Genomic DNA, 57671 nt, shown 5'->3' with positions numbered 1-57671 from the left:
CGCGGCAACTGGAATGACGGTTCCGGGTCCAAAAATTGCAGCCGCGCCGTTTTCACGTAAAAATGCATAATCCTGTGCTGGAATAACGCCACCAACAACGATTAGAATATCTTCCCTGCCAATCTTTTTAAGTTCTGCAAGCAACTCCGGAACGAGCGTTCTGTGTCCCGCAGCAAGTGAACTTGCACCGATTACATGCACATCGTTTTCCGCGGCTTGTAAAGCTGTTTCTTCCGGTGTTTGGAATAGTGGTCCAATGTCCACATCAAAACCAAGATCTGCGAAAGATGAGGCAATAACTTTGGCACCGCGGTCATGTCCGTCTTGACCCATTTTCGCTATCAAAATCCGTGGACGTCGACCTTCATTTTCCAAAAAGTCTTCGGACATTTGTTTCACTGCATCTATTTCTTCTGAATTGGAGAAGTTTGAACTGTATACACCACTCACGGAACGAATCACCGCCTTATGTCTACCGGATACCAATTCAATTGCATCCGAAATTTCACCAATTGTTGCACGTGCTCTTGCTGCGTCAATCGCGGATGCAAGAAGATTTCCTTCACCAGTACGGGCAACTTCTGTCAATGCTTCAAGCGTACGAGTAACTTCGGATTGATCACGGGTTTCTTTCATTTGATTGATTTGGTCAATTTGCTGTTTTCTCACAAATGTATTGTCAATATTCAAAATATCGATTGGTTCTTCAATGTCCAAGCGATATTTGTTCATTCCAATAATGGATTCTGCACGAGAGTCAATCTGAGCTTGTCGTTTTGCAGCGGCCTCTTCAATTTTCATCTTCGGAAGACCTGTTTCAATCGCTTTGGCCATTCCGCCAAGTTCTTCAATTTCATCGATTAATTCCCAAGCCTTTTCCATTAGTTCATCCGTTAGTTTTTCAACATAATACGAACCGCCCCATGGATCGGCAACTTTTGTCATCATCGTCTCTTCTTGTAAAAACAACTGCGTGTTTCGTGCAATACGAGCGGAGAAATCCGTGGGTAATGCAATAGCTTCGTCAAGTGCGTTCGTGTGAAGAGATTGTGTATGCCCCATTGCAGCAGCATTTGCTTCAATTAAAGTTCGTGTCACATTATTGAATGGATCTTGTTCAGTTAGACTCCAACCGGATGTTTGTGAATGTGTTCGAAGAGTGAGTGACTTTGTGTTCTTCGGATCAAACGTCGTCATCATCTGTGCCCACATTTTACGAGCCGCACGCATTTTTGCGATTTCCATGAAATAGTTTTTGCCAATTGCCCAGAAAAATGACAGTCTCGGTGCAAATGAATCAATGTCAATTCCCGCTTTTAATCCCGTACGTACATATTCAAGTCCATCTGCTAACGTATATGCAAGTTCTATATCAGCGGTCGCACCCGCTTCTTGCATATGATAGCCGGATATTGAAATCGAATTAAATTTCGGCATTTTAGTAGATGTGTACTCAAATATATCCGCAATGATTTTCATCGACATTTCCGGTGGGAAAATATATGTATTTCGCACCATGTACTCTTTTAAAATATCGTTTTGAATGGTTCCTGCTAATTTTTCGGGAGTTACACCTTGTTCTTCAGCAGCAACAATATAAAAGGCCATGATTGGAAGAACTGCTCCATTCATCGTCATCGAAACGGACATTTGGTCCAGTGGTATGCCGTCAAAAAGAATTTTCATATCATTGACTGAGTCTATTGCGACACCCGCTTTTCCAACATCACCTGTAACACGTGGATGATCCGAATCGTATCCACGATGTGTGGCTAAATCGAATGCGACAGATAGACCTTTTTGACCCATTGCTAGGTTTCTACGATAAAACGCATTGCTTTCCTCGGCAGTTGAAAAACCTGAATATTGACGAACTGTCCACGGTCTTGAGACATACATTGTTGGATACGGGCCCCTAGTGTTTGGTGCAATTCCCGGAAAGTCATTTAAATGAGAAACGTTTTCCAAGTCTTTTTTATCGTAAACAGATTGAATTTCAATTCCTTCATTTGTTAGGAAAGGTTCGCTTACATGAGAGGAATTGTCGGATTGTATTCCACTCAAAGCGTTTATGTCTACCTTCGTAAAATCCGGCTTCATCATTTCTCTTCAGCACCTTTCCATTTTTCATTGATTTCTAAAAACTTTTCAACACGGTTTTGTCCACTGAAAATAAATCCAGACAACCCTTTTTCAATCCAATCTTTCGAGCGCTTCTCATCGAATTTACCTGCTACATCTATAGCGATTTCACTCGGCATACCTAATAATAGTTCATCCATTGCCTCATCTATAAATTCTGGAGATGCACAAACGATTGCATAATCAGGCTTTTCAGTAGCTAACCAATTAAGCGCGTCTTGTACATTTTGAAATGCAGGACTTTCTATCGTCCAAATTCCACCAGTCGCTAAAAAACCGCTCGCAAAATCAGCACGTATTTTATAGTCTTTTAATTCTCCAAAAGTTAATAAAGTAGTTTTAGGTTGAGAAGTTGAAAATAGTACTCTACTCTTTTCAAATTGTTCAGCAAAACGTCCCTCTATGTGTAAATCCTTTACGTCGGGCAATAGTGTTTCATCCAAGTTTGCATAGACATTCGTTCCAATAAGAGACTTTTTCCCTTTCGCAACTTCATCTTGGCGAACCACTGTCAATTCTTCCAACCTTTTTTCAAGTGGACCGGCAACATATTTTAAATACCCGCCGGAGGCATCAATTTCTAAGAATAACTTCCACGCTTTTTCAACAAGTTCCGCAGTGAGTGTTTCGATATAATAAGAGCCAGCTGACGGATCGATTACTTTTCCAGTATGGGTCTCTTCTTTTAATACGATTTGTATATTTCTTGCCAAACGCCTAGAAGCAGTAGTCGTTCCCGTCAATACGTCATGTGGATGTACTGTAACGACGTCCGCTCCGCCGAGTACCGCTGAAAAGGTTTCGTTACCTGCACGGAGTAAATTTACGTACGAATCCAATTTTGAATACGAACGCAAAGATGTTTCTGCATGGACCAAAACCGGGATTTGTTTTTCCACATTATATGCGGAACTGAAAGAATGCCAAAGAACCCGAAAGGCTCTAATTTTAGCGATTTCCAGGAAGAAATTTGTATCGATTGCAAAGCGCACATAAAAATCTTTTGCAAACTCATCGAACGACTTATAACTACTAGCATTTTCCGCAGCTTGTGCAAGCGTTAGAGCAAGCTCTGTTACAGCGTCCGCACCTTTATGATGAACAGTCCACGAATCTGCACATACGGCACGAACGTTTACATAGCCTTTAGGTTTACTCCAATTCAATGCGGAAACTGCACCTTGAACTGCTGCCCTTAAATCAGTTGGAACTAAGTTGAATACTTCTAAAATTGCATCGTCAGCAGAGATGTTTTTGATGAAAACGGGATATTTAGGGAGCAGCAAAGCAATTTCTGCAAGCGTATCTTGTTCCCAGTTCAGCGCTACTGAACCGTCATAAACAATTGCTCCATTGCCTTTATCAATGGAGTTTTTAAGTTCCACTAAAAACGCTTTCCCATCTTCAGCATACTGCTGCTGTGCTATAATCCAACCCGTTTCAATTTTGGAATTGCGTATTGCTGAGATAGACTGCGCAAGTACACCATCTGCTTGCTTCAAAAGATCCGCTTCAGTGTAAAGTGGCTGAAGGTCTATTCCTTCAATTGTTTTTGTAATTAATTGGTCAAACGGTTGCCCTTTTAGAGATGCTAAAGCGACTTCTTTCCACGTTTCATAATCGGTATCTTGGAATGTTATCGTTTTCATTTTATGTATGGTCAAGATTTCGCATCCTTTCACTAATACTTATTTTATATTCATTTTACATCAGTACACGGTTTTTTGTAAGTTGAAAAAGCCTGGAACCGATGTATCAAGGTCCAGGCTAAGTGTTTTTAGTAAATTGAAGTTGTTTCAGGCGATACGTTTTCAAGAATTTCTTTTACGCGTGCCAAGAAACGTCCACAAACAAGGCCGTCCAGAACACGATGGTCAAGAGATAAACAAAGATTAACCATGTCTCGTGCACCAATCATGCCATTAATGATTACTGGGCGTTTGACGATGGACTCAATCTGAAGAATAGCAGCTTGTGGATGATTGATAATCCCCATCGACTGAACAGAACCAAATGATCCTGTATTGTTCACAGTGAATGTACCGCCTTGCATTTCATCCGATTTAAGCTTTCCAGTACGAACTTTACCAGCAAGGTCTTGAATATCTCTTCCAATTCCTTTTATCGTTTTCTCATCTGCATTCTTAATTACAGGAACATAAAGGGAATCTTCAGTTGCAACAGCAATTGAAATGTTAATGTCCTTTTTCTGAATGATTTTATCGCCAGCCCACATCGAATTCATCATTGGAAACTCTTTTAATGCTTGCGAAACGGCTTTGACGAAAAATGCGAAATACGTTAAATTAAAACCTTCATTTTGTTTGAACTCATTTTTCAATGAATCACGGTAATTCACAAGATTTGTTACATCGACTTCAATCATCATCCAAGCATGAGGTGCTTCGTGTTTCGATTTAAGCATGTTGCTCGCTATCGCACGACGAATTCCTGTAACCGGAATTTCGATGTCACCAGCCATAACTGGAATTGAAGCTTGTGGCTGAACTTGTGATTGAGTTTTAGCAGGAGCTGCCTGAGGTGCCGTTTCTGGAACCGCGACTTCAGCAGGTTCTGCTTGTGGAATGTTTCCACTTTCAATAATTGCTTGTAAATCTTTACGAGTAATGCGTCCTTCATGACCAGATCCTTCAACGAGCGACAAATCGATATTATTTTCTTGTGATAGTCGAAGAACTGCTGGAGAGTAACGACCTGCTGCTGCTCCTTTTTCACGTTTCGGTGCGGAAGCGGGTTTTACCGATTCTTCTGCCGGCATTTCTTTAGCGGGTTCTGCTTTTGTAGAAGCAGCCTCAACTTTTTCGGGAGATGATGCTTCTCCTTCTGTTTCAATTACACAAACAATTGCACCAACATCAAGGGTTTCCCCTTCTTTAGCAACGAGCTCTTTAATTATTCCTGCAAATGAAGAAGGTATTTCTGCTGTAACTTTATCTGTATTTACTTCAGCTAGCGAATCGTATTTTTCTACCTTATCGCCAACTTGTACAATCCATTTCTCGATTGTACCTTCAGTGACACTTTCTCCAAGTTGCGGCATTAATATATTTTCAATCGCCAATAAACTTACCTCCGTCTCCAAAATCAATTTCATTTCAGCCGATTACAACTTGCTGAGTGAAATTAGTATTCAGCTAATTCTCGAGCAGCTTTCTCAACTTTGTCTGGATTCATCATGAAAAACTTCTCCATTGTAGGTGCATATGGCATTGACGGAACATCAGGTCCCGCAATTCTTTTAATCGGTGCATCAAGATCAAATAAGCAGTTTTCTGCAATGATTGCCGCTACTTCACCCATGATGCTCCCTTCCATATTGTCTTCTGTTACAAGAAGAACTTTCCCTGTTTTTGATGCAGCTTCGATAATAGCTTCTTTATCAAGTGGATAAACAGTTCGAAGATCAAGTATATGTGTAGAAACACCGTCTTCTTCTAAACGTTCAGCAGCTTGGAGTGCAAAATGGACACAGAGTCCGTAAGTGATAATCGTAATATCATCACCCTCACGTTTTACATCGGCTTTACCGATCTCCAAAACGTAATCATCCGTAGGAACTTCTCCTTTAATCAAACGATACGCACGCTTATGCTCAAAAAACAGCACTGGATCATTATCACGTATCGCAGCTTTTAAAAGACCTTTAGCATCATAAGGTGTTGACGGTATGACAATTTTAAGACCAGGAGTACTTGCAAACATCGCTTCAACAGACTGTGAATGATAAAGTGCCCCGTGGACTCCTCCTCCGAATGGTGCACGAATCACGATTGGACAACTCCAATCATTATTTGAGCGATAACGAATTTTAGCTGCTTCAGATACGATTTGATTGACCGCCGGCATTATGAAATCAGCAAACTGCATTTCTGCTATTGGTCTGAGACCATACATAGCTGCACCAATACCAACACCCGCAATTGCCGACTCAGCAAGGGGTGCATCAATAACACGAGCTTCACCGAATTGGTCGTAAAGACCTTGTGTAGCTTTAAACACGCCGCCTTTAAGCCCAACATCTTCTCCGATAACAAACACGTTATCGTCGCGCTCCATTTCTTCTTTCATCGCAAGCGTGATTGAATCAATAAAAGACATTACTGCCATTATTCGTTCCCCCCTTGTTCAGCATACACATGTAAAAGTGCTGTCTCTGCATCTGCATACGGAGCTTTTTCAGCATAATCTGTCGCTTCGTTTACTTCTTTCATAATGCGATCTTCAATATCTTGCAATATTTCATCGTTTAATACACCGACTTCTTTTAAGTACGCGGCGAAAGTTACGTTCGGATCAAGCTTCTTCTCATTTTCAAGCTCTTCAGCGGATCTATATTGTCGATGATCGTCATCTGAAGAATGCGAAGTCAGTCGATAACAAATTGTTTCAACAAGACTTGGACCTTCCCCTCGTCTTGCGCGATCTGCCGCCTCTTTAACAACACGGTACACTTCTAGCGGATCTGTTCCATCAACAGTCACTCCAGGCATGCCATAACCTATAGCTCGATCGGAAACATTTTCACATGCCATCTGTTTTGCAATTGGAACAGAAATTGCATATTTATTATTTTCAACCATAATTACTGTAGGAAGTTTGTGAACACTTGCAAAGTTCATTCCTTCATGGAAATCTCCTTGATTGGATGAACCTTCACCTAGTGTTACAAATGTAATAAAATCTTCTTTCTTCATTTTCGCGGCAAGTGCAACACCAACTGCGTGAGGCAATTGCGTAGTTACGGGTGAAGAACCCGTAAGAATACGGTTTTTTCTCTGACCAAAATGTCCCGGCATTTGTCGTCCACCGGAATTGGGATCCTCAGCTTTTGCAAATGCAGAAAGCATAAGATCTCTTGTTGTCATACCGAAATGTAAAACAACCGCCATATCACGGTAATACGGAGCAATCCAGTCCTTATCTTTATCTAAAGCATACGCAGCTCCAGCTTGTGCTGCTTCTTGACCTTGACACGAAATTACGAACGGTATTTTCCCGGCGCGGTTAAGCAACCACATGCGCTCATCTATTCGACGTGCTCGGACCATTGTTTCAAAAATTGCTAATACGTCTTCATTTGTTAATCCAAGTTCTTCATGACGATTTTTTGCCATTCTCATACTCCCCCTTAAAAAGTTGCGAGTTGTTTACATATGGATTGCGATACCATCTACGGCTAATGCTGCTTCACCAATCACTTCTGAAAGAGAAGGATGTGGATGAATCGTACTTGCCACTTCCCACGGCGTTGCATCGAGTACCATCGCAAGACCTGCTTCTGAAATTAGATCCGTAACGTGTGAACCAATCATATGGACACCTAATATATCATTCGTATCTTTATCTGCAATGATTTTTACAAACCCATCTGAATTGCCGTTTACGAGCGCTTTACCAATTGCCATGAAAGGAAATTTCCCAACTTTTACAGAGTGACCTTGCTCTTTTGCTTGGGATTCTGTAAGTCCCACGCTAGAAGCTTCTGGACTTGAATAAATACAACGTGAAATTTTTGTATAATCGATTTTTTCATTTTTCAATCCAGCGATATGTTCAACAGCTGCTATTCCTTCATGTGAAGCGACATGTGCAAGTTGTAAACCGCCAATAACATCACCAATTGCATAAATATGATGTTCTTTAGTTTGATAAGTAGGCTTTGTTTTGATAAACCCATTTACTACTTCTATTTCGGTGTTCTCGATGCCAATTCCTTCTACATTCGCTTGACGTCCTATGGACACAAGCATTTTTTCTGCTGTAAACTCTTTCATCTCACCATTAATATCAGCTGAAATTGTTAAAGAGTCGTCATTTTGAATAAATGTTTCTGGAAGAACTTTCGCTCCTGTGACAAATGTTATACCTTTTTTCGAAAGAAGTTTTTTCATTTCTTTAGAAATATCTTCGTCCTCAGTTGGAATAATTCTTTCCGCATATTCAACCACAGTCACATCTACACCAAAGTCATTTAACATAGATGCCCACTCAATTCCAATCACACCTCCACCGACAATAAGCATCGACTTTGGCAGCGTTTTCATAGATAGTGCCCCGTCAGATGATAGTACATTCACTTCGTCAATCGTTAACCCAGGCAATGATTTCGGTCTGGAACCGGTTGCCACGATTAGTTGTTTTAAAATGAGCATTTCATTTTCGTCACCATTAGTCATTTCAACAGAAATCGTTCCTGGCATTGGAGAGAAAATAGACGGTCCAAGCATTCTACCAAGACCTTCAAATACATCAATCTTACCTTTCTTCATCAATGAAGTGACTCCTTGATGAAGCTGTGAGACAATCTTTTCCTTACGTGCCTGTACGCGTCCAAAATCAAGAACCACGTCACTCGTATTTACGCCGAAACTTTCTGCATGGTTTTTTGTAAGATCATATACCTCTGCACTTTTTAATAATGCTTTACTAGGAATACATCCTTTATGCAGACATGTACCACCTAATAGTTCTTTTTCAACAAGCGCTGTTTTCAAACCAAGCTGAGCCGCACGAATTGCAGCAACATAACCGCCTGTTCCTCCACCTAAGATTACAACATCATATTCTCTTCCCATTTATATGATCTCCTTCGTGACTATTCGTTAAAACGGATAGTTTTTAGCACACTCTTCACCAGTCAAGACACGAATGGCACCTTCCGCAAGGGCTTGCAATTCGTCTTCCCCGGGATAGACAATAATATCTGAAATCCAATCGACTTTAGATGAAATATATTCGATGAATTCTTCACCATACGCAAGTCCACCTGTTAGAATTATTGCATCTACTTTCCCACTGAGTACAGAAGCTGCACTTCCAATCTCTTTGGCAATTTGGTAAGCCATAGCTTTATAAATGAGTTCAGCTTCCTCATCACCATTTGCAATTCGTTTTTCAACAAGAACCGCGTCGTTCGTTCCTAGATAGCCAACGAGTCCGCCTTGTCCAACAAGTTGTTTCATCACTTCTTTTCGGTAATACTCACCAGAAAAACAGAGTTCTACTAAATCTCCACTTGGAACAGTACCAGCCCGCTCAGGACTGAATGGGCCATCTCCGTGAAGTCCATTATTAACATCAATGACTCTTCCGTTTCTATGCGCTCCTACCGTTATACCGCCGCCCATATGTGTAACAATAAGATTAAGTTCTTCGTATTTCACATTAATTTGCTTTGCGTAACGTCGAGCAACAGCTTTTTGATTGAGTGCATGAAATATTGACTTTCTGTTAATGAGCGACATACCTGAAATTCGAGCTAGCGGTTCAAGTTCATCAACAACTACAGGATCCACTATATAAGCGGGTATATTTAAACTAGTAGCGATTTCATTGGCAAGTATCCCACCCAAATTAGACGCGTGTTGACCTGAAAACCCGATTTTCAAATCCTCAAGCATTTGGTCATTGACAATATAAGTCCCTCCTGCAATTGGTCGTAATAATCCACCACGTCCACATACAGCATCTAGTTTAGATATACTCATTCCTTCTCTTTCAAGCGCTTCGAGAATTACGTTTTTTCTATATCCATATTGCTCAATAACAGAAGAATAACGTGCGATTTCATCGGATGAATGACGGATTGTATGTTCCATCAAAAGCCTATCACTATCAAAGACACCTATTTTAGTAGAAGTTGAACCAGGATTTATAGTAAGTACCCGGAATGTGTCTATGCCCACTTGAACTCACCTTCCATTACGATTAAGCTCACAAAATCATTGATCCTACCTTTTAAAGATAGGACCAAGAAAACTTAATTCGTGTCATTCTAACTATTATCTACCTGATATTATGCTTTTCTCATTTTGTAGGAACTGGCCACGCGACTTAGCAACTCGAGCAATTCGCTCTTCAGCAAGACGATCTGCTGCTAAATACGTAGGGATTTTATCTCTCTTGGAAATCGCGAAAATTTGTTCAATCGTTCCGTAAATTCCCTCTACACGTTTTAGTGCACGTTCGCGATTGTATCCAGCTAATTCGTCTGCTACGTTGATGACACCACCAGAATTTATAACATAGTCAGGTGCATAAACAATACCCATTTCATGGATTAAGTCGCCGTGGACTGTATCTTGCAATTGATTGTTTGCTGATCCTGCGATTACTTTTGCTTTGAATTGTGGAATTGTCGTATCGTTGATAATTGCACCTAAAGCACAAGGGGCAAAAATATCTGCATCTTGTGAATATATTTCATTAATATCTACGGCTTTTGCACCAAACTCTTCAACAGCACGCTGAACCGCTTCTTTGTTTATATCCGTAACAATGAGCTTTGCACCTTCTTCGTGCAAATGTCTACAAAGTGTATATGCTACGTTTCCAACACCTTGAACTGCTACTGTTTTACCTTCAAGTGAATCACTTCCAAAAGCTTCTTTGGCTGCGGCCTTCATCCCAATATAAATGCCGTATGCAGTTACTGGAGATGGGTTACCCGATGAACCAAATTCAGCAGATACACCCGTTACGTAATCGGTCTCTGAATGAATTAAATCCATATCTTCTTCAGTAGTGCCCACATCTTCTGCAGTAATATATCGACCATTCAATCCTTGAATATATCGACCGAATGCACGGAACAACTCTGGGTTCTTATCTGTTCTTGGATCTCCGATAATTACTGCTTTTCCACCACCAAGATTCAATCCTGCCGCTGCGTTTTTATAAGTCATCCCTCGTGCTAGACGAAGAGCGTCTTCAATAGCTTCGCTTTCACTCGCATATGTCCACATACGGGTACCCCCAAGTGCTGGTCCCAATGTTGTATCGTGAATTGCAATAATCGCTTTGAGTCCAGATGTTTGATCTTGACAGAAAACAAGTTGCTCGTAGTCATAAGTCTCCATATATTTGAAAATTTCCATTTAAAATCTTCCTCCTAATGTATGTACACTTTTTATTTTTTTATTTACTTGAAAGGATTGCAAGTGCAAGTGAATAGACCTTACTTTCGGCACTGTCTGCTCTAGATGTAAGAACAATTGGAGCCCTTGCACCTTGAATGATTCCACCAACTTTTGCATTTGCAAAATAGACAAGTGATTTGTATAAAATATTTCCTGCTTCGATGTTTGGTACAACAAGGATATCTGCTTTTCCAGCCGTTTCGCCTACAATACCTTTATGTAACGCCGCTTTTGGAGATATCGCATTGTCGAGAGCAAGTGGTCCATCTATTATACAACCTGCTATTTGTCCGCGTCGATTCATAACGACAAGTGATGCTGCATCGGTTGTGTGAATCATTGCAGGGTTCACAGTTTCAATTGCTGCGAGTGGTGCAACAATTGGTTCTAAAACACCACATGAATGAGCTGCAGCAACTGCGTTTCGAATAATTTGTGCTTTTGTTATTAAATCGGGTGAGATATTCATTGCTGCATCCGTTATGAAAAGCAGTCGATCATACCCCGATACTTCAAATGCTGCTACATGTGATAGAATATTACCTGTTCGCAAACCATATTCTTTGTTTAATACTTCTTTAAGGATAATTGATGTTGAAATATTCCCCTTCATAAGGACATCAGCTTTCCCTTTAGATACAGCTCGAACAGCGTTAGATGCTGCATCTGTAGTACTGCTTACATGTTGAATACTTACTTTTGGGTTATCTTTTAAAAGTGGAAACTGCTCTTCAATTAATACTTTAAGTTTGTGTTCATCATCAAATAGTAGAAAGGAAGCAAGATTTTTTTGAATTGCATAAACAACCGCTTCAAGTACATCCATATCTGCTGCAGATGCAACAGCTACAACAGTACTTTTATGGGAAGCCGCTTTCACTATAAGGGAATCAAGGGTCATCATCAATACATCCCTCCTTTTAATTGTGATTAAACAAGATTAAATTTCTCGAGTTTATAGTACAGTGAGCGTAGGGAAATTCCTAGTCTATTTGCGGTTAGTGACTTATTTCCATCATTTTCACGAAGGGCAGTTTCAAGAATTGTCTTTTCGTATTCATCCATTATTGAAGTTAGTGTACTTTTTTCATGGAGAAATGGATTTTCCTCACGTTGATTGCTTGATGTTAATGATTTCGTGACGTCCAAAAGTTCAAGCTGAACTTTTCCGGAATCCATGTAAATCATCGCACGACTCAATACACTTTCAAGTTCACGAATATTACCAGGCCAATTGTATTGCTGTAACCATTTTTGCGCTTCTTCTGTTATCTCTTCTACATTCATCCCAAATTGCTGATTGAGCTTAACGAGAAGATGATCAATAATTAATGGAATATCTGCCTTTCGAGAACGAAGTGGCGGAATTTGAATTGAAATTCGATTTAAAGCATAATACAATTCTTCGTCGAATTTACCTTCATGTAGAGCTTTTTCAAGATTTTTCGATGATGCTACTATAACTCGAACAGAGAGCTTAGTGGGTCGTTCACTTCCAGTGCTGTAAATTATTCCTTCTTGTATATAACGCAGTAATTTTCTTTGAACGGATAACGATAATTCATTCACTTCGTCAAGGAATAAAGTGCCGTTTTCAGCTTCTTTAAAAAGGCTTTGTTTCATATTTGCATTTTGAGAATCCCCATCAGTTTGACCAAATAATTCTGTTTCCAACGAAACAGGGTGGATTGTTGCACAGTTTAACCTAATGAATTTGTTGAATTTCCTGTCACTTCCGCTATGAATTGCATGTGCAAACAATTCTTTGCCGGTACCCGTTTCCCCTCTTAGTAAAACAGGTAAATTAGAAGTAGCGGCAAGTTTGGCTTGCTCAATCGAGATTTTTATTTCTGAAGATTGCCCGAAAATATCATCGAATGTATAGGTGGATTCTAACTTCCGAATAATCGTTCGAGCTCGATCAAGTTCTTTCATTAAACTTCTCATTTCGGTAATGTCGTGAATAACACCTACACTACCACGTAATTTACGGTCAACAATGATTGGGGCGACATTAACAATAACTTCACGGTTATTCTCACCTATCCTCATGTGGACTCCTCTAACTGGCTTACGCGTTTGCAATACTTTCATATGAATACTTTCACCTTCATTAATATCGGCAGTGGCGGGATGCCCAATTACTACATCTTCCGAGAACCCAGTTATACGTGTATATGCAGGGTTTACCATTATTCCGTAACCGTTTTCATCTACTACAGAGATGGCATCATCGCTTGAGTGAATGATAGCTTCAAGCATTGTTTTCACTTTTCTTAAATCTGTTATTTCCTCTGCCAACGCAACAACTTCAGTAATGTCTTTAAATACAGCAAATGCCCCAATTTTCTTCCCAGTGTGATCTGATAACGGATAACGTGAAGTAACAATCTTTATGCCATTACCTAGGATCAATTCTCTATTTAATTCGGATCTTCCAGAATCAAATACTCTTGGTAGTTTAGACAATGGTATAATTTCTGAGACAATTTTCCCGATAGCTTCTTCAATTGGGACCCCTGTCATCTTAGATGCACTTCTATTAAAGAAGTCAACGAGTCCGTTCTCACCAATTCCAATCATTCCTTCGTCAATTGAATCAAAAATCAATCGCTGTTTATGCATTTCCTCACGAATTCGCTTTATATATGATTCATTTTCTTGCAGTAAGCGAACAAGAAGATTTGCAACAGACCCTGGAATTAGGACAGTATGAGCAGGTTTTACATTCGTTATTTCAGTAAACACACTTTCGTTACCAGTAACGTCAAAAATGATATGTAATTCAGATGTAAGCTTAACCTTCCAATCAGGTCCATACTGAATTCCAAGTTCTTTGGCACGAAGTATTCCCGGTGCATGATCATCTGTATCTACAATTGCAGTAACATTCATAAACTCTAAGTTTTGGAATAGGTCCAGTAACAATAATCCACCTGAGCCCGCGCCGACAATAAGAACGTTTTGCAAGGATATTCAATCCCCTCTTTTACGACGTGCAATCTTTTGCAATTATATTTTCATCATACACGATTGCAGTCTTCTTGACAATAATTCTTCAGAGAGTAAAATTAAACAGTGTAAACAATAGGATACTTTGTTTTACTTATTAGTATGATTTAGACACCGTTTAACTGTTTGTAAGATTAAAGGAGTTGTTTTCTGTGGCACGTTTAGTGGCATTTATCATATTACTAATCCCAGGTGTAATGGCTGCGGGTGGAATAAAAATCATGAGAGACTCTTTATTTGGTCTATCTGTCTTTACTCCAGACCAACAAGAGGAATTGATATCCGCCACACCTTTATTACCAATATGGCTGCAATTCATGATTGGTCTTGTGATGTTTCTGGTAGGTTTAGGATTTTTCGCAGGATTTCTTTTACGACGAGATCGTAGAAAAGGACGAGTACAAGAAAGATTTGTTCAAAAGAAACGACCATGACACTTTACCGTCATGATCGTTTCTTTTTTATTATTAAATTTTCAGGATAATCTGTTATCCATCCATCGATAAATGCCGGCGGATCTATAACATATTTTTCGTTTCCCATTACACCATATATACGTATCATTTTTTGGGTTAAGCGAAGTTTAGTTACATACGGTTCAGTGAACAACCTTTTGGACAAATGAAAACTATCAGCACTCGTATATAGTTCAAGATTATCCCAATCCACACCCTTTTTTCGAACAAGAAAGGCTGTTTCAATTTCTGGGTTTACTTCTTTTACTTTTTCAAGTAAATGATAATGAAATGAAGAGATATGTACATTTTTTAATCCTGATATAATAGATATAATTTCTTCTAGGAATGCGGGTCGTTCCGAAACAGTTTCTTTTAATTCGACATTTAAACCCATTTCCTTCACTTCACAAAATGATGCAACCTCATATAATGACGGGATTCTGTGGCCACATACAATACGTAGATATTTGCGGCCAATGCGTATTTTTTTAATTTCTGCGTACGTCATAGATGATACTTGTTTGTGAACCCCAGCCACTCTTGTAAGGTCCAAATCATGAATGACTACTGGTACACCATCTTCTGTTAATTGAACGTCCAGTTCAATCCCATGAGCACCCTGAGAGAACGCTTCCATAAACGCACTCATTGTATTTTCGAAATAACGACCTGATGCTCCTCGATGTGCAAATACAGAAGGCTTATACATTTAATACACCATCAACCATTTTAAATACACCTTTAGTTTGAGTGTGCAACACAGCCGAGCTTTTACCAATTTGAATGATTGTACCTGGATGTGCTTCTAGCGTTACTTCAATTTTTGCAGCAACAGCACTTTTAATTTCATTTAGCAAGATTTGGATTTCTTTGTCGAGTATTAACATTTGTTCCCTATTTGCATCTACAGTTGCATGCATTTTCACATAAGCTTCTTTCTGATCTGCAGATAAATCACCCTGTATCTCTTCGTAGCTCGCTAGAGGACCTTCTAATTTTCCAATAAATTGTTGTCGTTCTTTTAAATCTTGAGCCATTACTTGAATTTCTTTATAAAGTGCGTCTTTATCGATTCCTTGAGCATGTAATATAGTTGTACGTTCATGATTGTTTCCTACAATTGCTGTTTCAATACTATATAATGCTTCTATTTTGCCACCAATTATTTTACCTTTGTATTTATCTACAAAAACATGATCCGCTATTATTTCTGAGCCAAATAAATAAAGACCTACATGAACTTCTTTTGCATATATTTTACAATTATTGGCATGTTTTATAAAAATCGCACCTTGTGCTTCAACAATCATCGTACCTCCGCCAAAGACACCCCCCTTTACAAAAACATCTCCTTCAGAAGATTGGATAAGTTTCGCATTTGTTACCCCTTCATTACCTTCTATCGAAATATCACCTGTCGCAGTTACCGTATACCCCGCAAGCACAGTACCAATAATTGTAATCGCTCCATCAAAATTAATAGCTCCAGTTTCAGGTCCTACGTCACCATTAATTTTCAAATGTTTACCGACACTTACAATCCCATCTTGATATTCAAGGGCCCCACCATGTGCCGCTCGAATAATAACTTTATCAGCTTCCTTATCTTCAATAATGGATTTACGATCATAACGTATAATATCATCATTTCCCCGGGTAGCCTTGACAACATTTCCAAAGACATCCATTCCATCAATTCCTTCTTGTGGGAGTAATTTCTCCCCCAACCAGTCCCCCTCATTAATCGGGAAAACAAAGTTCATTTCATAGAGATTTGCTGATCCATCTTCTCGAATAACAGGCTTTCGTTCCGGTGGATCAATGTATGTAATTATTGCGTTTGCACCTTTTTCCGGTTCAATACCCACAGCTGCAATGATTGGAACACCACTAGATATCTTTTTAGTGGTCCAGTCTACTTTGCCGAAAATGACACCTGCCTTGTGTAGTACTCTATCTGCTTCAAGTAAAATTGTATTAAAATCTTCATTTAGTTCTTTTGTTGTAGCATGAATAATGATTTGAACTTCCATATTATTCTTTGATATTTCAATGTCAATAAGAGGTAACCAACTTCCAATTACATTTTCTTCACCTAACGCATTAAGTGCTGACCGTAGACTTTGGAAGGAATTAATTTTTAAACGGGGAAAGTCCCGTGTTATTGTGTCAAACGATTTTAGTGGAAATCCATTTTTTTTTGTAACGAGTAAAACTTCTTTATCTTTAACATAAAGTTTGAAGAATTCATTTTCTGTTAACACAAATTGCTCACCTCTCCTTTACTTATTCATTATAAACTATTTAAATTAATATAGTAGAATATTTTGAATGCAAAAAAAAGATAAGCCAACTTAGAAGAAATAGTACCTTCTTTTGCCAGCTTACATTACTCAGTTATATACACAATTCAACTTGCCATATGTTCAAGTCGGATTTTATCAGCAATCATTGCAATGAATTCTGAATTTGTCGGTTTACTTTTAAGGTGATGAACAGTATACCCAAACATCTTTGAAATAACTTCATAATTCCCTCGATTCCATGCTACTTCAATTGCATGTCGAATGGCCCGTTCTACTCTCGAGGCTGTTGTATTATATTTTGTTGCAATATCAGGATATAATATTTTTGTCACCGAACCTAATAATTCAACATCTGAGTAAACCATTTGTATTGCTTCTCGTAAAAATGCATAACCTTTAATATGTGCGGGAACGCCAATTTCCTTAATAATAGACGTTATTGTCATATCAAGTACTTTTTGACTTACGGTACCTTGAGTTTGGCCTCCACCTGGTTGTGAAACTGGTATTGTAGCCTTTCGCGTACCTGCAACTTGGAATATTTGGTTGGCAAGCTGTTCAAATTCAAATGGTTTCAGCATAAAGTAAGAAGCACCTAAACTTGCTGCATGCGTCATCACATCTTCTTGTCCAAAGGCAGTGAGCATAATGATATGCAAATTTGCATGTTCCGACTTTTCTTTAAGAGTTTCCAGTACCGCTATGCCGTCAAGATGAGGCATAATAATATCGAGTAATAAGACATCGGGAGTTTGTTCTTCAAGCATGCTTAAACAAACCTTCCCATTATGTGCTGTCCATATGATTTCTATTTCTGGATGCTTCTCAAAATAAGTTACCATTGTTTTCACAAGTTCTTTATTATCATCCGCAATCGCAATCTTCAACATTTCCATACTCATTCCCCCTTAATATCTTGTAGCAATTATATTTACAACCCGTAATCGTCAGAAGATCGCGGTAATGTCTTTGTTAATAGAAAATTTTCGACATTCTATGTGAAATCCCTTTATTTTTAATAAAAATGAATCTTTTGACGTATGGTTTCATCAATATTCGACGAAATTTTTAAAAATCCAGCTTTCTCCAAAAAAAGAACCAGCCCAATTTTTGGGCTGGAACATTCCTTTTATTGTTCGCCGGTTCGCATTGTCGAAAGAAAAAGTGCTGCACCTTTTTCCGGCTCATCGACGAACATATGTGTCACAGCTCCTGCAAACTTCCCATTTTGAATAACCGGGCTTCCGCTCATTCCTTGTAAAATTCCACCAGTTGTTTCAAGAAGTTTTGTATCGGTAAGCGTAAAATGGAACTGATCTTTTTCAACATTGGTAATTTGAATTGAAAAAGATTCAACTTCCGTTCCTTTGACAGTCGTATAAATTTCAGCTTCCCCTTCTTTAACGGTTGACGGTTGCATAATCTCGAGTGGTTCAGCCAACACTTGTTTATAGGCTTTGTTCCAAGTTCCAAAAATGCCATAAACACCGTTTTTCTTTATCGACCCAAGAATGTGTTCATCTTTAACGATTGATGAAATTTTATAACCAGGATTACCGGGCATACTTTTTCTAATTTGTCCGATTTTAGAAAGATAAATTGAACCATCCGTAAAAGAAGGTGGTGAATTAAATGCACTGTCTATAATTTGGTGCCCTAGAGCTCCGTATGTTCCTTTTTCAGGATCCACATACGTTAAGGTTCCCGTCCCTTCCGTTCTGTCTTTTAGGAATGGAAGAAGACGTTTCACGGCCTCGCTACTTGACTGAATTTGAACAATTTCTACATCCCTCAAAATTTGCATTGATATTTTTTGCAAATTATGAGTATTGGATACCGACTTTTCAAAACCTTCCAACTTCTGGATTGAGACATTGTCCACTTTTTCAATCAAATCGCCTGCTTTCAACCAAACGTCTTTCTCAAGCATGACATCATTTGTTACAAACACGCCTGATAAATCCATTTTAATGCCAATTGAATGTCCCATTGGAATGAGAAGTTTTTCGTTTGCTAAGACAAACCCAGCATTAATCGGTAATAACAGCAAGACTAAAGATAATGAAAAAAGCAACTTCAGTTGTCTACTCCATCCCATATTTCACCTCCCCGTGGAAAGATACTATTGGTATGTCCGTTCTGGGGAATGTTATGAAAGGGTAAATAAAGCAAAAAATAAAGCAAAAAATGCGTATACATTGTATACGCATACAAATTATTTGAATGACTTTTTTCGTTCAGCAGCAAGCGATAGTAGTTCTTCTGCATGTTTTAGTGTGAGTGGTGTAGTTTCAGCACCAGAGAGCATTCTAGATAATTCTACTGTACGATCAGAAGCGATTACATCATGAATTTCAGTTCGAGTTCGTTTGTCTTTGACTTCTTTTTTTATTAAATAATGATGATCAGCCATTGCTGCAACTTGTGGAAGATGTGAAATACAAAGCACTTGTGAATGAAAGGCCACCATGGCAATTTTTTCTGCAATTGCTTGAGCAACTCTTCCGCTTACGCCTGTATCGACTTCATCAAAAATAATAGAAGTGATTCCTTGATGTTTTGAAAAAATCGTTTTAAGTGCAAGCATCAAACGTGAAATCTCACCACCTGAAGCAATTTTAACGAGTGGCTTCAAAGGTTCACCGATATTTGTAGAAATATGAAATGCAACATTATCGTTACCGTTTGCATCAAAACCATTTCCTGACTTTTGTTCGATGGATACTTTAAAAGAAGCATTATTCATATGTAATTGAGCAAGTTGTTCCATAATTGCCGCCTCTAAAGAACTAGAAGCCTCTTTTCGAATAATCGATAATTCTTCTGCCTCAATTTCAAGATCTTTAAGCAAATGATTCATTTTTTCTTGATCTGCAAATAATCTCTCATCACGATTCATGAGCTCGTCAAGATTATCCGAAATTTTATCACGATAAATCAAAATATCTTCAATCGTCTGTCCATATTTACGTTTTAAAGTGATCAGTTGTGCAATTCGACTTTCTACAATCTCCAGTCGAACGGGATCAAATTCCAAAGCATCAAGTTCTTTTCTAATTTCAGATGCAGTATCCTGTAAAGAATAAAAACTCGTCGCAATCGATTCATACTGATTTTTAAAATCTTTATCTACATCTGCAGCATCTTCCATATCATTCATTGCCATTCCTACCCAATCAAGAGCGCGTGAATCGCCACTTATCGATTCATAGGCAGTATTCAATCTTTCAAAAAGTCGTCCATAGTTTTGTAGTTTACGTTTTTCTTCATCAAGTCCAGCTTCTTCTCCAATTTCAAGAGAAGCGGCATCAATTTCTTTTAATTGAAATGAGTATAAGTCTATTCTTTGAGCAATTTGTTGTTCATTTTCATCAGCAGTTTCAAGTTTTCTTTTTAATTTTTTATATTTCGCATACAGTTCGGAATAACTTGCAAAAGCATCCACTAATTTCTTACCCGCGAATTGATCAAGTAAATGAATATGTCTGCTTTCATGCATCAGTTCTTGATTTTCGTGTTGGCCGTGGATGTCAATAATTTGAGAACTTATTTCACGCAATAAAGCAATTGTCACAAGTTTTCCATTTACTCGGCAAACACTTTTCCCGTTAGTACTTAAGTCTCTTCTTAATATTACGATTCCATCATCAATTTCTATCCCAAACTCAATAAGTTTAGCCAAAACAGGATGCTCGGGATTTTCAATGATAAACTGACCTTGCAATTCAGCTTTTTTTGAGCCGTGCCTTATGAATCCAGCAGATCCTCTTCCGCCGGAAAGTAATTGCACTGCATCTATGATAATTGATTTACCCGCACCGGTTTCTCCGGTTAGCACAGTTAATCCACCCTCGAATGTTACTTCCAAGCTTTCAATAATCGCAAAGTTTTTAATAGAGATTTCACTTAACAACAGCCATCACCTCTCTCATAGCATCGCAAGTAGTTTTTCTTTCACATCATCAATAAGTTCTTCATCCCTACATATAAGAAGACATGTATCGTCGCCACAAATCGTTCCTAGTACTTCATCCCAATGAAGGTGATCAAGAAGAGAACCTATCGCTTGTGCATTGCCTGGTAATGTCTTTAATACAAGGAAATGTCCTGCTCCGTCAATGCTGATAAAGGCATCATTCATTGCTCGACTCAATTTCTCTTCAGTATTGTGTGAATGTACTTGAGGCAAGCTATACTTATATCTACCATCTTGTAATGGAACTTTAATAAGATGCATTTCCTTAATATCGCGCGAAACGGTAGCTTGAGTAACATCGACGCCCGCATTTTTCAAACTATCAACAAGCTGGTCCTGTGTTTCAATTTCATAATTTGAGATGATGTCGCGAATTCGTATATGCCTATGTCCTTTATTCAATATCATCACTCCAAACCTTTATTATTATGAAGTCTTAAGCTCAATCTGGTCTTAATAATTCAGATATTAAAAAACGCGCAATGGATGCGCGCTATTGTAATTCCTTGTAAGCCTCATGGATGAGTGATTCAAACTCTTCATCTGTAAATAGATTTTCGGGTATTTTTTCAGCAGTAAGATGAAATAAAAACTCAATGTTACCTTCTCCGCCAGTTACTGGGGAAAATGATGCACCACGAAGACTAAATCCCTCGTTAAATGAAGCATCAGAAATTCTTTTTAGAACTTCAAAATGAGTTGCATATTCCCTCACAATACCTTTTTTACCTACTTTCCCTCTACCTGCTTCAAACTGTGGTTTGACAAGCGCAATCACATCTCCGCCTTCACTAATAATTTGCTTAAGAGCAGGCAAGATTAGACGGAGTGATATAAAGGATACATCAATTGTTGCAAATTGCGGTTGACCCTTAGTGAATAAGTCGAGTGTAGCATGCCTAAAATTGGTTCGTTCCATTACGGATACACGTGGGTCTTGTCTAATTTTCCATGCCAATTGATTGTACCCTACATCTAGAGCGTAACAATGTGCGGCACCTTCTTGAAGTGCGCAGTCTGTAAATCCTCCTGTTGAAGAACCAATATCTAGAACAATTTTGTCTTTAACATCAACATCGAAAACTGCTAAGGCTTTCTCTAATTTCAATCCACCGCGACTCACATATTTCAGAGGATTCCCTTTTACGATTAATGGTGCATCCGCCAAAATTTTCTCTCCCGGCTTGTCCAGTCTTGTTTCAGCGGAAAAAACAATCCCCGCCATAATTGAACGCTTTGCTTGTTCTCTAGTTTCAATTAGACCTCTTTCAACAAGAAGGACGTCGACTCGCTCTTTTCGTGGACTAGCTGTCATGCATTTTCTCCTTCAAGAACTTTATTTAATAGTATTGATTGTACTTTCTTAACAACGCCTTCTGATGTCATCCCTATTTCATCAAGTAATTCATTGACGCTACCATGCTCAATGAAGTGATCAGGAATTCCCATTCGGTCGATTCGCGCAGTTCGATATGATTGGTCATGTGCATATTCAATGACTGCACTTCCAAATCCGCCAGCAAGAACAGCTTCTTCAACTGTAATTATAGGCATTTCCATTGAAAAAAGATAATCCAGCATTGCCGAATCTAAAGGTTTAATAAAACGTGCGTTAACGACCTGAGCAGAAATCCCTTTTGTCTCAAGATCTATTGCTGCTTCAAGTGCCATTGGGATTGTTGTACCAAAAGCTAATATCGCCACGTCAGTGCCTGCACGAAGGACTTCCCAAGTCCCAATTGGAATTGGCCTTAGTACCTCGTCCATTGGAATACCTATTCCATTACCACGGGGATAGCGCATTACAATTGGTCCATCATTATATTCAATAGCTGTTTTAACCATATGTTGTCCTTCATTCTCATCTTTAGGCATCATTATGACAAGATTCGGCATATGTCTAAGGAACGCGATATCAAAAACACCTTGATGTGTCTCTCCATCTGCGCCCACCAAACCTGCACGATCAACACCAATAAATACATTCAAGTTCTGTCTAGCGATATCATGAAGTACTTGATCATAAGCGCGTTGAAGGAATGTTGAATAGATCGCAAGAAATGGCTTCATACCTTGGGTAGCTAATCCAGCTGCCATTGTAGCTGCGTGTTGTTCAGCAATACCTACATCAAAGAAGCGATCTGGAAATTCGGTTGCAAAAGATTCTAATTTGGAGCCAACAGGCATCGCTGGTGTAATTGCCACAATTCGTCGGTCATCCCGTGCTAAATCCCTAACAGTTTCCGCAACGAGTCCGCTCCAAGATGGTGCAATGGAGGAAGACTTAACAAAATCACCATTATACGTCTTATAGGGCCCGGTTCCATGCCAAGTTCCAATCTTATCTTCTTCAGCAGGTCGATACCCTTTGCCTTTTTTCGTAATTACATGCAAGAGAACAGGACCGTCCATTTTCTTTGCATATTGAAAGTTCCGTTCTAATTCTACTAAATCATGTCCATCAACAGGTCCTAAATAAGTAAATCCAAGTTCTTCAAAAAACACACCTGAAACGAGAAGATATTTTAAGCTATCTTTAACACGTTCAGCTGCAGATGCCAGTTTTCCACCAACTGCTGGAATTTTCTTTAATATATATTCCAATTCTTCCTTAGCAGATGTGTACTTACCTGCAGTACGTAGCTTTCCTAAAATCGCATGAAGTGCACCAACATTCGGAGCAATCGACATCTCATTATCATTAAGGACTACAATCATATCTGTTTTCGCATGGCCTATATGGTTTAATGCTTCTAAAGCCATCCCACCTGTAAGCGCACCATCACCTATAATCGGTATTACATAATTTTTCTCACCTTTAATATCACGTGCGGCTGCCATACCCATAGCTCCGGAAAGGGATGTAGAACTATGTCCTGTTTCCCATACATCATGAATACTCTCGTTCATTTTAGGAAATCCACATAATCCCTTGAACTGTCTTAGTGTATCAAAATCAGATGCACGACCCGTTAAGATCTTATGAACATATGCTTGATGACCGACATCCCACAGGAATTTATCATTAGGACTATCGAACATTTTATGGAGCGTGATTGTTAGTTCGACAACTCCGAGATTTGGTCCGATGTGACCCCCAGTTACAGATAATTTCTCGATAAGAAAAGTCCTAATTTCCTCAGCAAGTTCTAGCATCTGTTCTTTATTGAGCTTTTTTAAAAAAGCTGGACTCGTTATTTCGGTTAGATCCATTGTTATCACACACCTTTACTAATTAATCTGATACATTTCATTATATCAAGAAGGTTGACTAGTACAAGGGAATGTCCCTTATATGGACTTGTTTAATATCTACGTTCTACAATATAATCAGCCAAGTGACCAAGAAGCGACTCGTCGTTATTTAGAAATTCTAGAGATTCCCTCGCAATACGATGATGTTCACCTAAGCGTTCTTTAGCTTTTTCTAAACCAAGTAGTGCTGGGTATGTCATTTTTTCACTTGTTTCATCACTACCTGCAGTTTTTCCAAGTTCCTCTGTAGAAGCAGTTACGTCTAGAATGTCGTCTTGAATTTGAAAAGCCAAACCAATATTTTTTGCATAAATCATTAATCTTTCTTTATCCTCAATTGGAATAGTAGCTAGAACCGCTCCAGCTTCTACACAAAAAGATAAAAGTGCACCCGTTTTATTTATATGAACATTCTCTAATTCAATTAACGAGAGTTGTTTTCTCTCGCCCTCAATATCAAGTATTTGTCCGCCAACCATACCCTCTGCCCCAGAAGCTTTCGATAATAGACCAATAAGTTCTATTGCTAATTGTGGAGGCGTATCTGTAAGTTTTGTTAATAGTTCGAAAGCTAGTGCTTGTAATCCGTCACCTGCAAGTATGGCGACCGCTTCACCGTATACTTTATGATTGGTTAAGCTGCCTCGCCTAAAATCATCATCATCCATAGATGGTAAATCATCATGAATTAATGAATACGTATGAATGAGTTCAACAGCACACGCAACTTTCAATGCATCACTACAATTCACTTTAAGGTCTTCTAAAGTTGCAAGAACGAGTAGAGGACGAATTCTTTTTCCACCCGCATTTATTGAATAAGCCATGGATGACTTTAACGATTCAGGTGCATCCAATTCAGACATTATTTGACTCAGACTTTCTTCAATGATCACTTTATGTTCATCTATAAAGCTTTGTAGTTTATCATGCATCGTTTTCTGCACCTTGTATTGGATTGAATGGTTCCTTATTTCCATCTGCATCAATAACGGAAATCAATTGTTTTTCTGCATCTTGTAATTTCCCATGACAAAGAGCAGATAATTCCATTCCTTTTTTATAAAGTGTAATTGCATCTTCAAGTGGAACATCGCCCGTCTCAAGTTTCTGGACAACTTCTTCTAATTTTAACATTGCTTCTTCAAAGCGGATTGGCTCGTTATCCATTAGGTTTCCTCCTTGTCATTTGTTTGTAAAGACTTCACTACCGCATCCACTGTTCCATCTCGCAATCGAATCTCAACTTCCGATCCAACCGACAGAGAATTAATGGAGTTTGCGACATTGCCTTCTTTATAAATAATTGAATATCCACGTTCCATTACATTTAGCGGATTAAGTGCTTTTAACATACGTACAGAAGTAGTAAAACGATCTGTTCGCGTACGTAAATCATGATGAACATTTCGTGTTAATCTTTCTGTTAATATGTTTACATTTCTAGTCTCATCTTTGACACGTTGAAGTGGTGAATAAGAAGTAAGCATTCCAGAAAGTCTAGAGAGCTGAATCGCTCTTCTCCCAGTAATATCATTAGTCCCTCTCATAAGTCTTCCTTCGAGTCCTAAAAGTCTCTCTGTGAATGGACGATATAGTCGTTCTGGGAACTGCAAAGGGTAAGATGATTGTAAGCTTTCCAGACGTTTCCGTTCACTTTTAATTTTATTGGAAGTAAATCTAAATATTGCACGTTTCCGATCCAAAACTCTTTCGAATAACTCATCACGTGCAGGAACTGCTAATTCTGCTGCTGCAGTTGGCGTCGGCGCCCTTCGATCTGCGACAAAATCAGCGATTGTCGTATCCGTTTCATGTCCCACCGCACTTATTACAGGAATACGACATGAAAAAATAGCTCTAGCAACAGATTCTTCATTGAATGCCCATAAATCTTCTATAGAACCTCCACCCCTACCAACAATAAGTACATCTATAGAACCTAGTTTATCCGCCTGTTCAATAGATCGCACAATTGAAGGGGCTGCATGCACACCTTGTACAATGGCAGGAAATAAAATGATTTCAGAAAGTGGAAATCGTCTTTCGATGGTAGTACAAATATCCCGAATGGCCGCACCTGTTTGAGCTGTTACCACACCTATTGTTTTTGGAAAGGGAGGAAGAGGGCGCTTCCAACGCTCATCAAAAAGCCCTTCTTTACCTAGGCTTTCCTTTAATTGTTCAAAGGCCAAATACAATGCACCGATACCATCAGGTTCCATCGTTTGAACATATAATTGATATTGACCACTTGCTTCGTATATCGTGACATCACCAGTTAGGAGTACATTCATTCCATTTTCTGGTTTGAATTTCAATTTGGATGCATTCGCACGAAACATTGCAGACTGAATTCTGCTGAACTCATCCTTTAACGTAAAATAAATATGTCCGCTTGGATGATTGTTCACATTCGACAATTCTCCTTTGACATACACATTACGTAAATGAGGATCTGCATCAAATTTCCGCTTTACATATTTCGTTAATGCTTGTACTGATAAGTATGGGTTTCCGGCCACAAATTCCGCCTCCAAGTCCCGTTTATAGAAACGTTGAAACACATTACATCAAACTAAAGATTACTCACAACAATTTCCAGATTTAAATGCCGTCTCTGCACTATGAAGTGTGTTCTTCAGGAGCATTGTAATGGTCATAGGACCTACTCCGCCTGGAACGGGAGTAATGGCCGAAGCAATATTTTTCACTTCGTCAAAGTCCACATCACCGCATAATTTCCCATTTTCGTCTCTGTTCATCCCAACATCAATTACAACAGCACCCTCTTTAACATGCTCAGCACCAATGAATTTTGTTTGACCCATTGCAACGATTAAAATATCTGCTTGTTTAGTAAATGATGCTAAATCCTTTGTTTTAGAATGACAGTACGTAACCGTCGCATCGCGTTGTAATAACAGTTGACCCATCGGTTTTCCTACAATATTACTACGGCCAACTATAACCGCATGCTGACCAGAAATGGGAGTGTTTGTTCGTTCAAGTAATTTAATAATTCCATAGGGCGTGCATGATAGATAAGATCGTTGACCAATGATCATTTTACCTACATTTATCGGATGAAATCCATCGACATCTTTATCCGGGTCAATTGCCTGAATAACAAGGTTTTCATCAATATGGTTTGGCAATGGTAGTTGAACAAGAATACCGTGAATTGTTTGATCGAGATTCAACTTATTAATCTGTTCAAGTAACTCATCCTCTGATACAGATACAGGCAATCGAACCAGTTCCGATTTCATTCCTGCGGCAACACTTGATTTCTCTTTATTTCTAACGTATGTATGGGAAGCTTGGTTGTCACCTACTAAAATAACTGCCAACCCTGGTACACAGCCACCCTCTTTAAGCTTTAGTACGCGTTCTTTAATTTCTTCTCTAATTTCGTTACCTATAGAAGTTCCGCTAATTAATTTCGCATTCATTTCAAGTCCTCCAAACAGATTTGCTTATTTTTTTGTAAGTTTTGATAACACACCATTAACAAATCGCCCTGATTTTTCATCACCAAATGTTTTGCATAATTCAATTGCTTCGTTCAAAACAACTCTATCCGGTACATCTTCATTGTAAAGAAGTTCAAAAACAGCCAGTCTAAGAACTGTACGTTCGATTTTCGGCAAACGGTCTAATGACCAATTTTCCAAACTTCCCGTTAGAGTGTTGTCGATTGCTTCTTGGTTTTGTACTGTTCCCCGTACCAGCAATTCGTAAAAAGAGTTTGTTGGTTCTTCTGTTATATAAGTAATAGCCTCGTCAACAGATAGTTCTGTATTTTCCAGTTGAAAAAGTGTTTGAATTGCCTTTTCACGTGCTTCTCTTCGTTTCATTTGTATTCTCCTCCACTAACGTATCTCTAAGGCATTATCATAGCATATTTAAGTTGAAAAGCATCATCCGATGGGACGATGCTTTCAGATTATAAAGTCTCTGTATCTAAATCGTACTGAATTCCAGTAATATGAACATTGACTTCTTTTGTCTCAAGTGAAGTCATGTGAAATATGGCGTGTCGAGCCTGTTTCTGAATCTCAAACGCCACTTCAGGTATAGAATACCCAAATTCAACAACACAGTATACATCGACAGTAAGGCCAGCCTCTGACCATTCTGTACGCACACCTTTACCATGCATTACTTTACCCAACTTTTCAGCAACACCAGAGGCGAAGCTTCCAGTAGTGTTCGCGACACCTTTTACTTCCATTGTTGCAATCCCAATAATTACTTCTAAAACTTCAGGAGCAAGTTGAACACGTCCAAGCGCCTCATTACTGGATGGAGCGGTTCCAACGAACGAAGGCATTGTTTTATCAGCCATCTTTATTCTCCTCCTCTGGACCATTATTTTCAGTCCATTATTTTCAGTCCATTATTGTATACTTTTCTAGAAAGTTAGTATCAAAATCTCCGGATTTAAATACTTCGTGATCCATTAAATTTGCATGAAATGGTATCGTAGTTTCAATACCTTCAATAATAAATTCATCAAGCGCTCGCTTCATTCTTGCTACAGCCTCTTGACGCGTATCTGCATGCACTATTAGTTTCGCAACCATTGAATCATAAAATGGTGGAATTGTGTAGCCCGTATACATCGCAGAGTCAATCCGAACACCAAAACCACCTGGTGGCATATACATTGTTACAGTTCCCGGTGAAGGCATGAAATTCTTAGACGGATTTTCCGCATTAATACGGCACTCAATGGACCAGCCATTCATTTTTATATCTTTTTGTTTGTATGCAAGTTTTTCCCCGGAAGCGATTTTCAACTGCTGTTTGATTAAATCAATACCGGTTATCATTTCAGTGATTGTATGTTCAACTTGAATTCGAGTATTCATTTCCATGAAATAGAATTTTTGATTGATATGATCAAAAATAAACTCTACAGTACCCGCACCGCGGTAATTAACAGCTTCAGCTGCTTTAACTGCAGCGTCCCCCATCTCTTTCCTAAGCTCAGATGTAAGCGCAGGAGACGGGCTTTCTTCCACAAGTTTTTGCATTCTACGTTGGATAGAACAATCACGTTCGCCTAAGTGAATCGTGTTGCCAAATTTATCAGCTAATATTTGAATTTCAACATGACGGAAAACTTCAATGTATTTTTCAATGTAAACACCTGGATTACCAAAAGCTGCTGCTGCTTCTTTTTGAGTCATTTTAAGTCCATTGATGAGCTCATTTTTATCACGGGCTACACGAATGCCCTTTCCGCCACCTCCAGCTGTTGCTTTAATAATAACTGGAAAACCTATTTCCTTAGCGATTTCAAGTGCTTCCTCTTCATCCCCTACAATCCCAGTAGAACCCGGAACAATTGGAACACCTGCTTTTCGCATAGTTTCGCGTGCTACATCCTTTGTCCCCATGCGCGATATAGCATCTGAAGTAGGTCCGATGAATTCGATATTGCACTCTTCGCAGAGCTCCGCAAAACTTGCATTTTCTGCAAGAAATCCATATCCAGGATGAATACCATCGCAATCTGTTAGATTCGCAACACTAATAATATTAGAGAAGTTAAGGTAACTATCTTTTGAAGGACTTGGCCCGATGCAGTATGCTTCATCTGCAAGTTCAACATGGAGCGCATCACGGTCCGGTTCTGAATACACAGCAACCGTTTGGATTCCAAGTTCTTTACATGCTCGAATAATTCGCACCGCAATTTCACCGCGATTTGCAATTAAAACTTTCTTCATTTGTCTCTCTCCTTTCAATTCGATCTAACTAGGAAGAGAGGTTGTCCAAATTCAACTAACTGTCCATCCTTTACGAGGACCTCAACGATTTCCCCTGAAACTTCCGCCTCAATCTCATTAAATAATTTCATCGCTTCAACTATACAGACTATAGATTCAGCCTTCACCTTATCGCCAGGTTGCACATATGCATCTGCTTCAGGTGATGCTGATGCATAAAATGTACCAACCATCGGTGAAGTAATCGGGTGTAATGATGCATCAACCTCGTTCGAAGGTTCAACTGAGGTGTTCGTAACAGTTTCTTGCTGTTGTGGAAGAGTTGTCATCTGTGGCTGAGCTGTTTCATTTACAGGTATTGCCTGTTGTGAAACTGGAGATGACTCCACCAATGGTGCCTGCACAAATTTACCACCATTCCCTTTTTTCAAAACAATCTTTGTTCCTTCAGATTCGAAGGTAAATTTCTCAATTGAAGATTGATCAATTAATTTAATTATTTCTCTGATTTCTTGTATTTTTAACATGATCGATTCTCCTGACTACAATATTAGTGAGTTCTATTCTATATTAGTCGTTTTCATCACAATTTGAAATAGATAACGCCGATTTATTGAATAAATCGGTATAAAACAGAAAAAAGACCCTTAAAAGGGCCTTCTTTTCCTTCAAGAGCCAGTTTCAAACTTCACCGATACATTGCGGGCATCTTCCCAACTTGTCATTACCAGATGAGTTATTTCCTCCGCTTGTTTTGCCGATTGACCATCTAGCGTTAAAACCTTAACATTTACTCCTTCTGAATCTGTTTTCACAAAGGCATCTAAATAGCCAAGTGCTATAATCTGCATTTCCATTAAAGCTTCAACCGAATTTCGTTTCGTTATTTCAGCCATTTCATCAAAAGCTTCATTTTTCTCAATCGCTGTATAATCAGCCGAAGTTACTTTCATCGTAAGCTGTTCAATTAAGTGGCTGCGTTCATTACTTACCGTCATGCGCATGTCCTCATATAAATAACTTTCAGCAAAAACAGGTGTTTGTTTATCAGTACCGTCGACTTTATCCACTACAGCATCTGGAGTTGGTGCTTTATCTCCAAAAAGAGCGAGTCCATCAAAAGGCATTTTTGAATTGTCATTTGCAATATAGAAAATTGAGACTACCGCAACTAAACTTAATAACGTTAGAAACCATACTGTTCTTTTATTCGCTTTCATCCGTTTTCCCCCTTTTTTTCATTTCGGCAATTACAATTCGGTGTTCTGGTAACTGGAGGACGGTTGACAGGATTTTCAGTAATTCCCTTTTAATCCTGGGGTCTTCCGCACCTTCTACAATAGCAAGTACGCCTTGTAAACCATGTTCTTTTTTTGCTGATGTGTTTGAAAGTGAGAAATAGTCGGTTAGTGGACTTATCTGTTCACCATTTTCATAATGGAAATACATTACAACCTCACCGACTCCTTCCATCATTTTCAATGTCTGCTCCAGTGCGATGTACTCCCGGCTTTCTTCTTCTATCCTGCCTTTCTCTCCTCCGCTCCCGAAAATACCGGAATTAATAAAAATGATGAACAGAACAATAAGAGTCCCGAGGAGAACGGAATGAATTTTCTTCTTTGGTTTTTGCATCTCATCACCATCTTCATTCAATGAGTCAGCTATGTTGTCTGTCATCAATGCTTTAGTTTATGCATTTTAATTACAAGCTATGACCAAAAATTAAGAAGATATAACGGAATATCCAAATTCCCATTGCAATTTTAATTATTGGCACGAACTGCTCTTCCGAACTTTCGGGAAATAAGAGTAAAAGTAATGAAGACAATAACGAAATTGAAAGTAACCCAATTAAAAATTTTCCATATGCTCGCCTACCTTATCGTTACGATTAGTTTTATAAAAATAATCGAAAAAAGTGCAGTGTAAATAAATGCAAAAGCTATTAAAAACGAAACTGCACATAAAACAAATAACGTCTTACCAATATCATCAATTATTCCAGTTAAATCTTCATGTGCAAATGGCTCAATAAGAGCAGCAGTCCATCTGTAAAAAAATGCTGTAAGTAATGTCTTCAGTGAAGGAAGTAGCGCAACCGTCCAAATGGTTGTAATGAGCCACCCACCTGCGAAAATACTGACCCCTGAAGAATACTTTCCAATTGTTGACATACTATCCGTCACGAAGGAACCAATGAGTGGAATGTTTTGGCTAATGAGCTCTTTAACCGGTCCACTTGTAAGTCCTGATAAAGCCCATGTCATCGTTCCGCCAGCAGTGATAAAAATAGAATAAGCGGCAACGGAAGCTGAAACCGCCCCAAGTAATGTTGTTCGAATGAGATCCGCCATTTTCGTGAATGGAACTTCTGGCAATAACCGGGAAGCCAAATCAAAAACGAGAGTTGCGGTAAGCAGTGGAATTAAAACTTGATCTGCAAGTACAACAGCTCCATTTGCAAAAAGTAACATTGCGGGTTGAAAATTTAATAGCCCAAATGCTCCTCCCGCAGCAATCATACTTGCAGTTAGAACGGGATAGACGCCAATGAACATCATAGATACAGATTTAGCAATTTCACGAATAAGAATTAAGTGATCAAAAGCAGGTTTGAGAGCCACCATAATAATTAAGTAAAATAAAATCATTCTCGTCCATCTTTGAAAGGATGGGAAAATAAAATTAATGATTAAAGCCAAAAATGCCCCGACAATGATTATAATAAAACTCGATAATACGGATCCGAGTATTGTTTCAATAAATGAAATCATAGACATACCCGTCCAATCATTTTTTTATGAGTGATGATAGTACATCTATTACTGAAGTGGTTTGATCAAGCCATAATGTTAGGATTGCAATTTTTACGACAAAATGAGACATCGAAGCAAGAGATGAGTATCCCGCTTCCTCAAGATGCTCCGCAATAAGTTCTGATACGTAAAATAAGACAGCGCTGCCTATAAGCAAAGTTACAAACGGGTCTGGTATCGTCTCAAATAAATTCACATATGTTTTAGCAAAAGGGAAGACGAGTGTAGTTAACAAAAAAAGTAGAAGAATAAAGAAAATAGATGTATATAAAAGTGGATGTAACTTAGGTACCGCAAATGCAATGATTAACAAAAGAAGAAAGACGACAATTATTTGAAATAGAGGCAACATCAGATCGCCATCGACAACCATTGAAAGAATTCGGATATTTCCGTAAAGAATATTTTAAGGAAGCGAAGCATTTCTGCAGTAATGTATAGATAAGCAATAAAAAATAAAAAAAAGGAAAATTCTTTTTTACCGGTTTGTTCAAAAAAGACATGCAAGATCCCAATAACTAGGCCTATACCGGCAATTCTTAACAAATCATTTAATTCCATCCGGTACTCCCCCCATTTCAACATCTTATGTAGAAGAGTCCCTGCATATGAAAAAAACACCTTGATTCCAATGAAGGAAATACAAGGTGTTTCAATTAAAAGATTATGAAGAGAGAAGCTTTTAAGCTCTTGAAACATATTCAGATTCATTAGTATTAATGATTAATTTATCACCTTGGTTAACAAAGAAAGGAACTTGCACAGTTAAACCAGTTTCAAGCGTGGCTGGTTTAGATCCTCCACTTGAAGTATCGCCTCTAATGCCTGGTTCAGTTGCTGTCACTTCTAGCTCGACAGTAACTGGCAATTCAACGCCCAGAATCTCAGTTTTATATTGGATAATATGGACTTCCATATTTTCTTTAAGAAACTTTAATTCACGTTCAATTTGTGCACTTGATAGCTCAATTTGTTCGTAAGATGAGTTGTCCATGAATATATGATTTTCCCCATCTGCGTATAAATACTGCATTTTAAGATTATCAATTTGAGCACGACCAACTTTTTCTCCACCACGGAACGTTTTTTCATTTATATTACCCGAACGCAAGTTACGCAATTTCGAACGAACAAATGCAGCACCTTTACCTGGTTTCACATGTTGAAAATCGAGTACGCGCCAGATATCACCGTCAACTTCGATTGTAAGACCTGTTTTAAAATCATTTACTGAAATCATGTTTATTCCTCCAATTATAAAATAAGTAATTCTTTTGTTGAGAATGTTATACGTTCGTTACCATTCTCCGTAATGATGATATCATCTTCTATCCGAACTCCGCCAATTCCAGGCAGATATATTCCAGGTTCAACCGTGACGGCCATATTAGGAACCAACACTGTTTTTGAGCGGAATGAAAGCCCTGGGCCTTCGTGAACCTCCAAACCAATTCCATGACCAGTTGAATGACCGAATTCTACTCCATATCCCTTAGATGTTATATAGTCCCGAGCAAATGCATCTGCTTCAATGCCTGTCATACCCGGTTTAATATTTTTTACTGCAAGTTCTTGTGCAGCTAAAGTAATTTCATAGATTTCCTTTAATTTATCAGATGGTTGCCCCACTGATATTGTTCGTGTTATATCTGAAATATAGCCATCGTACAATGCTCCATAATCCATTGTAACAAAATCACCGGATTCTATCACTTTATTCGTTGCAACTCCATGTGGAAGCGCACTGCGTATCCCAGAAGCTACAATTATCGAAAAGGAAGAAGAAGTTGCACCTTGTTTGCGCATAAACATTTCTAGTTCATTTGAAACGTCAAGTTCCGTTATTCCTGGACGAATGAAATTAATAATATGATCAAAAGTCTCGTCCGCAATTTTAGCGGCTTTTTTAAGAATAACAATTTCATCAGCATTCTTTACCATACGGAGCTTTTCAACAAGTCCAGACATAGGTTTCATTTGAGCTGTTATTTCTTTAGTATACAACTCATAAAGCCCAAAAGACATATCATCTTTTTCAAAACCAAGAACAGTACTTTTCATGAGTTGGGCTTGTTTAACAACTTCTTCAATAATGGTTTTCTCGTGTTTAACGATACGAAAACCTTCAATTTCTTTTGCGGCCTGCTCCATATAACGAAAATCAGTAATAAATACTGCATCTGTAAGCGATATGAGTGCGATTCCTGCCGAACCTGTAAATCCTGTCATGTACCGTCGATTGAATGGGTTTGTAATCAGAAGTGTATCAATCTCTTCTTCTTTCATAATAGTACGCAAGTTATTTAGTTTCATAAGTCATCATTCTCCTTTTCTACGGAGGAGGAAGGCGCGCATGGCAAGCTGATAGCCGTCTGTTCCAAATCCTGCTAGTTGTCCAATACAAACCGGCGCAATGACAGAAACCTGTCGAAACGACTCCCTGTTATGTATATTTGAAATGTGGACTTCGATTGTCGGTATAGAAACTGAAGCAATCGCATCACGTAACGCAATGCTATAATGTGTAAACGCACCCGGATTGAAAATTATTCCATCCGTTTCAGCATCTGAAGCTTCATGAATTCGATCAATTAAAAAACCTTCTGTATTTGATTGAAAAAATGAAACCTCCACATTCTGTTCTTCCGCAAACTTAGTTAAAGCATGCTCCACATCCTCAAGTGTTTCATGTCCGTAAATTTCAGGTTCACGTTTTCCAAGTCGATTCAAATTGGGACCGTTTAAAATGAGTATTTTCACCGCTACTCTTCTCCTCACACAGTTTTCTTTCTCATTTTATCATAACGGCCTTCGGTAGCAACTCATTTCGAACTAGTAATCATAATTCTTTTCATGAATACAGCAGTTCCCACTAAAAATCTTAGAACAATTAGAACAATTGCTATAAATGGTAGTGAAATGGACAATAAAGTCTCTTTCAATGAAACCGGTTTTCCAATAATCCATTCAATAAACACAACAGCAGAAATTCCGATAATCAATGATAAAATAGATGGCGGAACAGCATACAGGAATGATGTTAGTAGATATACGATTGCAAATAATATTGTAAGTGCTACAATTAACAACATCCAATTTGCAAAGTAATGCATTAAATGATCCGAGGTAAAAAGATTCCACTTTTTTGACCAACCTACTGGTGACCAACTGATAAACATAAAAAAATGTAAAAATTTCAATGCCGATGCCATTAGTAGTGCCGCAAATATAGATGTTAGAATTAGTGATTTTTTTAACATAGTCGAACCTCCTTAAGTAAGTGTCGGGCGGATTCCAAAGTTTTAAACATTATTGTGGAGTAGAAAACAATTATTTAGTACAATGAAAGATATATAGTGGGATACTGATAGAAAAGAAAGTGTGGGTAAATAATGGAAAAAGAACGTGTAACAGCATCTCCTGTTTACGGAGGTCAAGCACTCGTCGAAGGCGTAATGTTCGCTGGTAAAGATCATACAATTACCGCAATTAGACGAAAAGATGATTCAATTGATTATTTTCATCTACCTAAAGAAAAGAATGCAGTTCGTATGAAGCTAAAAAAAATTCCATTTATTCGCGGACTCGTAGCACTTTTTGAATCTGCTGGCATCGGGTCAAGACACTTAACCTTTGCTACTGAGCGTTACGATGTAATGCCTGGTGACGAAGAGGAAATCGAGCCAGAGGAAACATCCAAGTTAGGAATGATTCTTGGTGTTGCAGCAGTTGGTGTACTATCTTTCATCTTCGGTAAATTTATTTTCACTCTTATTCCAGTATTTCTCGCGCAAATGTTTTACTTCGTAGCTCCCGAGAAGACGGCACAAATTTTACTGGAAAGTTTCTTTAAACTCATATTATTAATTACGTATATTTCTCTAATTTCAATGACACCGTTTATTAAACGAGTATTTCAATATCACGGGTCCGAACATAAAGTAATAAATGCTTACGAACAAGGATTACCACTTACCGTTGAAAATGTCCAAGCACAATCCAGACTCCATTTCCGTTGTGGTAGTAGTTTCATGTTGTTTACAGTAATTGTCGGGATGTTCGTTTACTTTTTAGTTCCTGCGGATCCATTTTGGTTACGTATTGTAAACCGAATTCTTCTGATTCCAGTTGTACTCGGTATTTCGTTTGAAGTTCTCCAAGCAACAAATGCACTTCGAAATGTCCCTGTATTAAAATACCTAGGCTATCCTGGTCTTTGGCTACAACTTCTCACAACAAAAGAACCTGATAATGAACAGGTTGAGGTAGCCATTGCTTCTTTCGAAAAATTAATTGAAGTTGAAAAATACGGAGTTGCAGCTCTAAAAGTTGCTGTAAACACAAATTCTGAATCAGATTTAGATGTCGACACAAATCCACTCGCTGTTCAATAAAAAAAAGACATCCTTCTCAAATGAGTTGGATGTCTTTTTTCGTTGTTTTTTATAGTCCACATTTCAATTGCGCATTGCAATTTGTACAAGTATTGCAACCGCCCATTTCTTGCACTGTTCCTTGACGGCAGACGGGACATGTATCTCCTGTTTCAGATCCAATTGTAACGTTTGTTGATCGAAGGTCTTGAATTGTTTCAACCAACATAATTGGACGCTTCTCAATTGCTTCTTCTGTATAATCTGAGTCCATTTCATTCTCTTCTGCTTTCAGTGTAAGCACTTGGGAGTCACGGCTACCATCAACATAAACCGTTCCGCCTTTTGCTCCGCCTTTATAAAGACGTTCATAGACGCTCTCTACTTGCTTCACTGTGTAGCCACGTGGCGCGTTGACCGTTTTCGAGATGGAACTGTCAATCCAGCGCTGAATGATGCACTGCACGTCCGCATGCGCTTCAGGTGCAAGGCTCATTGATGAAATGAACCACTCTGGTAAATTATCCGGATCTACTTCCGGGTTACGCTCCAAATACTCATCCACAATTTTCGCCTTCACTTCGATAAACTTACCAAGACGTCCACTGCGGTAATACGAAAAGGAAAAATATGGCTCTAATCCGGTGGAAACTCCTACCATTGTTCCAGTGGATCCCGTAGGAGCAACTGTCAGTAAGTGGGAATTCCTGATGCCGTGTTCAAGAATCGATTCACGGATATCTTCCGGCATTCTTTTCATGAATCCAGTGTTAATAAATGCATTACGAAGACTAGCCGTCTCTTCATCTGTTTTTCCGATGAGGAACGGGAAACTTCCTTTTTCTTTCGCAAGCTCAATTGATTCACGGTACGCTGTCGTTGCGATTGTTTCAAACACTTTGTCGACAAGCTCGTTCCCTTCTACAGAACCGTACACGTTCTCACAATAGATTAGAAGATCCGCAAGACCCATTACACCAAGTCCGACGCGGCGTTCACCGAGGGCTTGTACTTTATTATCTTCTAGGAAATACGGCGTAGCGTCGATGACGTTGTCTTGCATTCGAACACCTACAGATACAATTTCCTTCAGTTTTTCAAAATCCACAGTTTTCGAATCTTTATTTACTACTTCAGCAAGGTTTACAGCAGCCAGGTTACAAACCGAATAAGGTGCTAATGGTTGTTCCAATTTTGTTATCCTAAAGGCTTTTTATCCTCTAGTTCTTACAGTTTTTCTTCCTGTAAGTTCAGCATACATTTTCACTGTTCTTTCACAGTGTTGCGGTCTCGTGCCTGGATTATAGTCTGTTTTCTTATTGTAGAAGACAGGATCACCAGGTATGCGTTGCCCCTGACTGAAGTATTACCCTCAGCCTTCGGTTCGGATTGGCAAGTACAATTGTATTGTAATTATACTATTTCTCAGCTTTCCCGCTTCATCCCGCAATTATTAACGTGAGGCGAAGTCCACCACACGGGTTTGTAGCTACGACTTGCTGGCCGTATGCTTTGGCATTTGTATCCTTGTTTGCATTATCAATAAAGAAAATACCTGGTTCTGCAGAATAGGTTGCGCAAATATTAATGAGATCCCATAGTGCGCGGGCTCTAATTGTCCGATAAACACGAACGCCGTATCCTTGTTTTTCCCACTCTCGCACATCTCCGATTTCATGCCACTTTTCATTATACGTAGCCATTTCTTCCGGAGAATACTGTTCAACTGCTGGGAATCTAAGATTATAATCCGCATCTTCTTCGACGGCCTTCATAAAATCGTCTGTTAAAGTGATTGAAATGTTTGCGCCGGTAAGGAACTCTTCGTTATGTACCGAATACGTACCGCCATCGCGTAATTTCGTTTCAGCTTCTTTAAGGATGGCTTCATTGAACCCACCTAGGCCTGGTATTGTTTGGTAGTTAAGAATACCTTGATACATGGCTTCTTCTTGCGTCGTGAGTGCTTTAAATTTCAGTTTTTCACTTACGAGTTTTTTTATCAATTCTTCTTCCGTATGTTCCAGAAGATAACGTAGAATCCGCGGATTCTGCATTTTCGAAATAATAAACTCGAAAATATCAGGATGCCACCTAAATACCGTCCTTTTCAGGATATTTCTCTGCAATATGCAGACGGAGTAGACTATATCATCACCCTCAGCATGATCTGTTAGGGGCTGGGCGCTTCGGAAAGAACTGTATCTTCCCTACTCTACTTCCATTCGTCATGAATGTTTTCGATAGTCGTTGAACCTTCACCTAATGCGGTGCTTGGCTGCGGATTGTCCAATACCATTAATTTTTCAGCATTCACGCTCACCGTTTCCGGTCACGTTGTAGCTTAATGGTCTCTAAGGAGTTTTTCGCAATTCACCCAGTTTTCTAATCGTCCATTGTCTGGACGACGCGGACTAGCAATGTTATTTAATCCGCTAGCATGATCATTTGAGCTCCACGCTGATTGTTACTCTCTCATTTTACACCGAGAGGGCTAGGTCATTTCTGCCTAGCTCTCATGCTTTCACATGAGATCAGACTATCTCATCATAGATGAAAAATTATAAATTCATCTATGTCCTGCGCCCCATAACCACGTTGCCGTTTGTTATGGTTTACTTCTTCCTTTGCTTTCAATTTATCCACAATCAAAAAGCTTTAGGAAGTTTTAATAGTCGTTGAACGTTGATCTTCGTTTCCAAAGACCCTTCGCTGCTGATTGCCCAATCCTTGCTTTTTTCAAACCATCACGCCCACCGTCACCGGTCACGTTGTGGTAAACAAGGCTCTAAGGGTGTTCCAGCAATTCGCAGAATTTTAATCCCGCCGTGTTAAGTTAACGGGATCCACCTTGTTCGACAAGATGTGTCAATTTCGCAATATCATCAAGCCATGAAACAGACCCAGATGATTTTCCGTTGACGCCTCTTGCAAGAGTGTTGCGCGGTCTAAGTGTCGAACCGTTCGTTCCAACTCCGCCGCCTCGGCTCATAATCTCCATCACTTGTTTGCGGTGATCCGAAATACCTTCTCGGGAATCAGATACAAACGGCATGACGTAACAATTGAAAAATGTCACATCCGTATCTGAGCCAGCACCATAAAGTACTCGGCCTGCTGGGATGAAGTTGAGTTGTGACAGTTGATCATAAAAACGATTAAACGATTCTTTTCGCTGATCTTCTGTAGTTTCCACAGACGCAAGTCCCGTAGCATTCCGTTTTGCAATTTGTTCGTAATAAACCTCAAGCGGTTTTTCTACAACCTCTATTGACCTTTTAATAACTCCGGTCGCTTGCTCTTCTGGATTATCTATTGCAGAACGGTAATCTAATTCAATCCAAATTTCTGCTGTCCCATTCTGTTTATCGAGTGCTGTAATATAGCCGAGCCCACGTGCTGGAAACTTCGGATCTTCTTTTACAGTTAAAACTACAAAATCGCCAACACTCAACGTTTTTTTCTCCGTATCTTTAAATGAATATCTATCAATCATTACGAGTCTTGAAACGCCTTGGTGTTCAATATGCATTTCTTCCGTGATTGGATGCACTTGTGGGAATTTAGCGATATCTTTGTTTAATTGTTCTTTGTTCAATTTCGGCAGATGATGCTTTGAAGTAATAACCATTGACTCATCCTCCTTTTTAATTTTTCTGACTAAACACAATATGTTGTGCCATAACCACTCTTAAACATACTGTATATTGACTTCTTGTTCAATGATTTCAACTTTACTTTGTTTAACAAAGCCATAAATAATAGCGTTCTTTGTAACACTTATATAGGAAATGAATCTAAAGTTCTATCCTTTATTTCTTAAACGTCCAATTATCGTTTGCATACTTTCTTTGTTCAATTTCATTTACATATTGAAGTTGTTCAACAGACAACTCATAAGGAACCAACTCTATATTAAGTGCACTTTCAAAACCTTTCGAAAAAGCTTCGATGCATTCTGTTATGGGAATATCTCGATTCGCTAAACGATCGATCGCGACCGCTTTTTCAGGCAGACTTACTCGCATTCGTTGTCGTTGCTCTTCAGAGCTAAACTTGAACAAAGAAATTAACTTTTCTTCATCAAGACTAAGTAAAATTGCACCGTGTTGCAAAATGACACCTTTTTGCCTTGTTTGCGCACTACCAGCAACTTTTTTTCCTTCAACGACTAGTTCGTACCAGCTCGGAGTATCGAAACATACAGCAGTTTTCGGTTTTTTTAAATCCGCTGTTTCATTGGAATCATTTGGAATTGAAAAGTATGCATCAAGGCCAAGATTTTTAAATCCATCCAATACACCACCAGAAATTACACGATAGGCTTCTGTAACAGTTTCAGGCATATCAGGATAGTCTTCACGGACAATCACGCTATATGTCAGTTCATGTTCATGTAAAACACCTCTTCCACCCGTTGGACGTCTTACAAAACCAAGCCCCAGTCGTTCAACTACTTCCATCTCAATTTCTTTTGTTACACTTTGAAAATAGCCAATCGACAAGGTCGCAGGCTCCCATTCATAGAATCTGAGTACAGGTCCTATTTCTCCTTGACTGTGCCATTCAAGGAGCGCTTCATCAAGTGCCATGTTAAAAGATGGACTGCATTTCCCCGAATTTATAAAGTGCCATGTTGTTTTTTTCATTGGAATCCTCCTTATAACGAATTTCATTTTATCATCATCATTGAAATAGTGCTACCCAATCTCTTATAATAGAAAAGTACAGAGAAAGGGGAAATATGTTGTGGATTTTTTATATGTAAGTGTAGGAATTGTGTTAGCACTAATTATCTACATGGTTATCACAGCTCTACGTTTAAGGAAAGCAGTTACAAACTTAACGCAGGAGCAATTCATTGAAGGATATAGAAAAGCACAGCTCATTGATGTACGAGAATCGAAAGACTTCGATGCAGGCCATATTTTAGGTGCTAGAAACATTCCTTATTCACAATTTCGTCAACGCTTTAAAGAAGTACGACCTGACAAACCGGTCTATCTTTACGATCAAAACGGTGGGAAAAGTGCACGAGCGGCTTTATTTTTGAAGAAAAAAGATTATGTTCATCTTTTCCATCTTCAAGGTGGATTCCGCCAATGGACCGGAAAGGTAAAAAGCAAATAAAAAAGCTCCTCATAAATAAGGAACTGCTGTTTCCTATAATAGAGTAGGTAACATCCGTAATAGGCGTTAAATAAATTGAGTATGCAGAAGTTCATCTGCATACTCTTTATTTATTCCTGAGGAAGTCATCCCATAATATTGTATCCACCATCTACATATATAACTTCTCCAGTCACTCCACTTGAAAGATTACTCATTACTGCCAGTGTCATATTACCAACTTCTTCTTGTGTAATGTTTCTTTTTAACGGTGCTGTTTCCTCAACTTTATGAAGAATCGTATTAAACGACGGAACTCCTTTTGCAGATAAAGTACGAAGTGCACCTGCAGAAATTGCGTTTACACGAATATTATCTGCACCTAAGTTAGCTGCTAAATACTTCACGCTCGCCTCAAGGGACGCTTTCGCGACACCCATCACATTATAGCCATCAAGAACGCGCTGAGCACCTAGGTAACTCATTGTAACGATAGAGCCGCCCTCTGTCATTAACGGTCTTGCTTCTTTCGCCACAGCAATAAGTGAATAAGCACTTGTATCTTGAGCAAAAGCAAAGCCACTCCTTGTCGTATCCACAAAATCAGAACGCAGATCCTCCGCATGAGCGAATGCAAGAGAGTGTACAACACCATATAAGCTGTCCACTTCTTTACCGATTTTAACAAAAGCTTGTTGGATACTTCCATCATCATTCACATCACATTGAACAATTAGTTTTGCCGTCATATTATTTGCTTCTAAAAGTTTACTAATTCGTTCCATCGAACGTTCTTTTCGATATGTAAAAATTAAATTGGCACCCGCTTTATGAAGTGACAGTGCTACACCCCATGCGAGGCTACGTTCATTAGCCACACCCATAATTACAATGTTCTTATCTTTAATTTTAAGCAAATCGTCCATAGTAACCTCCAGTTAACTCTTCGTATTTTACTTCTAAACTCAACACCTATTATTAATACCTGATACTAATTTCATTATAACACAATTTTTATGGAAATAAAATCTGCATAATAAATGAAAAAGCGATTACTCTCTTAAACTGAGTAATCGCTTTTTCTATATACTTTATTGTTTTATATATCGTAGTACCGGTGTGCGTGCTGCTCTTGTTTCATCTAAACGTTTGATAACAGTTGTATGTGGTGCATTTTGTACAATTTCAGGATTGTCTTCCACTTCTTTAGCAATTTGAATCATTGCATCGATGAATGAATCAAGAGTTTCTTTCGATTCTGTTTCTGTTGGCTCAATCATCATACCTTCTTCAACATTTAGTGGAAAATATATTGTTGGTGGATGATAGCCGAAATCTAATAGGCGCTTCGCCATATCAAGAGTACGTACACCTAGTTTTTTCTGGCGACGACCCGATAAAACAAATTCGTGTTTACAGTGTTGCTTATACGGCAAGTCAAAATATGGCTCTAACTTACGCATCATATAGTTGGCATTTAGAACTGCGTTTTCCGTGACAGCCTTCAAGCCATCAGGTCCCATTGAACGAATATACGTATATGCACGTAAGTAAATACCAAAGTTTCCGTAAAACGGTTTTACGCGTCCCATTGTTTGTGGACGATTATAATCGAATGTATACACATCATCTTTTTTAACGAGCACTGGTGATGGTAGGAATGGAATCAAATCCTTATGAACTCCTACTGGTCCAGAACCTGGGCCACCACCTCCGTGAGGGCCGGTGAATGTTTTGTGCAAGTTTAAATGCACTGCATCAAAACCCATGTCGCCAGGTCGTGCTTTTGACATAACCGCGTTTAAATTGGCACCATCATAGTAAAGTTTACCTCCGACACCGTGAACAATTGCCGCCATCTCTAGAATATCTTCTTCAAATAGCCCAAGAGTGTTCGGGTTTGTAAGCATTAAGGCTGCAGTGTCATCTCCGATAACGCGTTTAAGATCTTCGATATCGACTAAACCGCGCTCATCAGACTTAACAGTCACCGTTTCATATCCAGCTACCGTAGCGGATGCAGGATTTGTTCCATGAGCAGAGTCTGGTACAAGTACTTTTGTCCGGTGGAAATCTCCATTTGATTCGTGAAACGCACGTATCATCATAAGAGCTGTCCATTCACCATGTGCACCTGCAGCTGGCTGAAGCGTCATTTCGTCCATACCTGTAATTTCTGCTAAATGCTCTTGTAAATCGTACATCATTTCAAGTGCACCTTGAACCGTTGACTCATCTTGGAGTGGATGAATATTTGCAAAACCAGGGTACCGTGCAACAGATTCGTTAATTTTAGGATTGTATTTCATGGTACATGATCCCAGCGGATAAAAACCAGAGTCGATTCCGTGATTCCGGTTAGACAATGCCGTGTAATGACGCATGATATCCAACTCAGAAACTTCTGGAAGTTCAGCAGGTTCTGTACGTTTATAACCTTCAGGCAATAAGCTCGAAAGATCTATTTCCGGTACATCCAGTTCTGGAAGGCTATAACCAATACGTCCTTCTTTCGTTAGTTCAAAAATTAAAGGCTGATTTTTATTAAGCATTGAGAGCCTCCGTTTCCTGCACAAACGCAGCAATTTCTTCTACTAGTGCATCGATTTCTTCTTTTGTACGTTGTTCTGTCACAGCTATTAATGCATGATTTGTTAGATTTGAATATTTAAGGCCAAGATCATATCCGCCAAGAATGCCCTTTGTGAACAAATGAGCATTTACCTCTTTTATAGCTTTTTTACAATCTACAACAATTTCGTTAAAATGAGCACCATCGAATAGGACAGTAAAGCCCGCTTTAGTAAATGCATCTTTCGCATATCTTGTTTTCACGATATTTTGATAAGCCATTTCCTGAGTTCCTACTTTACCAAGAGCCGTCATTGCAACAGAAGCCGCAAGAGCATTCAGCGCTTGGTTCGAACAAATATTAGATGTTGCTTTTTCACGACGAATATGTTGTTCACGCGCTTGAAGAGTTAGAACATAACCGCGCTGTCCATCTTCATCTATCGTTTCACCAGTCAGTCGACCCGGTAATTTACGCATTAATTTTTTCGTTACTGAAAAATAACCACAGTGAGGTCCACCAAATGATTCTGGTATACCAAATGGCTGGGCATCACCAACTGTGATATCAGCACCTAATTTACCAGGAGGAGTTAATATTCCTAGAGCTAAAGGGTTTGCAGACACAACGAATAATCCGCCAGAAGCATGTGTAATTTCCCCCACTTTTTGAATGTCCTCCACTTGACCAAAGAAGTTTGGATATTGCACGAGAACAGCAGCAGTATCCTCATCCATCATTTCTTCTAACTTTTCAAGATCAGTGATTCCGCCTTTTCGGGGAATTGTTACGACTTCAATTGATTGTCCCTCCGCATAAGAAAGCACAACTTCCCTCGCCTCTGGATTAACCGTTTCAGAAATAAGTAATTTCTTTCTACGTGTATGACCAGCAGAAAGTGTTCCTGCTTCTGCAAGAGCAGTACCTCCGTCATACATCGAGGAGTTTGTAATATCCATACCTGTTAACTCACAAATCATTGTCTGAAATTCAAAAATCGCCTGCAATTCCCCTTGTGAAATTTCTGGTTGGTACGGTGTGTATGCTGTGTAGAATTCAGATCTTGAAATAACATGATCTACAATAATCGGTTTGTAATGATCGTAAACACCCGCACCTAAAAACGAAGCGTAGTTTTGTGCATTTGCATTTTTTGAAGCTAGTTTTGACATTTCTTTTGTTAATGAAGTTTCAGATTTAGCTTTTTTAATATTGTATTCGCCCTTAAAGCGAACTTTTTCCGGAATATCTGCAAAGAGTTCATCTACAGAAGAAACACCAATCACTTTAAGCATTTCAGCGCGATCCGTTTCTGTCATTGGCATATAACGATGTTTCATGTTCACTAATCCCCTTTTTGTAAGTCTTATTTTTCTCGCTTATAAAATGGCGTTGCAACAACTACCGCTTTCAGTAGTCTTTTCCGAACTTGGACAATAACTTCCGTTCCTATTTCCGCATGTTCTGCATTGATGAGTGCAAACCCGATATTCTTTTGAAGCGTCGGTGACTGAGTTCCAGTAGTAACTTCTCCAATGACCTCTTCCCCCACCAATACTGTGTAACCTGTACGAGGAATACCATTATCAATCATTTCAAGTCCAACAAGTTTACGACTCACGCCGTTTTCTTTTTGTGCAGCAAGGACCTCTTTACCAATGAAATCCTCTTCTTTATTTAATTTCACAACAAAAGCTAATCCTGCTTCAAGTGGTGAAATATCTTTAGACAATTCTTGCCCGTAAAGCGGTAGTCCTGATTCAAAGCGCAACGTATCACGTGCACCAAGACCCGCTGGTATGACACCGTCATTTTCTCCTGCCTTTAGGATAGCAGACCAGAGAATAACGATTGCCTCAGGTGTTGCATACAGTTCAAATCCATCCTCGCCTGTATACCCCGTTCTAGATACAAGGACATGTTGTCCACAAATTAATACATTTTCTTTAAAACGGAAGAATCCAATCTCATTTAAAGGTTCTGTTGTTAAACTTTGAAGAATCTTTTCCGCTATTGGACCCTGAAGTGCAAGAAGGGCGTAGTCGGCTGATGCATCCTCCACCTTCACATCTGCGATTGCATGTTTATTCATCCATTCGAGATCTTTTTCAATATTGGAAGCATTTACAACGAGTAAATAATTATCCTCACTGCGTTTGTAGATAAGAAGATCATCCACAGTTCCCCCATTTTCATAACACATTGCCGTATATTGAGCCTGACCAACTTTCAACTTAGAAACATCATTCGTCATGAGTTTTTGCAAGTAAGGAAGCGATGCTTTTCCACTCACTAAAACTTCGCCCATATGTGAAACATCAAATAAACCTGCTTTAGTTCGAACAGCTTCATGTTCGACCTTGATACTTGAAAACTGAACTGGTAAATCCCAACCACCAAAATCAATGGTCTTACCTCCGTGCTCGGCGTACTTATCAAATAATGCAGTGCGTTTCAACGTTGATGTCAAAGTAAATTCCTCCTTGTTTTTCAAAAAAAAGAGACAAAGATTCCCTGTTACAATAGGAAATCCCTGTCCGTTTACCTGAAAGTTTGACCTTGCGGCTGTCCTCGTTGGTGGTCGAATCAATTCGACACTCTCCAGAGTTGCGTCATGTATGAGTCTTTTTGCCTGAGAGATTCACAACTTTCGTTATTTGCTCCTTCGGCGACGCCTTAGCGTTCTCTCCCCATACAATCATTCGCTATTATTCAGTTGTTTTTTTACTTAAGTACTTTTTTAATCATTCACCTATATCTTAACATTTGTTATCTGCCAGTGCAATAGCTTTAATTTAACCTCTCAAAACCGAACGAAATTATTTTATAGTTAACTAAAGTTCGTGTTTGGTGTTGTAAATTAAATATTCTTTCGATTGGAATCAAAAAAAACAAGAATCCATAATGAATTCTTGTTTATCCTCAAATATCCCCTTTTAGTCTACCGATTTGAAATGCAAGATATTCTGTAACTTGTCGAAGTGTGCGATTTTCTGTTTCAACTTTAAAATGGGCGGCTTTTAAATAATGTGGCAATCTTTCATTGTACAACTGTTCCAACTCAATCCGTGTCGAACGTTGTACAATCGGCCTATTGCGATCTGTCGAAATACGTCGCCATATATCTCGAAAAGGAGCATTCAAGTAAAATACCAGGCCTGAACTGCGCATTAATTCTCTGTTTTCTCTTCTCATCGCCACGCCACCACCAGTTGCGATGATGCAATTTTCATTACGAAATGTACGCAGAAATTCCGTTTCTTTTTCACGAAAATAAGCTTCTCCGTGTTTTTCGAATATTTCAGGGATGGTCATACCTAATCTTTTTTCGATTTCAGTATCCATATCGTAAAATGGAAGCCTCGTTGAAAAGCTCAACCTTTTCCCTATGGCGCTTTTTCCAGATCCCATATACCCTATTAAATAAACCTTTTTCATTTTCTCACCCGTTCGGCAGGATGAACTTCAACTAGTCATCCTTATTCATTATCCTTATCGTTTCGTTTTCATAATACATTTCAAGCGAGTCGAATATTCTATATAGACTATCATGCCATGAAACGATAGAGAAAAGAAAGAGGGTAACGAAAAATAATAAAATAATAGCTCCTGCTAAAACAGCACCGTTTTCATTCCGGATAGCGTCCAACCGCGAAACTCCTCTCTTTTTGGGAGCCATCCTGCATAATCACATGCACAATTAAATTTATTCCAGTGAGAGAAAATGTGACAGATTGAATCCCGGTAAGTAGCGGAACATGTCCGAGTCTATTTATTCTCTTCCGAATGACACTTGAACTTTTTTCAACTCGTATACTGTTTTCCCCAGTCCTAAATTGAATGCCCATATTCCCAGAAATCGTCTCTATTTCTTGTACTTCTACAAGTAATTGTTGTAAATCGATTGCAAATAACTCCCACTCTACAGACTTGATATCTGAATACTGCTCTTCGATAGGAGTTTTCCAAAAGAAAAATAATACAAATAGTTGAAGGAAAATCGCCAAAATTATCAACTGAAACAAACTTTCAATGAGCGTGTATCCCGATTGATTGAAACGATTCAGTAATCGACACATTTCTCCTCCTCCTTGTCGATAACTAAATAACTCACACAAACAGAATTATCATCAATCTTCCAATCGTAATTTAAATCCTCAATTGTATGAGTACCGGAGTCGATTCGATATGCTTTATATAGAATAGATCCATGATACGCAGTTTCAGCCGCTCGCATCAATTGTTTTTTAGCATGAATAAATGAAGTAGTTTTTGTAGCGAGAGGAAGCAACGTACCAAAAACAATAAGTACAATTAACAAAGTGAGCATGGCTTCTGGCCAAGAGTATCCTTTTTCATTCACCAACAATCACCCTTCCACGCTGGAATTGGAACCGCAGTTGAACGAGACCAGAAGGCATTTTCAACGTCAATGTTCCAGGACTGCTGATGTTGCCATTGCCAGTAAATCCAACACTTTTTAAAGGACTGTCACTTGACAAACTTATTCCTTCTGGGAAAACTTTCTTGGACAACCTCTTTCCCGCCGTTGCACTAGAGATGTATTCCTTACCATTATTATCAAAGTAAATCCATGCGTATGCGTTATTCGCAAGTGCGTAACTCTGCACGCTTTGGATTTCAAGAATTAAAGATTGAATCGCATCTGCTTCAGTTTTCTTTTGTATCCAATGATCTCCTAACGGAATTATAATTGCTGTTAGAATGGACACGATTGCCAAGACTAAAACAATCTCAACAAATGTAAAACCCGATTCCTTATTAGCCATCGCCTGGATCACTTGATTTATCGTCCCATTTAGTTGTCACAATACCAAGATTATCTATATTGATTTCACTGCCGTCAGGACATTTTGCATCTATAGGTAAGTAACCTCTATCGCTTAGCTCTACAAGACTTGGAACTTTACGATTATCCATTTTATAAGCCTCAACTTGTCCTTCAACCATTTTTGAATAAGCACGACATCCTTTTTCGTCAATCGACTTCGAATGTTTCGCTACATTCGGTATCGCAATCAATATCAGAACAGATATTATTAGCAATACAATCATCATTTCTATTAATGTGAATCCACGTTGGTTTTTTAAACAACTCATATTTTTCTCCTTTTACACTTTATCTATCAACCCGTATACAGGTAACAACAATGCGATGTATGCCGCTAATATACAGATAGCGATTAAACTAAATAGCAAAGGCTGAAGCATTGCCAATCCTGATTCCAGACGACGATCAATCATTTCATCTAACTGTTCACTGTAAATAATTAATTCTTTCGCTAAATGACCACTATCCGAGCCGTGTTGTGCGAACGAAGAAAACTGTTTCGTTAACCCGTCCACCAGCCCAACAGCCGAGTGGAACGGCTCTCCGTAAATTACATGTTTTTTCACATTAACTGCAATTTCACTCAGCACTACATCTAATCTTTGTAAAACCAATACATCAAGTGCGTTTTGCATGGGTAGCCCTGACTCTAATAAACTACCCAACTCACTTGCAAAAGCCCGCGTTTTTAATGTTAAAAATAGATTACCAAGTATAGGAATATCCATAATAAAACGAATTTTATTCTTTGGTTCAAGCTTTTTATATAAATAGTAACAAGAAAAACAAACCAACCCGAGTAAAACACCTATTCCAATAATTAAATCAGGTATTTTCACAACCAACATAGGTAAAACCGATAAAAATCCTTCCTCCTCATTATTTCGAGAAACAATGAGTGCTTCCATATTCGGAAGAAAGTATTTTCGAAAAGCTAAAAGTAATCCTGTTATAAAAACAAACAAAACTATTGGATATGCTAATAACTTCTTTAATCTTTCTTGAGCAGTTTCAATTTTCTTCAATTGATTCCCCATACTTGTAAATGCTTCAGCAAGTCGTCCATCAACTTCAGCAATTACAATCGGTAACAATGTCTTTGAATGGAAACCAAGCATCGATAGAATATGAGCTACTCCAAAACCTTTTCTGAATTCCTCGTCTATTTTCAAAAGAGTGGCTTCGTACTCGGTCATATGATGAGGTAATAATAGTCGAAGGGCTTCGTAAAATGTATAACCTTCCTTTAGCAGTACTGAAAGTCTTAACAAAAACTCAGGACGATAAAGAAGCGATTGCTTTTTCTTTCTCGACAATCTAACCATTTACAATAGGGGAAGTATGACTGTACTTTTGAACAAGTGTTTCAATTTGCAGTTCGTTCGGAAATACAACTCGCTCACCTTTAATAATCGAATCTGCCATATTTTCCAACAAAGAACCTGTAATAATTTCAAAAACAGCTCCCATTTCTCCCTCCTGATTACGAATCAACCTCTGTGCTGCAATACAAATAATCGTTTGTCTTAACTCCTCTGGCGAAACACCAAAGTCTAACATCCTATGAAAGCAACCGGCAGGATCCTTTGAATGGACTGTAGAAAATACTAAATGCCCTGTTAAAGCTGCACTGACTGCAATTTTGGCCGTTTCGCTATCTCGAATCTCTCCAATCATAATGACATCTGGAGAATGTCTTAATATTGCTTTAAGCCCTGTTGAATAAGTCATACCGGAGCGCTCATTCACTTGGATTTGAAGTAGGTGTGAATGATTGTTCTCTACAGGATCCTCAAGTGTAATGACTTGTCGTTCCAACTCATTTACACAATGAGCTGTCAAAGAATATAGCGTCGTTGTCTTGCCTGAACCGGTCGGACCTGTGATAAAAACAAGTCCTTGTCTCAGCGAAGCAACTTCCCTTAATTTATCGGCCCAAGACTGTTCTATACATAGGCGGTCTAGCGAAACGATTCGATCATGCTTTTGTAAACGAATAACAACACTTTCTTTTAATTGGATTGAAGGGATTGTTGATACTCTAAACGAAAAATTCTCGCCTTGTATCTGTTTGTGAAAGGAACCACTTTGGGGTTTACGTCTGTCGCTTATATCTAACGAGGATAAAAACTTATAAAACGAAATCATGCGATCCGCTAATTGTGGGGGAACTTTACCGGATTTATCGAGTCTTGAATCTTTCTTAAATGAAATATCGTAGCCGTCATTTGTCGGTACGAAATGAATGTCAGTCGCTTCATAAATAGCAGCTTTCTCAAGCAACTTCATACACTTACTCTCCACCACATTTTCTTGATGTACCATTTAACACCCTCTTTTTCTAAAGACAGATTTTATACCCGCCTATTTATTTTTAAAAACTTTCATTCATTTTTTTGACAGATGACCGTTATCCATCTAAAAAAAGTATACAATGTACATAAGGCAAAAGGAATGGTACTTGCCAAAGTCGAATTGTGTATGAGTCTTAAAAGTCAGTATTCAACATTAAACACATTTTATTGATTTTCTTAAAGCATCATCTACACCGCATTGTCACAATCACTCAACGATTGAAGTTTACTTTTACAAGTGGTATCCTTTATAATGAATATGAGCTTATTGTATTACTTTTTTAAGGAGGGACGCGCATCCATGGATAATATGTTTAAACTTATGGGTTGGTGGACAGGTATATTCGCTGTTATGTTTTTTATTGGTGACATGATGACTGCTACATTGCTTTTTGTAGTAAGTACAGTATTTTTCCTACTACTTGGCTTCCTAAACCTAACAGAGCGTATGTATATGTACATGTTCGCATCATATCTGGTTGTGTTTATGGTCGGATTCAGTTATTATTCAACATTTATACACTTACCAGGTGGCGGACACTAATACCAACACCAAAAAAACAGCCTTTATTTAAAGGCTGTTTTTTGTTTTCATTTTTTAAAAACCATTTAAATAAGGATTTGAATCTTTTTCTAAAATCGGCGTTGTTGAATCACCATGGCCCGGATAAATAATGAAATCATCATCTAACGACAGCAGCTCGTCATGAATGGATTTCAAAAGAACAGCGGTACTACCACCTATTAAATCCGTCCGACCTACACCATTTTGAAATAATGTATCCCCAACAACCGCAAAACCTGAATCATTAAATATAAATGACAAACTGCCTGGTGAATGACCAGGTGTATGACGCGTTTCGATTTTGAAAGGACCTATTTCCAATACTTCTTTCCCTTTTAATAAAACATCTGCTTTACGTCCATTTATGGTTGGAAACCCAGGATATTTTATTGAACCATTAAGTGCAGGGTTCGAAAGCCATTCATCCTCTTCTTCATGAATATAAACTGGAATATTAAACTTATCACGAACGACATCAACTGCCCCAATGTGATCGAAATGAGCGTGGGTTAGTAGAATAGCAACAGGTGTAAGTTCATTTTTTTTAATTTTATTTATTATTCGATGTCCTTCATCACCTGGATCAATAATGAGACAATGGTTTGTCTCATCTTGAATTATATAACAATTCGTTTGAATCGGTCCAAGCGGATATGTACTTACTTTTAGCATTTGTAAAACCTCCTCATCGTTATAATACGTAATTCTTAAAGCGAATTCAAACAATCGTCACTTATTATACTCGACAAACTCAAGATTAAACATTACAATAGAAGAGGAATATTGCTTTACGGCATTCATTTTTTCCGTGTTGAAAGGAGTGTCATCTCAATGAATTTATTAATGGTTATTTTTGGTCTTATCGGTATTTTAGCTTTGGTTGGTACGGTTCAGGCATTTAAAGAACGCAACGCTTTGAGTATCGCGTTTAACCTTATTGCTTTCCTTGTTTTCGGAGGCTTTACAGTAGCAACTATTGTTTTTCAAGGTTACCCACCAGCTCTATAATATGATAATAAAAAACCCTTTGCAGTTAAATATGCAAAGGGTTTTTTATTCTGTTAACTTAAGCCAAACCTTTTCTTCCCCAGTTACTGTGTTTATTAATATTTCTGCAGAATAACCAGTTAAACACCTTTCACCGCTCGCAGAGCAACGCAGCAAAGACGGTGTAACATTACCTTCTAAAAGCTTCTGTTGTCCGTCTGAAACACGAGTGAGACGATATGGTTCGTCAAGGACGTCTAATTGACCACCCAAATCATGTGTTGCTAAAATCACAGTGTTTCCAGTAACCCAATTTATTTCTGGTATAATCCATTCTGAATAATTACTTACGGCAGGCATTTGCCAATCTGCAGTTACCGTGCCGTCTAAATTTGTAATTGAGTAGTGCGCAGTTTCATTATCTTCAATACGAACTACAAGTATTGATTCTTCATATGTATCTACATAAACGATATCGGTTAATTCAGATGCTATCCACTTATCGGTAGCTAGATCATAAATATTGAGACTTCCTCCATCCAGAGGATGTTCATCAAGAGAATTAGTTAGGATACTGCCTTTGCCAGCCCATTTAGGAAATGGATTCCCAATATCTATCAAGCCAAATCCATTATCTAGACTTTTACCATCGTAAAGAAAAACATCGTATGTCCAATCTTGATGAAATGCAGTAAGAAGTATTAGTGAAGGATCTAGATCATTCCACTCAATAGATAACTCTGAAGATTCGACAGTTATTTCATCTTTAAGTATTCCGTCTAAACCAAGTATTTTTATTGTAGCAGAAGTAGGATTGTTGCTCGTATGTAATAAAATAAGCTCTTTTGAGGGATGTATTTTCACATCTGCTATTACAGAAGTATCTTCAAATAATATCGCTATATCACCTGTTTCAAAATCGAATATTTTTAAAAAGTACTTGTTTTGATCCTTTTCAACGAATAATATACTCGTATCTGTTAGCCAATCTGCAATAAAATGAAACTTTCCTTGATCGGATGTTAATGTATGAACAACTGATTCTTCCACCGTAATACTTTCTTCTTCTTCAATTGGTGCTGTTTTCTCTGGAATTTTCTCAGTATTACCGTTTTTTTTCGAACAGCCTGTTACTATTAAAGCTGTAACAAACAGTGCGAACAACATTTTCCTCACCACGCACGCCCCTTTCTACTCAATTTCAGTAAATATGTAAAAAAATGCTGCACAGGTTAACACCCCGTGCAGTCTTATTGTTTTACTTTTTTTCAAATTCTTTGAACTCAGGTTTACTAATTCCTTCATCTTTGAATCTTAGCAAATCACCAATAATCGTCATATCTGAATAACCAAGTTCTGTTGATGCTCTTTCCACAAAAGGGTCACAACCTGCTGAGTCAACCTCTTCACCGGTTACTGTATCGTAACAAACATCTTTTACAAAGACATTTTTATCGGTTACAAATCGGCCATCACGGAAGATTACAAATGGTTCATGATCTGGAGAAAATATATCTGAACCAAATTGCAAGTCACCTTTCGTTTCAAGTCCCATGAGATGAAGAATTGTAGGACGAAGATCGATTTGACCAGATACTTCATCGATTGTTTCACCTTCACCATAACCCGGGATATGAATGTATAGAGGCACTCTTTGTTGCTTTGCATTATCATAAGGAGTAATTTCTTTATCTAGATACATACCCATTGCTTTATTATGATTTTCGGAAATACCATAATGATCACCATACATGACTATAATCGAATTATCGTAAAGTCCTTTATCTTTCAGTTCTTCAAATAGAACTTTTATAGCCTCATCCGTATATCGAACTGTTTGAAAATATTGGTTTAAAGTTGTTGAATTAGAATCAAAAGCTTCTATTAACTTATCTTCTTCGTTTAAGTCGAAAGGGAAGTGATTTGTTAAAGTAATGAGACGAGAGTAGAAAGGTTGTTGCATTTCTTGCATATGAGCAACAGATTGCTCAACAAACGGGATGTCTTTCATACCCCAGTTAACTGAGTTTTCATCACTTACTTCAAAACTTTCAACATCATAAAACTTTTCTATATTTAATGCATCATACATAATGTCGCGGTTCCAAAAACTACGTCCATTTGCATGTAACACATTTGTGAAATAGCCATTGTCACCAAGACGTTCAGATAATGAATCATATGTGTTTCCACTATGAGTGAAGAAAACAGCACCACCATTTACACCGTATAAAGAATTTTCAAGTATAAATTCAGAATCGGATGTCTTCCCAAGACCTGTCTGATGGTAAAAATCAGAGAAATAAAATGTGTCTGGATCTTTTGTTAGATCATTTAAGAATGGAGTAATCACTTGCCCATTCATTTCCTCATTAATAACAAAAGATTGAACAGATTCTAATGACACCGCAATTATATTCCGGCCTTTCGCTATACCAAACTTCTCTGGATCTGGCTCAGCATAATTTGCGTTAATATGGTTACTCACTTCTACAAGCTCACTGCCATCCGCAAGAACTCTTTGTGCATGTGATTTTGTTTGTAAGACAATATCATAGAGATGATAATTGTAAGCTCCAATATTTTTAACTAACAATTCTCTATCAAAACTTCGTGTAAGAAGTTGCGGTCTTTGTGCTTCAGCCAAACTTAAGTTCAACATCATAACAACCGCTGTCATTACAAAGTACAATTTTTTCGTCGTTTTTCCTGAGTATTCGGCATGCTCTACTTTAGGAATAAAACGAATCGCCAACAAGATAATCAATACATCTGAAAAGAAAAGCATATCTGTCAAATGCATATTACCAGTAACCGATGAGGATAAATCGCCAAAGTTGTTCGTTTGAAATAACACAGGTAACGTAATGAAATCGTTAAAAAATCTATAAAATACAGCATTACTTAACATTACTATTGAAGTAAATATACTTACTGTTAGAATATATATATTTCGTTTCTTCGCGCTTTTCATGAATAACGCAAGGCCGTATATAAATAATAAGAAGCTAAGTGGATTCAAAAGCAAGATGAATTCTTGCATCTTATTATCCATTTTCATATTAAAACTAGTGATATAGCCTATATAAGTCGTAATCCATGTTGCAACAATTGCAATGATGAGCACGGAATGTCTTGACCAACTAAATTTCTTCATTCCTTCTCTTCCTTTCAAAATTAGCTTTGGAGTAATTTCTGTTCTCCTATTTATTATTTGGTTACATATACATTAGACGGCTGACATCATGAAAAGTTTCATTTTCATGTGATAACGGGTCAAAAGCCCACATTAAACAGTACTATTTACGTATACATTGATAATTGTTGTCGTAAAATAAGCACCGCTTTTAAATAATCTTCTTGTAACAATAAACCACTATCATAGAGGTCTTTCACTTCCAATTGCATTAACATTATATCATCTTTTCTATTTCCAGCGTAAACATATATACCAAACCTTTTCAATAATAAAATAACACTATATAGATCTTTCATAAGTTATCAACCTTAGTGCAAATAATTTGCCGTTTTTCTGTAAAAATCTGAGCAACAGGGATATCGTGATTCTCCGCTGGAACACCACTAGTGATTTGACACTCAAAAGCAAGCGATATAGAAATGCCTTTAAAGTTTTTAATATAGCGATCATAATAGCCACCACCAAAACCAATTCGATAACCTCTTGTTGTGTAAACTACACCTGGAACGATTTGTAAGTCAATGCTTTCTTTTGGTACAGATTCAGTTTTATTAATTATTGGTTCTAATAATCGATCATAAACAATTTCCAAATTATTAAAAGATAGTATATTACGAAAATCCATATCTCTGGTTTCAGGTAAACATTTTGGAACTGCAATCTTCTTATTCAAAGCCCAAGCGGCTTCTATTATAGCTCTAGTGTCTACTTCAGGAAATCTTGAAATGGTAATACCTATTGTTTCAGCATTCTTAAATTCCTTGGAAGTAATAATACGTTCTGTGATTTTGCATGAGAGTTGCTCATGCTCAGTCTTTTCCATCTTATTCAAGACAGCAAGCATATCGTTCCTCATTATCTTCTTATTCATGTCTATACCCCCTGTCAGAAATAAAAAACCAAAACCGGCTGGTTTTGGCATGAGCGATTATTTCGTTTCACGGTGCAAAGTTTGTTTCTTTTCACGTGAGCAGTATTTTTTCATTTCTAGACGTTCTGGATTGTTACGCTT

At 38.3% G+C, this 57671-nt stretch carries 58 protein-coding genes, 3 pseudogenes and 1 riboswitch (1 of these 62 cut by a window edge); of the genes and pseudogenes, 5 read left to right on the top strand and 56 right to left on the bottom strand.

Annotated features, from left to right (window positions below):
* The 10 genes from scpA to ACFSFY_RS00800 all read right to left on the bottom strand — a co-directional run.
* Positions 1 to 2103 carry the 5' portion of a methylmalonyl-CoA mutase gene (scpA, locus tag ACFSFY_RS00845; protein ID WP_381535271.1) on the bottom strand. 57 nt of this gene lie to the left of the window's left edge, so only the first 2103 of its 2160 coding nucleotides appear in the window; the start codon lies at positions 2101 to 2103; the stop codon falls past the left edge of the window.
* The gene (locus ACFSFY_RS00840; RefSeq protein WP_381535270.1) at positions 2100 to 3806 is read right to left on the bottom strand and encodes a methylmalonyl-CoA mutase family protein; all 1707 of its coding nucleotides are present in this window, start codon (positions 3804 to 3806) and stop codon (positions 2100 to 2102) included. Before ACFSFY_RS00840 ends, scpA begins: the two co-directional genes overlap by 4 nt.
* A gap of 113 nt (positions 3807 to 3919) precedes the next feature.
* A complete protein-coding gene (locus ACFSFY_RS00835; protein WP_381535269.1) occupies positions 3920 to 5224 on the bottom strand; it encodes a dihydrolipoamide acetyltransferase family protein in 1305 nt (434 codons plus the stop codon).
* A gap of 62 nt (positions 5225 to 5286) precedes the next feature.
* Entirely contained in the window at positions 5287 to 6270 is a 984-nt protein-coding gene (locus ACFSFY_RS00830) for an alpha-ketoacid dehydrogenase subunit beta (RefSeq protein WP_381535268.1), read from the bottom strand.
* Positions 6270 to 7277, bottom strand: coding sequence for a thiamine pyrophosphate-dependent dehydrogenase E1 component subunit alpha (locus ACFSFY_RS00825; protein WP_381535267.1), 1008 nt, complete (start codon positions 7275 to 7277; stop codon positions 6270 to 6272). The genes ACFSFY_RS00830 and ACFSFY_RS00825 overlap by 1 nt, the downstream gene beginning before the upstream one ends.
* A gap of 33 nt (positions 7278 to 7310) precedes the next feature.
* Positions 7311 to 8738 (bottom strand): dihydrolipoyl dehydrogenase, encoded by a 1428-nt coding sequence (gene lpdA, locus ACFSFY_RS00820; RefSeq protein ID WP_381535266.1) that lies wholly within the window; start codon positions 8736 to 8738, stop codon positions 7311 to 7313.
* Positions 8739 to 8765: 27 nt separating this feature from the next.
* Positions 8766 to 9848 carry a butyrate kinase gene (buk, locus tag ACFSFY_RS00815; protein ID WP_381535265.1) on the bottom strand — a complete coding sequence of 361 codons (1083 nt, stop codon included), beginning with the start codon at positions 9846 to 9848 and terminating at the stop codon, positions 8766 to 8768.
* Between the two features lie 96 nt (positions 9849 to 9944).
* A complete protein-coding gene (gene bcd, locus ACFSFY_RS00810) occupies positions 9945 to 11039 on the bottom strand; it encodes a branched-chain amino acid dehydrogenase (RefSeq protein ID WP_381535264.1) in 1095 nt (364 codons plus the stop codon).
* 40 nt (positions 11040 to 11079) lie between these two features.
* Positions 11080 to 11982 carry a phosphate butyryltransferase gene (gene yqiS / locus ACFSFY_RS00805; RefSeq protein ID WP_381535343.1) on the bottom strand — a complete coding sequence of 301 codons (903 nt, stop codon included), beginning with the start codon at positions 11980 to 11982 and terminating at the stop codon, positions 11080 to 11082.
* Between the two features lie 29 nt (positions 11983 to 12011).
* On the bottom strand, positions 12012 to 14051 hold the full coding sequence (locus ACFSFY_RS00800) for a sigma 54-interacting transcriptional regulator (RefSeq protein WP_381535263.1): 2040 nt from the start codon (positions 14049 to 14051) through the stop codon (positions 12012 to 12014).
* Positions 14052 to 14245: 194 nt separating this feature from the next.
* On the opposite strand from ACFSFY_RS00800, the gene ACFSFY_RS00795 reads away from it, so the two are divergent.
* Positions 14246 to 14527 (top strand): DUF2627 domain-containing protein, encoded by a 282-nt coding sequence (locus ACFSFY_RS00795; protein WP_381535262.1) that lies wholly within the window; start codon positions 14246 to 14248, stop codon positions 14525 to 14527.
* 10 nt (positions 14528 to 14537) lie between these two features.
* Here the strand turns inward: ACFSFY_RS00795 and ACFSFY_RS00790 are convergent, their stop codons facing one another.
* The 25 genes from ACFSFY_RS00790 to ACFSFY_RS00670 form a co-directional block, all read right to left on the bottom strand.
* Positions 14538 to 15260, bottom strand: a complete 723-nt coding sequence (locus ACFSFY_RS00790; RefSeq protein ID WP_381535261.1) for a glycerophosphodiester phosphodiesterase — start codon at positions 15258 to 15260, stop codon at positions 14538 to 14540.
* Entirely contained in the window at positions 15253 to 16815 is a 1563-nt protein-coding gene (locus ACFSFY_RS00785) for a DUF342 domain-containing protein (RefSeq protein ID WP_381535260.1), read from the bottom strand. The genes ACFSFY_RS00790 and ACFSFY_RS00785 overlap by 8 nt, the downstream gene beginning before the upstream one ends.
* Positions 16816 to 16961: 146 nt before the next feature.
* Entirely contained in the window at positions 16962 to 17753 is a 792-nt protein-coding gene (gene spo0A, locus ACFSFY_RS00780; protein WP_381535259.1) for a sporulation transcription factor Spo0A, read from the bottom strand.
* Between the two features lie 233 nt (positions 17754 to 17986).
* A complete protein-coding gene (locus ACFSFY_RS00775; protein WP_381535258.1) occupies positions 17987 to 18955 on the bottom strand; it encodes a SpoIVB peptidase S55 domain-containing protein in 969 nt (322 codons plus the stop codon).
* Between the two features lie 117 nt (positions 18956 to 19072).
* Positions 19073 to 20770, bottom strand: coding sequence for a DNA repair protein RecN (gene recN, locus ACFSFY_RS00770; RefSeq protein ID WP_381535257.1), 1698 nt, complete (start codon positions 20768 to 20770; stop codon positions 19073 to 19075).
* 15 nt (positions 20771 to 20785) lie between these two features.
* On the bottom strand, positions 20786 to 21235 hold the full coding sequence (gene ahrC / locus ACFSFY_RS00765; protein ID WP_381535256.1) for a transcriptional regulator AhrC/ArgR: 450 nt from the start codon (positions 21233 to 21235) through the stop codon (positions 20786 to 20788).
* Between the two features lie 91 nt (positions 21236 to 21326).
* Positions 21327 to 22148 (bottom strand): TlyA family RNA methyltransferase, encoded by an 822-nt coding sequence (locus ACFSFY_RS00760; RefSeq protein ID WP_381535255.1) that lies wholly within the window; start codon positions 22146 to 22148, stop codon positions 21327 to 21329.
* Complete coding sequence (gene dxs, locus ACFSFY_RS00755) at positions 22145 to 24046, bottom strand: 1-deoxy-D-xylulose-5-phosphate synthase (RefSeq protein WP_381535254.1); 1902 nt, start codon at positions 24044 to 24046, stop codon at positions 22145 to 22147. The genes ACFSFY_RS00760 and dxs overlap by 4 nt, the downstream gene beginning before the upstream one ends.
* A 92-nt stretch (positions 24047 to 24138) precedes the next feature.
* Positions 24139 to 25023, bottom strand: a complete 885-nt coding sequence (locus ACFSFY_RS00750) for a polyprenyl synthetase family protein (RefSeq protein WP_381535253.1) — start codon at positions 25021 to 25023, stop codon at positions 24139 to 24141.
* The gene (locus ACFSFY_RS00745; RefSeq protein ID WP_381535252.1) at positions 25016 to 25258 is read right to left on the bottom strand and encodes an exodeoxyribonuclease VII small subunit; all 243 of its coding nucleotides are present in this window, start codon (positions 25256 to 25258) and stop codon (positions 25016 to 25018) included. Before ACFSFY_RS00745 ends, ACFSFY_RS00750 begins: the two co-directional genes overlap by 8 nt.
* On the bottom strand, positions 25258 to 26613 hold the full coding sequence (gene xseA, locus ACFSFY_RS00740; protein WP_381535251.1) for an exodeoxyribonuclease VII large subunit: 1356 nt from the start codon (positions 26611 to 26613) through the stop codon (positions 25258 to 25260). The genes ACFSFY_RS00745 and xseA overlap by 1 nt, the downstream gene beginning before the upstream one ends.
* Positions 26614 to 26673: 60 nt before the next feature.
* Complete coding sequence (gene folD, locus ACFSFY_RS00735) at positions 26674 to 27543, bottom strand: bifunctional methylenetetrahydrofolate dehydrogenase/methenyltetrahydrofolate cyclohydrolase FolD (RefSeq protein ID WP_381535250.1); 870 nt, start codon at positions 27541 to 27543, stop codon at positions 26674 to 26676.
* A gap of 24 nt (positions 27544 to 27567) precedes the next feature.
* Positions 27568 to 27948, bottom strand: coding sequence for a transcription antitermination factor NusB (gene nusB / locus ACFSFY_RS00730; protein ID WP_381535249.1), 381 nt, complete (start codon positions 27946 to 27948; stop codon positions 27568 to 27570).
* 89 nt (positions 27949 to 28037) lie between these two features.
* Positions 28038 to 28439, bottom strand: a complete 402-nt coding sequence (locus ACFSFY_RS00725; RefSeq protein ID WP_381535248.1) for an Asp23/Gls24 family envelope stress response protein — start codon at positions 28437 to 28439, stop codon at positions 28038 to 28040.
* Between the two features lie 43 nt (positions 28440 to 28482).
* The gene (gene accC, locus ACFSFY_RS00720) at positions 28483 to 29829 is read right to left on the bottom strand and encodes an acetyl-CoA carboxylase biotin carboxylase subunit (protein ID WP_381535247.1); all 1347 of its coding nucleotides are present in this window, start codon (positions 29827 to 29829) and stop codon (positions 28483 to 28485) included.
* A 14-nt stretch (positions 29830 to 29843) separates the two neighbouring features.
* Positions 29844 to 30356 carry an acetyl-CoA carboxylase biotin carboxyl carrier protein gene (gene accB, locus ACFSFY_RS00715; RefSeq protein WP_381535246.1) on the bottom strand — a complete coding sequence of 171 codons (513 nt, stop codon included), beginning with the start codon at positions 30354 to 30356 and terminating at the stop codon, positions 29844 to 29846.
* Between the two features lie 141 nt (positions 30357 to 30497).
* Positions 30498 to 31049, bottom strand: coding sequence for a SpoIIIAH-like family protein (locus tag ACFSFY_RS00710; protein WP_381535245.1), 552 nt, complete (start codon positions 31047 to 31049; stop codon positions 30498 to 30500).
* Positions 31036 to 31464 (bottom strand): hypothetical protein, encoded by a 429-nt coding sequence (locus tag ACFSFY_RS00705; RefSeq protein WP_381535244.1) that lies wholly within the window; start codon positions 31462 to 31464, stop codon positions 31036 to 31038. Before ACFSFY_RS00705 ends, ACFSFY_RS00710 begins: the two co-directional genes overlap by 14 nt.
* Positions 31465 to 31706: 242 nt before the next feature.
* On the bottom strand, positions 31707 to 32606 hold the full coding sequence (locus ACFSFY_RS00700) for a stage III sporulation protein AE (protein WP_381535243.1): 900 nt from the start codon (positions 32604 to 32606) through the stop codon (positions 31707 to 31709).
* A gap of 16 nt (positions 32607 to 32622) precedes the next feature.
* Entirely contained in the window at positions 32623 to 33000 is a 378-nt protein-coding gene (locus tag ACFSFY_RS00695; protein ID WP_381535242.1) for a SpoIIIAC/SpoIIIAD family protein, read from the bottom strand.
* Positions 33000 to 33209 (bottom strand): SpoIIIAC/SpoIIIAD family protein, encoded by a 210-nt coding sequence (locus ACFSFY_RS00690; protein ID WP_381535241.1) that lies wholly within the window; start codon positions 33207 to 33209, stop codon positions 33000 to 33002. Before ACFSFY_RS00690 ends, ACFSFY_RS00695 begins: the two co-directional genes overlap by 1 nt.
* A gap of 121 nt (positions 33210 to 33330) precedes the next feature.
* On the bottom strand, positions 33331 to 33888 hold the full coding sequence (gene efp / locus ACFSFY_RS00685; RefSeq protein ID WP_381535240.1) for an elongation factor P: 558 nt from the start codon (positions 33886 to 33888) through the stop codon (positions 33331 to 33333).
* 14 nt (positions 33889 to 33902) lie between these two features.
* The gene (locus ACFSFY_RS00680) at positions 33903 to 34961 is read right to left on the bottom strand and encodes a M24 family metallopeptidase (RefSeq protein WP_381535239.1); all 1059 of its coding nucleotides are present in this window, start codon (positions 34959 to 34961) and stop codon (positions 33903 to 33905) included.
* 6 nt (positions 34962 to 34967) lie between these two features.
* Entirely contained in the window at positions 34968 to 35408 is a 441-nt protein-coding gene (gene aroQ, locus ACFSFY_RS00675) for a type II 3-dehydroquinate dehydratase (RefSeq protein WP_381535238.1), read from the bottom strand.
* Positions 35409 to 35470: 62 nt separating this feature from the next.
* Positions 35471 to 35908 (bottom strand): hypothetical protein, encoded by a 438-nt coding sequence (locus ACFSFY_RS00670; RefSeq protein WP_381535237.1) that lies wholly within the window; start codon positions 35906 to 35908, stop codon positions 35471 to 35473.
* Positions 35909 to 36040: 132 nt separating this feature from the next.
* On the opposite strand from ACFSFY_RS00670, the gene ACFSFY_RS00665 reads away from it, so the two are divergent.
* Positions 36041 to 37042: a DUF1385 domain-containing protein gene (locus ACFSFY_RS00665; RefSeq protein WP_381535236.1), complete on the top strand. Its 1002-nt coding sequence runs from the start codon at positions 36041 to 36043 to the stop codon at positions 37040 to 37042.
* A gap of 49 nt (positions 37043 to 37091) precedes the next feature.
* Here ACFSFY_RS00665 and ACFSFY_RS00660 read toward each other — a convergent pair.
* The 4 genes and pseudogenes from ACFSFY_RS00660 to ACFSFY_RS00645 form a co-directional block, all read right to left on the bottom strand.
* Positions 37092 to 38210 (bottom strand): annotated as a pseudogene (locus tag ACFSFY_RS00660) (vitamin B12-dependent ribonucleotide reductase); the annotation flags it as partial.
* 283 nt (positions 38211 to 38493) lie between these two features.
* A pseudogene (locus ACFSFY_RS00655) lies at positions 38494 to 39114 on the bottom strand (vitamin B12-dependent ribonucleotide reductase); the annotation flags it as partial.
* A 746-nt stretch (positions 39115 to 39860) separates the two neighbouring features.
* Positions 39861 to 40652, bottom strand: a pseudogene (locus ACFSFY_RS00650) (ribonucleotide reductase N-terminal alpha domain-containing protein); the annotation flags it as partial.
* Positions 40653 to 40833: 181 nt separating this feature from the next.
* The gene (locus ACFSFY_RS00645; protein WP_381535234.1) at positions 40834 to 41670 is read right to left on the bottom strand and encodes a lipoate--protein ligase family protein; all 837 of its coding nucleotides are present in this window, start codon (positions 41668 to 41670) and stop codon (positions 40834 to 40836) included.
* A gap of 151 nt (positions 41671 to 41821) precedes the next feature.
* Here ACFSFY_RS00645 and ACFSFY_RS00640 point away from each other — a divergent pair, with 151 nt between their 5' ends.
* Entirely contained in the window at positions 41822 to 42151 is a 330-nt protein-coding gene (locus ACFSFY_RS00640) for a rhodanese-like domain-containing protein (protein WP_381535342.1), read from the top strand.
* Positions 42152 to 42276: 125 nt separating this feature from the next.
* Here ACFSFY_RS00640 and ACFSFY_RS00635 read toward each other — a convergent pair whose 3' ends face one another.
* The 11 genes from ACFSFY_RS00635 to comGA all read right to left on the bottom strand — a co-directional run bounded on the left by ACFSFY_RS00635 (position 42277) and on the right by comGA (position 51879).
* Positions 42277 to 43056, bottom strand: coding sequence for an enoyl-ACP reductase FabI (locus tag ACFSFY_RS00635; RefSeq protein WP_381535233.1), 780 nt, complete (start codon positions 43054 to 43056; stop codon positions 42277 to 42279).
* A gap of 165 nt (positions 43057 to 43221) precedes the next feature.
* Positions 43222 to 44682, bottom strand: a complete 1461-nt coding sequence (gcvPB, locus tag ACFSFY_RS00630; RefSeq protein ID WP_381535232.1) for an aminomethyl-transferring glycine dehydrogenase subunit GcvPB — start codon at positions 44680 to 44682, stop codon at positions 43222 to 43224.
* Positions 44675 to 46042 (bottom strand): aminomethyl-transferring glycine dehydrogenase subunit GcvPA, encoded by a 1368-nt coding sequence (gene gcvPA, locus ACFSFY_RS00625; protein ID WP_381535231.1) that lies wholly within the window; start codon positions 46040 to 46042, stop codon positions 44675 to 44677. Before gcvPA ends, gcvPB begins: the two co-directional genes overlap by 8 nt.
* Positions 46043 to 46068: 26 nt before the next feature.
* Positions 46069 to 47172 carry a glycine cleavage system aminomethyltransferase GcvT gene (gcvT, locus tag ACFSFY_RS00620; protein WP_381535230.1) on the bottom strand — a complete coding sequence of 368 codons (1104 nt, stop codon included), beginning with the start codon at positions 47170 to 47172 and terminating at the stop codon, positions 46069 to 46071.
* A 140-nt stretch (positions 47173 to 47312) separates the two neighbouring features.
* A riboswitch (glycine riboswitch) is annotated at positions 47313 to 47404 on the bottom strand.
* 220 nt (positions 47405 to 47624) lie between these two features.
* On the bottom strand, positions 47625 to 48140 hold the full coding sequence (locus ACFSFY_RS00615) for a shikimate kinase (RefSeq protein ID WP_381535229.1): 516 nt from the start codon (positions 48138 to 48140) through the stop codon (positions 47625 to 47627).
* A 191-nt stretch (positions 48141 to 48331) separates the two neighbouring features.
* Positions 48332 to 48781 carry a competence type IV pilus minor pilin ComGF gene (gene comGF, locus ACFSFY_RS00610; RefSeq protein ID WP_381535228.1) on the bottom strand — a complete coding sequence of 150 codons (450 nt, stop codon included), beginning with the start codon at positions 48779 to 48781 and terminating at the stop codon, positions 48332 to 48334.
* Positions 48766 to 49065, bottom strand: coding sequence for a hypothetical protein (locus ACFSFY_RS00605; RefSeq protein ID WP_381535227.1), 300 nt, complete (start codon positions 49063 to 49065; stop codon positions 48766 to 48768). Before ACFSFY_RS00605 ends, comGF begins: the two co-directional genes overlap by 16 nt.
* On the bottom strand, positions 49058 to 49492 hold the full coding sequence (locus tag ACFSFY_RS00600; protein WP_381535226.1) for a prepilin-type N-terminal cleavage/methylation domain-containing protein: 435 nt from the start codon (positions 49490 to 49492) through the stop codon (positions 49058 to 49060). Before ACFSFY_RS00600 ends, ACFSFY_RS00605 begins: the two co-directional genes overlap by 8 nt.
* Positions 49485 to 49823, bottom strand: coding sequence for a competence type IV pilus major pilin ComGC (gene comGC, locus ACFSFY_RS00595; protein ID WP_381535225.1), 339 nt, complete (start codon positions 49821 to 49823; stop codon positions 49485 to 49487). The genes ACFSFY_RS00600 and comGC overlap by 8 nt, the downstream gene beginning before the upstream one ends.
* 12 nt (positions 49824 to 49835) lie before the next feature.
* Complete coding sequence (gene comGB / locus ACFSFY_RS00590; RefSeq protein ID WP_381535224.1) at positions 49836 to 50870, bottom strand: competence type IV pilus assembly protein ComGB; 1035 nt, start codon at positions 50868 to 50870, stop codon at positions 49836 to 49838.
* A gap of 1 nt (position 50871) precedes the next feature.
* On the bottom strand, positions 50872 to 51879 hold the full coding sequence (gene comGA, locus ACFSFY_RS00585) for a competence type IV pilus ATPase ComGA (protein ID WP_465270265.1): 1008 nt from the start codon (positions 51877 to 51879) through the stop codon (positions 50872 to 50874).
* A gap of 330 nt (positions 51880 to 52209) precedes the next feature.
* On the opposite strand from comGA, the gene ACFSFY_RS00580 reads away from it, so the two are divergent.
* Positions 52210 to 52452: a DUF2626 family protein gene (locus ACFSFY_RS00580; RefSeq protein ID WP_381535222.1), complete on the top strand. Its 243-nt coding sequence runs from the start codon at positions 52210 to 52212 to the stop codon at positions 52450 to 52452.
* Between the two features lie 54 nt (positions 52453 to 52506).
* Here ACFSFY_RS00580 and ACFSFY_RS00575 read toward each other — a convergent pair whose 3' ends face one another.
* The gene (locus ACFSFY_RS00575) at positions 52507 to 53145 is read right to left on the bottom strand and encodes an MBL fold metallo-hydrolase (protein ID WP_381535221.1); all 639 of its coding nucleotides are present in this window, start codon (positions 53143 to 53145) and stop codon (positions 52507 to 52509) included.
* Between the two features lie 159 nt (positions 53146 to 53304).
* Between ACFSFY_RS00575 and ACFSFY_RS00570 the strand changes: the two genes are divergently transcribed.
* The gene (locus ACFSFY_RS00570; protein ID WP_381535220.1) at positions 53305 to 53481 is read left to right on the top strand and encodes a DUF2759 domain-containing protein; all 177 of its coding nucleotides are present in this window, start codon (positions 53305 to 53307) and stop codon (positions 53479 to 53481) included.
* A gap of 45 nt (positions 53482 to 53526) precedes the next feature.
* Here ACFSFY_RS00570 and ACFSFY_RS00565 read toward each other — a convergent pair whose 3' ends face one another.
* From ACFSFY_RS00565 to rpmG, 5 genes are all read right to left on the bottom strand, one after another.
* Positions 53527 to 54627 carry a YqgU-like beta propeller domain-containing protein gene (locus ACFSFY_RS00565; protein WP_381535341.1) on the bottom strand — a complete coding sequence of 367 codons (1101 nt, stop codon included), beginning with the start codon at positions 54625 to 54627 and terminating at the stop codon, positions 53527 to 53529.
* 91 nt (positions 54628 to 54718) lie between these two features.
* Positions 54719 to 56617: an LTA synthase family protein gene (locus ACFSFY_RS00560; RefSeq protein WP_381535219.1), complete on the bottom strand. Its 1899-nt coding sequence runs from the start codon at positions 56615 to 56617 to the stop codon at positions 54719 to 54721.
* 146 nt (positions 56618 to 56763) lie between these two features.
* Entirely contained in the window at positions 56764 to 56955 is a 192-nt protein-coding gene (locus tag ACFSFY_RS00555; RefSeq protein WP_381535218.1) for a YqgQ family protein, read from the bottom strand.
* Positions 56952 to 57530, bottom strand: coding sequence for a 5-formyltetrahydrofolate cyclo-ligase (locus tag ACFSFY_RS00550; RefSeq protein ID WP_381535217.1), 579 nt, complete (start codon positions 57528 to 57530; stop codon positions 56952 to 56954). Before ACFSFY_RS00550 ends, ACFSFY_RS00555 begins: the two co-directional genes overlap by 4 nt.
* 57 nt (positions 57531 to 57587) lie before the next feature.
* A partial coding sequence (rpmG, locus tag ACFSFY_RS00545; RefSeq protein WP_381535340.1) for a 50S ribosomal protein L33 occupies positions 57588 to 57671 on the bottom strand: 84 nt, incomplete at its 5' end.

Origin of the sequence: Sporosarcina siberiensis, assembly GCF_042681925.1 — a bacterium.
Taxonomy (GTDB): Bacteria; Bacillota; Bacilli; order Bacillales_A; family Planococcaceae; genus Sporosarcina; species Sporosarcina siberiensis.
The sequence above is the reverse complement of the archived record's forward strand: the minus strand, read 5'-3'. Positions and strand labels throughout refer to the sequence as shown.

Excerpts from the sequence above, each read along its gene's own strand:
- ACFSFY_RS00670 (WP_381535237.1), bottom strand. The coding sequence starts at position 35,908 with ATGTTAAAAAAATCACTAATTCTAACATCTATATTTGCGGCACTACTA.
- yqiS (WP_381535343.1), bottom strand. The coding sequence starts at position 11,982 with ATGACCCTTGATTCCCTTATAGTGAAAGCGGCTTCCCATAAAAGTACT.
- ACFSFY_RS00635 (WP_381535233.1), bottom strand. The coding sequence starts at position 43,056 with ATGGACGATTTGCTTAAAATTAAAGATAAGAACATTGTAATTATGGGT.
- gcvPB (WP_381535232.1), bottom strand. The coding sequence starts at position 44,682 with ATGCTTAATAAAAATCAGCCTTTAATTTTTGAACTAACGAAAGAAGGA.
- spo0A (WP_381535259.1), bottom strand. The coding sequence starts at position 17,753 with ATGGAAATGTTGAAGATTGCGATTGCGGATGATAATAAAGAACTTGTG.
- ACFSFY_RS00570 (WP_381535220.1), top strand. The coding sequence starts at position 53,305 with ATGAATTTATTAATGGTTATTTTTGGTCTTATCGGTATTTTAGCTTTG.
- ACFSFY_RS00580 (WP_381535222.1), top strand. The coding sequence starts at position 52,210 with ATGGATAATATGTTTAAACTTATGGGTTGGTGGACAGGTATATTCGCT.
- folD (WP_381535250.1), bottom strand. The coding sequence starts at position 27,543 with ATGAATGCGAAATTAATTAGCGGAACTTCTATAGGTAACGAAATTAGA.
- efp (WP_381535240.1), bottom strand. The coding sequence starts at position 33,888 with ATGATTTCAGTAAATGATTTTAAAACAGGTCTTACAATCGAAGTTGAC.
- lpdA (WP_381535266.1), bottom strand. The coding sequence starts at position 8,738 with ATGGGAAGAGAATATGATGTTGTAATCTTAGGTGGAGGAACAGGCGGT.
- ACFSFY_RS00825 (WP_381535267.1), bottom strand. The coding sequence starts at position 7,277 with ATGGCAAAAAATCGTCATGAAGAACTTGGATTAACAAATGAAGACGTA.
- accB (WP_381535246.1), bottom strand. The coding sequence starts at position 30,356 with ATGTTAAAAATACAAGAAATCAGAGAAATAATTAAATTAATTGATCAA.
- ACFSFY_RS00560 (WP_381535219.1), bottom strand. The coding sequence starts at position 56,617 with ATGAAGAAATTTAGTTGGTCAAGACATTCCGTGCTCATCATTGCAATT.
- ACFSFY_RS00575 (WP_381535221.1), bottom strand. The coding sequence starts at position 53,145 with ATGCTAAAAGTAAGTACATATCCGCTTGGACCGATTCAAACGAATTGT.
- comGA (WP_465270265.1), bottom strand. The coding sequence starts at position 51,879 with ATGGTACATCAAGAAAATGTGGTGGAGAGTAAGTGTATGAAGTTGCTT.
- ACFSFY_RS00645 (WP_381535234.1), bottom strand. The coding sequence starts at position 41,670 with ATGAAAAAAACAACATGGCACTTTATAAATTCGGGGAAATGCAGTCCA.
- ACFSFY_RS00615 (WP_381535229.1), bottom strand. The coding sequence starts at position 48,140 with ATGAAAAAGGTTTATTTAATAGGGTATATGGGATCTGGAAAAAGCGCC.
- ACFSFY_RS00695 (WP_381535242.1), bottom strand. The coding sequence starts at position 33,000 with ATGTTGCCTCTATTTCAAATAATTGTCGTCTTTCTTCTTTTGTTAATC.
- ACFSFY_RS00680 (WP_381535239.1), bottom strand. The coding sequence starts at position 34,961 with ATGAAACTAAATAACTTGCGTACTATTATGAAAGAAGAAGAGATTGAT.
- ACFSFY_RS00710 (WP_381535245.1), bottom strand. The coding sequence starts at position 31,049 with ATGAAAGCGAATAAAAGAACAGTATGGTTTCTAACGTTATTAAGTTTA.
- ACFSFY_RS00640 (WP_381535342.1), top strand. The coding sequence starts at position 41,822 with ATGGTTATCACAGCTCTACGTTTAAGGAAAGCAGTTACAAACTTAACG.
- ACFSFY_RS00775 (WP_381535258.1), bottom strand. The coding sequence starts at position 18,955 with ATGGGATGGAGTAGACAACTGAAGTTGCTTTTTTCATTATCTTTAGTC.
- ACFSFY_RS00705 (WP_381535244.1), bottom strand. The coding sequence starts at position 31,464 with ATGCAAAAACCAAAGAAGAAAATTCATTCCGTTCTCCTCGGGACTCTT.
- ACFSFY_RS00830 (WP_381535268.1), bottom strand. The coding sequence starts at position 6,270 with ATGGCAGTAATGTCTTTTATTGATTCAATCACGCTTGCGATGAAAGAA.
- accC (WP_381535247.1), bottom strand. The coding sequence starts at position 29,829 with ATGAAGAAAGTTTTAATTGCAAATCGCGGTGAAATTGCGGTGCGAATT.
- ACFSFY_RS00550 (WP_381535217.1), bottom strand. The coding sequence starts at position 57,530 with ATGAATAAGAAGATAATGAGGAACGATATGCTTGCTGTCTTGAATAAG.
- ACFSFY_RS00725 (WP_381535248.1), bottom strand. The coding sequence starts at position 28,439 with ATGGCTGATAAAACAATGCCTTCGTTCGTTGGAACCGCTCCATCCAGT.
- ACFSFY_RS00700 (WP_381535243.1), bottom strand. The coding sequence starts at position 32,606 with ATGATTTCATTTATTGAAACAATACTCGGATCCGTATTATCGAGTTTT.
- comGF (WP_381535228.1), bottom strand. The coding sequence starts at position 48,781 with ATGTGTCGATTACTGAATCGTTTCAATCAATCGGGATACACGCTCATT.
- bcd (WP_381535264.1), bottom strand. The coding sequence starts at position 11,039 with ATGGAAATTTTCAAATATATGGAGACTTATGACTACGAGCAACTTGTT.
- ACFSFY_RS00750 (WP_381535253.1), bottom strand. The coding sequence starts at position 25,023 with ATGCATGATAAACTACAAAGCTTTATAGATGAACATAAAGTGATCATT.
- comGC (WP_381535225.1), bottom strand. The coding sequence starts at position 49,823 with ATGAGTTGTTTAAAAAACCAACGTGGATTCACATTAATAGAAATGATG.
- gcvPA (WP_381535231.1), bottom strand. The coding sequence starts at position 46,042 with ATGAAACATCGTTATATGCCAATGACAGAAACGGATCGCGCTGAAATG.
- ACFSFY_RS00665 (WP_381535236.1), top strand. The coding sequence starts at position 36,041 with ATGGAAAAAGAACGTGTAACAGCATCTCCTGTTTACGGAGGTCAAGCA.
- ACFSFY_RS00555 (WP_381535218.1), bottom strand. The coding sequence starts at position 56,955 with ATGAAAGATCTATATAGTGTTATTTTATTATTGAAAAGGTTTGGTATA.
- ACFSFY_RS00790 (WP_381535261.1), bottom strand. The coding sequence starts at position 15,260 with ATGTATAAGCCTTCTGTATTTGCACATCGAGGAGCATCAGGTCGTTAT.
- nusB (WP_381535249.1), bottom strand. The coding sequence starts at position 27,948 with ATGAAACGAAGAGAAGCACGTGAAAAGGCAATTCAAACACTTTTTCAA.
- ACFSFY_RS00600 (WP_381535226.1), bottom strand. The coding sequence starts at position 49,492 with ATGGCTAATAAGGAATCGGGTTTTACATTTGTTGAGATTGTTTTAGTC.
- dxs (WP_381535254.1), bottom strand. The coding sequence starts at position 24,046 with ATGGATCTAACCGAAATAACGAGTCCAGCTTTTTTAAAAAAGCTCAAT.
- ACFSFY_RS00565 (WP_381535341.1), bottom strand. The coding sequence starts at position 54,627 with ATGTTGTTCGCACTGTTTGTTACAGCTTTAATAGTAACAGGCTGTTCG.
- ACFSFY_RS00760 (WP_381535255.1), bottom strand. The coding sequence starts at position 22,148 with ATGACAGCTAGTCCACGAAAAGAGCGAGTCGACGTCCTTCTTGTTGAA.
- ACFSFY_RS00745 (WP_381535252.1), bottom strand. The coding sequence starts at position 25,258 with ATGGATAACGAGCCAATCCGCTTTGAAGAAGCAATGTTAAAATTAGAA.
- ACFSFY_RS00690 (WP_381535241.1), bottom strand. The coding sequence starts at position 33,209 with ATGGAATTAAATGATTTGTTAAGAATTGCCGGTATAGGCCTAGTTATT.